The 40,397-nt window shown below is 61.7% G+C and carries 39 protein-coding genes, 2 tRNA genes and 1 pseudogene; 20 read left to right on the top strand and 22 right to left on the bottom strand.

Annotated features, from left to right (window positions below; genetic code table 11):
• Positions 1-255 precede the first annotated feature (255 nt).
• The gene (locus ROE7235_RS13210; protein ID WP_183073508.1) at positions 256-4,209 is read right to left on the bottom strand and encodes a PAS domain-containing hybrid sensor histidine kinase/response regulator; all 3,954 of its coding nucleotides are present in this window, start codon (positions 4,207-4,209) and stop codon (positions 256-258) included.
• A gap of 249 nt (positions 4,210-4,458) precedes the next feature.
• The gene (locus ROE7235_RS13205) at positions 4,459-4,950 is read right to left on the bottom strand and encodes an Lrp/AsnC family transcriptional regulator (RefSeq protein WP_370743739.1); all 492 of its coding nucleotides are present in this window, start codon (positions 4,948-4,950) and stop codon (positions 4,459-4,461) included.
• Positions 4,951-5,094: 144 nt separating this feature from the next.
• Here ROE7235_RS13205 and ROE7235_RS13200 point away from each other — a divergent pair, with 144 nt between their 5' ends.
• From ROE7235_RS13200 to ROE7235_RS13185, 4 genes are all read left to right on the top strand, one after another.
• Positions 5,095-6,138, top strand: a complete 1,044-nt coding sequence (locus tag ROE7235_RS13200; protein WP_121095982.1) for a pyridoxal-phosphate dependent enzyme — start codon at positions 5,095-5,097, stop codon at positions 6,136-6,138.
• The gene (locus ROE7235_RS13195) at positions 6,131-7,297 is read left to right on the top strand and encodes a M24 family metallopeptidase (protein ID WP_121095981.1); all 1,167 of its coding nucleotides are present in this window, start codon (positions 6,131-6,133) and stop codon (positions 7,295-7,297) included. The genes ROE7235_RS13200 and ROE7235_RS13195 overlap by 8 nt, the downstream gene beginning before the upstream one ends.
• On the top strand, positions 7,294-8,043 hold the full coding sequence (locus ROE7235_RS13190; RefSeq protein WP_121095980.1) for a maleate cis-trans isomerase family protein: 750 nt from the start codon (positions 7,294-7,296) through the stop codon (positions 8,041-8,043). The genes ROE7235_RS13195 and ROE7235_RS13190 overlap by 4 nt, the downstream gene beginning before the upstream one ends.
• A 168-nt stretch (positions 8,044-8,211) precedes the next feature.
• Complete coding sequence (locus ROE7235_RS13185; RefSeq protein WP_121095979.1) at positions 8,212-8,874, top strand: nucleoside/nucleotide kinase family protein; 663 nt, start codon at positions 8,212-8,214, stop codon at positions 8,872-8,874.
• Positions 8,875-9,005: 131 nt separating this feature from the next.
• Here ROE7235_RS13185 and ROE7235_RS13180 read toward each other — a convergent pair.
• The 6 genes from ROE7235_RS13180 to ROE7235_RS13155 all read right to left on the bottom strand — a co-directional run bounded on the left by ROE7235_RS13180 (position 9,006) and on the right by ROE7235_RS13155 (position 14,716).
• Positions 9,006-9,080 (bottom strand) — tRNA-Glu (locus ROE7235_RS13180).
• An 88-nt stretch (positions 9,081-9,168) separates the two neighbouring features.
• Positions 9,169-10,932: a single-stranded-DNA-specific exonuclease RecJ gene (gene recJ / locus ROE7235_RS13175; RefSeq protein WP_121095978.1), complete on the bottom strand. Its 1,764-nt coding sequence runs from the start codon at positions 10,930-10,932 to the stop codon at positions 9,169-9,171.
• Positions 10,929-11,489 (bottom strand): cysteine hydrolase family protein, encoded by a 561-nt coding sequence (locus tag ROE7235_RS13170; RefSeq protein WP_245963965.1) that lies wholly within the window; start codon positions 11,487-11,489, stop codon positions 10,929-10,931. Before ROE7235_RS13170 ends, recJ begins: the two co-directional genes overlap by 4 nt.
• Before the next feature lie 67 nt (positions 11,490-11,556).
• The gene (gene glpX, locus ROE7235_RS13165) at positions 11,557-12,519 is read right to left on the bottom strand and encodes a class II fructose-bisphosphatase (protein ID WP_121095977.1); all 963 of its coding nucleotides are present in this window, start codon (positions 12,517-12,519) and stop codon (positions 11,557-11,559) included.
• A 116-nt stretch (positions 12,520-12,635) separates the two neighbouring features.
• Positions 12,636-13,922 carry a homoserine dehydrogenase gene (locus ROE7235_RS13160; protein ID WP_121095976.1) on the bottom strand — a complete coding sequence of 429 codons (1,287 nt, stop codon included), beginning with the start codon at positions 13,920-13,922 and terminating at the stop codon, positions 12,636-12,638.
• Positions 13,923-13,990: 68 nt separating this feature from the next.
• Entirely contained in the window at positions 13,991-14,716 is a 726-nt protein-coding gene (locus tag ROE7235_RS13155; protein ID WP_121095975.1) for a TIM barrel protein, read from the bottom strand.
• Positions 14,717-14,829: 113 nt separating this feature from the next.
• Between ROE7235_RS13155 and speA the strand changes: the two genes are divergently transcribed.
• The 15 genes from speA to ROE7235_RS13080 all read left to right on the top strand — a co-directional run bounded on the left by speA (position 14,830) and on the right by ROE7235_RS13080 (position 27,889).
• The gene (speA, locus tag ROE7235_RS13150) at positions 14,830-16,737 is read left to right on the top strand and encodes a biosynthetic arginine decarboxylase (protein ID WP_121095974.1); all 1,908 of its coding nucleotides are present in this window, start codon (positions 14,830-14,832) and stop codon (positions 16,735-16,737) included.
• Positions 16,730-17,956, top strand: coding sequence for a saccharopine dehydrogenase family protein (locus tag ROE7235_RS13145; protein ID WP_121095973.1), 1,227 nt, complete (start codon positions 16,730-16,732; stop codon positions 17,954-17,956). The genes speA and ROE7235_RS13145 overlap by 8 nt, the downstream gene beginning before the upstream one ends.
• On the top strand, positions 17,956-19,122 hold the full coding sequence (locus ROE7235_RS13140) for a carboxynorspermidine decarboxylase (RefSeq protein WP_220669568.1): 1,167 nt from the start codon (positions 17,956-17,958) through the stop codon (positions 19,120-19,122). The genes ROE7235_RS13145 and ROE7235_RS13140 overlap by 1 nt, the downstream gene beginning before the upstream one ends.
• Positions 19,119-19,973, top strand: a complete 855-nt coding sequence (locus tag ROE7235_RS13135; protein WP_121095972.1) for an agmatinase family protein — start codon at positions 19,119-19,121, stop codon at positions 19,971-19,973. The genes ROE7235_RS13140 and ROE7235_RS13135 overlap by 4 nt, the downstream gene beginning before the upstream one ends.
• A 171-nt stretch (positions 19,974-20,144) precedes the next feature.
• On the top strand, positions 20,145-22,562 hold the full coding sequence (gene gyrB / locus ROE7235_RS13130) for a DNA topoisomerase (ATP-hydrolyzing) subunit B (protein ID WP_121095971.1): 2,418 nt from the start codon (positions 20,145-20,147) through the stop codon (positions 22,560-22,562).
• Positions 22,563-22,823: 261 nt separating this feature from the next.
• Positions 22,824-23,303, top strand: coding sequence for a UPF0262 family protein (locus tag ROE7235_RS13125; protein WP_121095970.1), 480 nt, complete (start codon positions 22,824-22,826; stop codon positions 23,301-23,303).
• Positions 23,304-23,762, top strand: coding sequence for an arsenate-mycothiol transferase ArsC (locus ROE7235_RS13120; protein WP_121095969.1), 459 nt, complete (start codon positions 23,304-23,306; stop codon positions 23,760-23,762).
• Positions 23,763-23,766: 4 nt separating this feature from the next.
• Entirely contained in the window at positions 23,767-24,165 is a 399-nt protein-coding gene (locus tag ROE7235_RS13115; protein ID WP_121095968.1) for a ketosteroid isomerase-related protein, read from the top strand.
• Positions 24,162-24,749, top strand: coding sequence for a GNAT family N-acetyltransferase (locus ROE7235_RS13110; protein ID WP_121095967.1), 588 nt, complete (start codon positions 24,162-24,164; stop codon positions 24,747-24,749). The genes ROE7235_RS13115 and ROE7235_RS13110 overlap by 4 nt, the downstream gene beginning before the upstream one ends.
• A complete protein-coding gene (locus ROE7235_RS13105; protein ID WP_121095966.1) occupies positions 24,746-25,612 on the top strand; it encodes a carbon-nitrogen hydrolase family protein in 867 nt (288 codons plus the stop codon). The genes ROE7235_RS13110 and ROE7235_RS13105 overlap by 4 nt, the downstream gene beginning before the upstream one ends.
• Before the next feature lie 100 nt (positions 25,613-25,712).
• Positions 25,713-25,931, top strand: coding sequence for a translation initiation factor IF-1 (gene infA / locus ROE7235_RS13100; protein ID WP_072245643.1), 219 nt, complete (start codon positions 25,713-25,715; stop codon positions 25,929-25,931).
• 4 nt (positions 25,932-25,935) lie between these two features.
• Complete coding sequence (locus ROE7235_RS13095) at positions 25,936-26,505, top strand: Maf family protein (protein WP_121095965.1); 570 nt, start codon at positions 25,936-25,938, stop codon at positions 26,503-26,505.
• The gene (locus ROE7235_RS13090; protein ID WP_121095964.1) at positions 26,502-27,539 is read left to right on the top strand and encodes a ribonuclease E/G; all 1,038 of its coding nucleotides are present in this window, start codon (positions 26,502-26,504) and stop codon (positions 27,537-27,539) included. The genes ROE7235_RS13095 and ROE7235_RS13090 overlap by 4 nt, the downstream gene beginning before the upstream one ends.
• Positions 27,536-27,718, top strand: coding sequence for a DNA gyrase inhibitor YacG (locus ROE7235_RS13085; protein ID WP_121095963.1), 183 nt, complete (start codon positions 27,536-27,538; stop codon positions 27,716-27,718). The genes ROE7235_RS13090 and ROE7235_RS13085 overlap by 4 nt, the downstream gene beginning before the upstream one ends.
• Positions 27,719-27,814: 96 nt before the next feature.
• Positions 27,815-27,889 (top strand) — tRNA-Phe (locus ROE7235_RS13080).
• A gap of 355 nt (positions 27,890-28,244) precedes the next feature.
• On the opposite strand, the gene ROE7235_RS19890 is transcribed toward ROE7235_RS13080, so the two are convergent.
• The 13 genes from ROE7235_RS19890 to ROE7235_RS13015 all read right to left on the bottom strand — a co-directional run bounded on the left by ROE7235_RS19890 (position 28,245) and on the right by ROE7235_RS13015 (position 39,573).
• On the bottom strand, positions 28,245-28,769 hold the full coding sequence (locus ROE7235_RS19890; protein WP_147434216.1) for a hypothetical protein: 525 nt from the start codon (positions 28,767-28,769) through the stop codon (positions 28,245-28,247).
• Positions 28,770-28,857: 88 nt separating this feature from the next.
• Complete coding sequence (locus ROE7235_RS13070) at positions 28,858-29,277, bottom strand: DUF5681 domain-containing protein (RefSeq protein ID WP_121095961.1); 420 nt, start codon at positions 29,275-29,277, stop codon at positions 28,858-28,860.
• Complete coding sequence (locus ROE7235_RS13065) at positions 29,274-29,480, bottom strand: hypothetical protein (protein ID WP_121095960.1); 207 nt, start codon at positions 29,478-29,480, stop codon at positions 29,274-29,276. Before ROE7235_RS13065 ends, ROE7235_RS13070 begins: the two co-directional genes overlap by 4 nt.
• Positions 29,477-29,821, bottom strand: coding sequence for a hypothetical protein (locus ROE7235_RS19885; RefSeq protein ID WP_147434215.1), 345 nt, complete (start codon positions 29,819-29,821; stop codon positions 29,477-29,479). The genes ROE7235_RS13065 and ROE7235_RS19885 overlap by 4 nt, the downstream gene beginning before the upstream one ends.
• The gene (locus ROE7235_RS13060) at positions 29,811-31,364 is read right to left on the bottom strand and encodes a YfjI family protein (RefSeq protein WP_121095959.1); all 1,554 of its coding nucleotides are present in this window, start codon (positions 31,362-31,364) and stop codon (positions 29,811-29,813) included. Before ROE7235_RS13060 ends, ROE7235_RS19885 begins: the two co-directional genes overlap by 11 nt.
• Entirely contained in the window at positions 31,361-32,245 is an 885-nt protein-coding gene (locus tag ROE7235_RS13055) for a DUF7146 domain-containing protein (RefSeq protein ID WP_121095958.1), read from the bottom strand. Before ROE7235_RS13055 ends, ROE7235_RS13060 begins: the two co-directional genes overlap by 4 nt.
• On the bottom strand, positions 32,242-32,472 hold the full coding sequence (locus tag ROE7235_RS13050; protein WP_050664130.1) for a hypothetical protein: 231 nt from the start codon (positions 32,470-32,472) through the stop codon (positions 32,242-32,244). The genes ROE7235_RS13055 and ROE7235_RS13050 overlap by 4 nt, the downstream gene beginning before the upstream one ends.
• A gap of 195 nt (positions 32,473-32,667) precedes the next feature.
• A complete protein-coding gene (locus tag ROE7235_RS13040; protein WP_050664129.1) occupies positions 32,668-32,850 on the bottom strand; it encodes a helix-turn-helix transcriptional regulator in 183 nt (60 codons plus the stop codon).
• A 109-nt stretch (positions 32,851-32,959) separates the two neighbouring features.
• Positions 32,960-33,643, bottom strand: coding sequence for a hypothetical protein (locus ROE7235_RS13035; RefSeq protein WP_147434214.1), 684 nt, complete (start codon positions 33,641-33,643; stop codon positions 32,960-32,962).
• Positions 33,643-34,836 (bottom strand): tyrosine-type recombinase/integrase, encoded by a 1,194-nt coding sequence (locus ROE7235_RS13030; RefSeq protein ID WP_121095955.1) that lies wholly within the window; start codon positions 34,834-34,836, stop codon positions 33,643-33,645. The genes ROE7235_RS13035 and ROE7235_RS13030 overlap by 1 nt, the downstream gene beginning before the upstream one ends.
• Before the next feature lie 367 nt (positions 34,837-35,203).
• Positions 35,204-36,274 carry an FAD-binding oxidoreductase gene (locus ROE7235_RS13025; RefSeq protein ID WP_121095954.1) on the bottom strand — a complete coding sequence of 357 codons (1,071 nt, stop codon included), beginning with the start codon at positions 36,272-36,274 and terminating at the stop codon, positions 35,204-35,206.
• Between the two features lie 5 nt (positions 36,275-36,279).
• A complete protein-coding gene (locus tag ROE7235_RS13020; RefSeq protein ID WP_121095953.1) occupies positions 36,280-37,515 on the bottom strand; it encodes an aromatic ring-hydroxylating oxygenase subunit alpha in 1,236 nt (411 codons plus the stop codon).
• A gap of 21 nt (positions 37,516-37,536) precedes the next feature.
• Complete coding sequence (locus ROE7235_RS13015; protein WP_121095952.1) at positions 37,537-39,573, bottom strand: oxidoreductase; 2,037 nt, start codon at positions 39,571-39,573, stop codon at positions 37,537-37,539.
• Between the two features lie 133 nt (positions 39,574-39,706).
• Here ROE7235_RS13015 and ROE7235_RS13010 point away from each other — a divergent pair, with 133 nt between their 5' ends.
• A complete protein-coding gene (locus ROE7235_RS13010) occupies positions 39,707-40,231 on the top strand; it encodes a TetR/AcrR family transcriptional regulator (RefSeq protein WP_183073507.1) in 525 nt (174 codons plus the stop codon).
• On the opposite strand, the pseudogene ROE7235_RS13005 reads toward ROE7235_RS13010, so the two are convergent.
• A pseudogene (locus tag ROE7235_RS13005) lies at positions 40,197-40,397 on the bottom strand (IS630 family transposase); the annotation flags it as partial. The gene ROE7235_RS13010 and the pseudogene ROE7235_RS13005 sit on opposite strands and share 35 nt — an antisense overlap.

The following is a 40,397-nucleotide window of genomic DNA, read 5'->3' as shown; positions in this document are numbered from 1 at the left end:
GAAATGGCGCAAACTCGATGGCCGGAACCGCCTGCCCGAGATCATCCAAGGGGTTGAGTTCCGCGACGGCCTCCGCCACGTTCAAGCCGCCGCCTGATCAGGCGTCACCAACTTCTGCGCATATCTCAGCATGCTATTGAAACCGGCAGAGTGATCCACACAGGTTTTGACGCGGTCTGATGCGCCGTGCTCAACTGGTAATGTCGGGCCGCATCAACGCAACATCGCGCCCATGCCTCGATCATCAATAATCGCTCAGCCCTTCGTGTCCGGCATATCAAGAACCTCGCGGATTTTTGCCGCCAAACGCTCGCGCCGGTAGGGCTTGCTCAAGAGCTTTACCCCTGTTTCCAGCCGCCCGTCGTGAACGATGGAATTCTCGGTATACCCAGACGTAAACAGAACCTTGATACTCGGTAAAAGCTTTTGCGCGGCGTCTGCGATTTGCCGCCCGCCCATTTTCCCCGGCATGACAACATCTGTGAACAGCAGGTCGATGTCGGGTGAGCGGTTGAGTATATTCAAGGCTTCGTCGCCGTCAGAGGCCGCGATGACCTCGTATCCCAAGAAACGAAGCTGGCCAACCACGTTCTTGCGCAGCGACGCATCGTCCTCAACCACCAGAATGGTCTCTTGGCCGCGCTGTATCAGAGTGGCCGGGGCGTCGTCTACGACATTTTCCCGTTCGCCTCGCGTGCGGGGGAAATACATCTTGATAGAGCTTCCTTCACCCGGCTCTGAATAGATGCGCAGATGCCCGCCAGATTGTTTTACAAAACCGAACACCATGCTCAACCCAAGCCCTGTGCCCTTGCCAACCTGCTTGGTCGTGAAAAATGGCTCGAACACCCGGTCAAGATATTCTTTCGGGATGCCATGTCCCGTGTCGGTGACAATGATCACGACATACTGTCCCGCACTGACCCCCGGTTCGGCGCTTACATAGTCGTCGTCAAGCGTGGCGTTCTCGATTTCAATGGTCAGATAGCCCCCGTCCGGCATTGCGTCGCGGGCATTCACAGCAAGGTTGAGAATTGCTGATTCGAGTTGTCCCGCATCCGCCTCGATTTCCCACAATCCGTCGGCGTGGGCGATTTCGATGTCGATAGTCTCCGGCAAGGTCCGGCGTAGCAGCCCGTCCATACCCTGCACAAGCTGTGCAATATCCAGAACCTTTGGCTCCAGCGGTTGCTTGCGGGAAAAGGCCAGCAAACGATTGGTCAGTTCGGCCCCACGTTCCGCGGCGTTCAGTGACAGGGTCGCCAAGCGTTGCAACTGCGGATGCGCGTTCAGTTCTTCCTCCAGAATTTCAGCATTGCCCAGAATGATGGTCAGCAAATTGTTGAAATCATGCGCGACACCGCCGGCAAGCTGGCCAACCGATTGCATTTTCTCAGCCTGACGCAGCCTGTCTTCAAGTTTCGCGCGCTCGCTTACATCGGTGACAGATCCCAGAACACGGGTGGCTTTGCCGCGTTCGTCCTGAGTGGCAAAGGCACGGTCCTCGACAAGCACCCATGTGCCGCAGGGCTTCTGGACGCGGTATCTTTCGCGCAATTCCGAAATCTCTCCCGACAGAAGACGGCGCCAAGCGGTATCGTAGTGTTCAAGGTCGTCACGATGCACGTGTTCGCGCCAGAATGCGTGGATCGAACCGGACTCGTCGGGCTCAAAGCCAAGTATCTCGGCCAGCCCATCGCTCCACCATTGGGTGTCGGTGGTCAAATCCCAATCACCGATAACACTGCCCGTGGCTTTTGCGACAACGCGAAACCGCTCTTCGCTGGCCTTCAGCAGCAGATCGGACCGCTTGCGCTCTGTGATGTCGCGCTGGACAGCAATCCAGTGGGTAAACCAGCCCGATTTATCGGCCAATGGCATGATGTCCAGTTCAAGCCAGAACTCTTCGCCGGACTTGGTATAGTTGACAAGTTCGGACCGAACCGGCTGCCAGTTTTCCAAAGCCTGCCGAATGCGCGCCAGTTCGGCGGGGTCGGTTTTCGGGCCTTGCAACAGGCGCGGCGTCTGGCCGATAACCTCGTCGCGGGAATACCCGGTGCTTCGCTCGAACGCGTCGTTGACATAAACGATCGCCGGGCCTTCGGGGCTATCGATCGGTTCTGCCGTGGTAATCAGCAGAATGTCGTTCAAACGCGAAATGGCCTTTTCCAGAAAAAGCAACTGGGTATCGCGCGCGCGCTCTTGGGTAATATCTCGGAAATATACAGCCAGCCCCGCAGTGGTGGGGTCGGCGCACACTTCGAACCATGTGTCCAGAGGTGCAAAATATTCCTGAAAACGGATCACGCAGCCTTGGTCCACGGCGCGCGTGTAATTCTCCTCGAACGCGCTGCCCACGGCCTCTGGAAACTCTTGCCATATGGGTTCGCCCAGCAGGTCATCCCTGGTGCGCTGCATCAGTGTTTCGGCCTTGGAGTTCACGAATGCAAACCGCCAGTCGTCGTCCAACAGGAAAAAGGCGTCGCTCATGCCTTCAAGCGTGTTGCGCAGGCGGGCGGATAGCAGCGACGCCTCGTCTTTTGTCGCGACAAGGTCGGTGATGTCCTGAAACGCGCCCTCAACAGCCACGATTTCACCGTGCGCATCGCGGACCGGCTCTCCCAATGCACGTACCCACGCATGCCGCCCTTGGGCGGTTTCGATCATAAGCGTATCATCGAAGGTTCGTCCTTCGGTGCTACAGGCTGCGAACTGCGCGCGAATGCGGTCGCGATGCTCTGGAATGTAGTACTCGATTCCCATTTCCAGCGTGGGTGAGAAACCGGCAGGTTCGCCGTGAATAGCAGCGGTTTCGCCACACCAAGTGACATGTGGGTTTTTCAGGTCGACCCGCCAGCTTCCCAAACGGGCCAAACGACCAGCAAGATTGCGTTGGCGTTCCTGGCGCATCAGCTCTTCTTGCGTGACCTTGAGATCGGATATGTCCTGCACAAAGCCGATGCCGATCTCGCGCCCGTCCACCCGGTGGCGCGCGCCGACACCGCGGACATGCGAAACGGTTCCATCGGCCCGGATGATCCGGTGCTGAAACTCGATCTCTGGTGCGCCGGAGTCGAAGAAATCCGAATAGTTGGCCACCGTCTGATCGCGGTCATCCGGGTGGACAAGGGCGACGTAGCCCTCGAAATCCGGCACGCTCTGGTCTTTTGGGACGCCGTAAATCTCGAACACCCGGTCCGACCATGTCAGCAGGCCGCGTTCAAAGTCGCATTCCCAAGCTCCGAGGTTCAAAAGCGTCTCTGCAGTTTTCAGACGCGCCTCGCGGTCGCGCAGAGCAAAGAGCGCTGTGCGCGCTTCAGCCAATTGCCGCTGATCGAATGATGTTCCCGCAACAGGGTCCGCCGTCTCTGGCAAAGTCTCTGCCAAAACCTCTGTCACGTCCTCTACGCCGTGGATGATGTAAATGACATGATCGTCGGCATCCAGCACAGGCTTGTTTCTTGGCAGCCAAAAACGGTCCTGCCACGTGCCATCGGGCTGTCGCACGGGATAGCGCTGTAGGTTCATCACATCCGTCACGCGCAACGATTCTGAGCGCTGTAGCGATGCGCGAAGCTGGCCAGCGCTGTCGTCCTGTCCTTCTGCCGGATTGTCGGGGAACAGCGTGAACAGATGCGCACCCAACAATGCCTCGCGATCCATCATGACAGATTGTGCATACTCGTCGGTGACGGCAACGATCCGGTAGTCGCCCGGCGTCAGCACAAGCATTTTCCCCGGAAGGCCGTCGAACAGGTTGGACAGATGCGCCGCCGACAAGCCGACCTGATGGCGCAGCGTCTCATTTTCGCGGCTCAGGGTGTCGGCGAGGGCTTCGGCATGAACAAATTGCGTCACGTCGCGAATGCTGGCCACGACAGCCTCTTCGCCTTGGAATATGACCTTGCTCCAGGTAAACGCGGCAGTGTGCAGGGTGCCGGATTTCGAGACGATCGTCCATGTTCCGGCATCGGCCTTCGTGCCATCGAACTGGCGGACCTGCTCGACAATGCGCGCGCGGTCAGCTTCGGGGCGCAGATCGGCGATGGTCATGGTCTTCAACGCCTGCGCATCATATCCGATCCAGTCGCGCGCGGCATGGTTGCAGGCAAGTATGCGAAGGCTGCCGCTTGAAAACACCCAGACGGGCAGCGACAGGTGGTCATAGGCCTCAAGTGCCGTGATGGGCAGGTCCGGAAATGTCGTCATGAGTTTCTGGCTCATGCGTTAGTGTGACTGACGTTTTCACGACATTGTTCAATCGGAAAAGGTCGTTCTCTCTTGAGTGCGCCCGTTAGGGGTCGCACTCAAACGAGGATATTTTATGATCGCATGGTCAGAGCGTAGCTGATACCTACCGTGCATGTAAACCGGCAATGCCCGGCCGGGCGGCGACGCTGGTCCTGCCATTACCCTTGATGCGACACGATGTGCCGGTCTGGCACCCGCCGCTGCATGTCACTCTGGCGCGACCGGAATCGCGAAGCCGGTCTTCACGCGGTCCATGACGGCGCTGGTGCGAAACCGAAGAACATTATCCTCGGCAAAGAAATACCGGCGCGTGAAGCTTTCGAAATCGCTCATATCCTTGGCTGACAGGATCAGGATGAAATCGGCGTTGCCGGTAACATAATAGCATTGCATCACCTCTGGGGCGGCCTGCATCGCGGCTTTGAAACGATCAAGGTGGGCCTTGCGCTCATTCTGTAGTGTGACTTCGACAATGAGAATAAGGCCGCGCCCGGCGCGCGCCGGATTCAAGATCGCGATCTCGGCTTCGATGTAGTCAGAGGCCCGCAGCCGCGCCAACCGTTTGCGACAGGCATCGGGCGACAGGCCGACCTGTTCCGACAGCGCCTCTGCGGTGACGCGGGCGTTGCTTTGCAGGGCATTCAGGATTCGGGCGTCGAAATTGTCCATACGGGTAGGGATTGCCCAAAACCGGCCCAAGGCGAACCCATTTTTGCAGTTTGCGCCGATATTCGGCTCATTTTCTGCCGGATCGTCCGAAAACGACTGCGATTGGGCCTCAGATTTCCGTTCGCGGCGACGCGACCTGCGTTACGCTATGCCCGATCTGGACAAGGGGACGAAATGGGCGACCAATTGCAAAACCCGTGGCGCGGTGTCGGGCTGGATGATGCGGGGCTTATGCCGCTGGCGGATGCGCACGATGTCGCGCGCCTGTTGCAGCGATGTCCTGCCCACGCGCCCACGCCCTTGCAAGACATGCCTGCCCTGGCTGAGAAATTCGGCATCGCAAGGCTGTGGTTGAAAGACGAACGCGCGCGTATGGGGCTGGGCAGCTTCAAGGCGCTGGGCGCAGCCCATGCCATTGCGCGGGCAGCCGCGGCGACGCACGCGGACGACCTGCAAGAAGCGCTGCGCGATAAGACCTATGTTACGGCAAGCGCCGGCAATCACGGGCTGTCTGTTGCTGCGGGCGCGCGGCTGTTTGGGGCGCGCGCCGTGATTTATCTGTCCGAAACCGTGCCCGATGCCTTTGGTGCCCGTTTGCAGGCAAAAGGCGCGCAGGTGGTGCGCGCGGGCGCGGATTACGAGGCCAGTATGCTGGCTGCCGCCGAAGCCGCAGAGCGAAATGGCTGGACCCTGCTGTCCGACAGTTCGTGGCCCGGCTATACCGAATTGCCCCTGCGCGTCATGGAAGGCTATCTGCAACTGGCGGCCGAAGCGGTGGCGCAGATTGACCGCGCGCCCACCCATATCCTGTTGCAAGCCGGTGTCGGGGGACTGGCAGCAGCTGTTGCGGCACATGCGCGGCATGTCTGGGGTGCGGGGCCGCAGATCGTGGTGGTAGAGCCAGAGGCTGCGCCCGCCCTGATCGACAGCATCCGCGCCGGTAGGGTGGTGGACAGTTCCGGCCCCGAGTCGTGCATGGGACGGCTCGATTGCAAGACCGCCTCTTGGATCGCGCTGAACGGGCTGGCTCGTGATGCAGACCTGTTCATGACGATTTCCGAACAGGCGGCGCAGCGCGGGGCCGCGCTTCTGGCCGAAAATGGGTTGCCCACCACTGCATCTGGCGCGGCGGGTGTCTCTGCTGTGCTGGACGGGCTTGCTTTGCCCGCCGATGCGCGGGTTATGGCCATCCTCAGCGAAGGGCCGGAAGATGGCTGACCGGTCGCTTGTCTTTCCGGCGCAAGAATACCGCGACCGGATTGCGCGGCTTCAAACCGCCATGGCCGCGCATGGGTTAGAGGCGCTTTTGCTGACGACGCCTGCCGATGTTTTCTACACCACGGGCTTTCTGACACGGTTCTGGGCAAGCCCCGCGCGTCCGTGGTTTTTGGTGGTGCCGCAAACCGGCGCGCCCTTGGCGGTCATTCCGTCCATTGGGGCAGCTCTTATGGGCCGCACATGGCTGGACGACATTCGCACCTGGGACGCGCCCGACCCGCGCGACGATGGGATCAGCCTGCTGTTTGATGCGCTTTGCGAGTGTGTGAGTGCGCAAGGACGGATCGGCTTGCCCATGCGGCTGGAGACGCATCTGCGCATGCCGCTTGAGGATTACGAGACATTGCGCGCCAAGCTTGCGCCGCGCCAGATTGTCGATGCGACCGAATGTGTCCAGCGTGTGCGCGAGGTGAAATCGGACGCGGAAATCGCGAAGATCCGTGACAGTTGCAGCATTGCCGGTCGGGCATTCGCCCGCGTGCCGGAATTCGTGTCTGCCGGGACACCCTTGGACGCCATCTTTCGCGACTTCCAGATCACGCTTCTGGCAGAGGGCGCGGATTGGGTCAGCTATGTCGCCGGTGGCGCGGGGGCGTATGGCTACGGCGACGTGATCTCTCCCGCCGGGGCGACGCCCGTGCAGCGCGGTGATGTACTGATGCTGGACACAGGCGCGGTCAAGGGCGGCTATTTTTGCGACTTTGACCGCAATTTCGCCATCGGCAAAGCGACGGATACCGCCCGCTATGCCCATGCCGCGCTGTGGCAGGCCACGGAGGACACGCTCTGCGCACTTCGCCCTGGAATGCGGGCCTGCGATGCGCATCGCATGCTTTCCGACGCGCTTCATAAGCAAGGCGTTGCACCGGCAGGCGGGCGGCTTGGCCACGGGCTGGGCCTGACGCTGACGGAATGGCCCTCTTTTACACCATTGGATGAAACGCGGCTGCGCGCGGGCATGGTGCTGACGCTGGAGCCGGGTTGCATAACCGGTGCGGATCGCATCATGGTGCATGAAGAAAACATAGTTCTGCGCGAGCATGGGGCAGAGCTGTTATCGCCGCGCGCGCCCAGCGACCTGCCCGAGATCGTGACATGACCGCATTTCCCTATGACCTGCAAGACGATAGCCTGCCACGCCTTGGCCTTATCGTGCTTCAGGTTGATGAGACGATCGAGCAGGATTTTCGCAAGCTCTTCACCCCGGAAATGGCGCAGTTGTATGTCAGCCGTATTCCGTCGGGGCTGGAATTGACGCCAGGTAGCATCGCGTCCATGGAGGATGCGCTGCCGACTGCTGCGGGGTTGCTGCCAGCGCCGCTTGATGTTGTCGGCTATGCGTGCACGTCGGGGGCGACACTGATCGGACCACAACGGGTGCAAGAGCTGGTTATGGGCGCAACAGGCGCGCGCGCCGTCACCGATCCGATGACCGCTGCATTGGCCCAGTGTCAGGCGCTTGGGCTGCGGCGTATCGGGATTGTTTCACCTTATATCGCCCCCGTTGCAGCGCCGATCCGCGCCGCATTCGAGGCTGCCGGGATAACCGTGCCGGCAACCTTGTCCTTTGGCGAGGAGGTCGAGTCGCGCGTCGCCCGTATTGCGCCGGCATCCATTGTCGCCGCCGCGCAGGCGCTGGCCCGCGACCAAGAGATTGACGGAATATTCCTGTCCTGCACCAATCTGCGCACATTCGATATTCTTGACACGCTTGCAGTGCAGTTGGGACTGCCGGTGCTTAGTTCCAATCAATGTCTGTCCTGGTATATGGCAGCGCTGACGGGCGTGACGCCGCCCGCAAGATGGCCCGGATCGGACGGGCGCGCACTGGCGGGAGAAGGGTGACGCCCTCGGCGGGCTCATAGGTCATTGGCAAGTAACAATTGACAGGATTCTCGCGGCCGTTCTAAGACCGTGCTGCGGCAAAGCCGAAGGGACTGCAGGATGCGCCAAGCCATGGTCATGATAACAAGGGGTGTCTTGCCCGAAACACCTGATTGGGCGGTGTGATCCATGCTGGGGATGGAACAGGATATAACCACCGTATTGAACCTGATCGCCCGCACTCAGCCCCAGCCCGGCTGCCGCAAGGTAATCGGGATCGTCGGGCCGCCCGGATCGGGCAAATCCACACTCGCCGCGGCCTTCGTGGACCGGTTGAACCGCACCGGCCACGCAAGCGCCATGCTTGTCCCGATGGATGGGTTTCATATGGACAATGACAGTCTGGACCGCGCGGGACTGCGCGCAGTGAAAGGCGCGCCAGAAACCTTCGAAGTTGCAGCTTTTGTCGCCACATTGCGCGCGCTGCGGCCCGAAGGCGCGACCGGCACGTTCCCGGTGTTCGACCGTACGCGCGACTGTACGGTGCCCGACGCGCAGCAGGTCACGCCAGAGGTGGACACGCTTGTGGTCGAAGGGAATTACCTGCTGCTTGAGCAGGCCCCTTGGGACGATGTCGGCAGGATGCTGGATGCAAGCGTGGCGCTGACGCCGTCCCTCGCGGTGCTGCAAGAGCGCCTTGTCGCGCGGTGGCTGTCTTATGGCTTGTCGCCCGAGATTGCCGAGCAAAAGGCAGGGCAGAACGACCTCCCCAATGCACGGCGCGTGCTGCAAGAGAGCAGCCAAGCCACCCTGACTCTGACACAAGGGACCACTGACATAGATAGCCAATAAGATCCCCGCCCCAAACTCAAGCGGGTTCCAGCGACGTGCGTCACCTGCGTACAAAGCGGCCAAGGTTATAGCTTCGTTTGAAGCAGACGCGCCTCTGTATCATCGCGAGATACATCAAAATTCGGGAAACATGGCAGCCCGTAGGGGAATCGAACCCCTCTTTCCAGGTTGAAAACCTGGCGTCCTAACCGATAGACGAACGGGCCACTGGGTGGTGAGGCGCTGTTTATGCAAAGCGTCTCTGCTGCGCAAGAGGGTTTCGCGCGAAAAAACCGAGATTTTGGAGGGATTTTTTCAGCGATCGGATACGGGCGACGCCGCGTCATCCAAACGCAGTTGGGGGGTTTGCCGTCCGCCCCAGAAATTGATCTCGATCTGACCGGCAAGGTGTAGCCTGCGGCCCTGATGCGCGGCGATCAGCGGGCCCAGATCCGACTCGAAGGCGCCGAAAGCGATTGCGTTCAGGCTGGTGCCGCAGCCGCCGACGCAGCGAAACCGCATATGAGTTTCGCCGATCCGTTTGACACCTTCTATCCGCATATCGGCAAATGCGAAGCGCGGGGCGGGGGCGCTTGCGCCGAATGGACCGGCAGCTTCCAGTCCGGAAATCAGCTCTGGCGTGACGGCGCTTGGCATCAAAACCCCGTCCAGCCGCAAACGACGGGCACCGGGTGCGCCCGCACCCTGTTGTGCCAGTAATGCGCCCAGCCGTTCCATCGCGGCGTCCACGCCAGCGCGCGCCACGGTCAGGCCCGCTGCCATCTTGTGGCCGCCGCCACCAATCAGCAGCCCCTCGCGCACCAGCCGGTGAATGGCCGCGCCAAGGTCCACGCCGGGGACCGAGCGGCCAGAGCCCTTGCCCGTCTCTCCGTCCAGCGCGATAACGATGGCGGGGCGGTTGGTGGCTTCCTTCAGGCGGGCGGCGGCGATTCCGATCACGCCGGGGTGCCAGCCGTCGCCCGCAGCCCATGCCAACGGCGCGTCGCCGCCGCGCGCTTCGGCCTGCGCCAGCGCACTGGCGCGCACGGCGGCCTCGATCTCGCGGCGTTCGGTGTTCAGCAGGTCCAGACGGGTTGCAAGGGCCTCTGCCTCTGCGTCATCGCGTGTGGCCAGCAGGCGCGCACCCATATCGGCGGCTCCGATCCGCCCGCCCGCGTTAATGCGCGGACCGATCACATAGCCCAGATGGTAGGCGCGTGGGGCCGTGTCCAGCCGGGCAATGTCAGACAGCGCGCGCAATCCGGGGCGCGCGCGGCCCGCCATCACGCGCAGGCCCTGCCGGACAAAGGCGCGGTTGACCCCCACAAGCGGTGCGACATCGGCCACCGTAGCCAGTGCCACAAGGTCCAGCAGCGCCATCAGGTCGGGGCCTGCATGCCCTTGCGCACGGCCCTGCCGGTTGGCTTCGACCAGCATCAGGAACACCACGCCCGCGGCGCATAAATGCCCCAGCGCACCGTCCTCGTCCTGCCGGTTTGGGTTGACCACGGCCAGCGCGGGCGGCAGCGTTTCGGCGCCAAGATGATGGTCCAGAACCACCACATCCGTGCCATTGGCAGCGGACAGCGCGTCATGTGCCATCGTCCCGCAATCAACACAGATGATCAGGTCATGCGCGGCGGCGAGCTTCGCCATCGCGGGCGCGTTGGGGCCATACCCTTCGGCAATACGGTCGGGCACATAAAGCGTGGCCGCATGTCCCATCGCGCCCAGCCAGTCCAGAAGCAGCGCCGCAGAGGCCGCGCCGTCCACATCGTAATCGGCAAAGATGGCAATTCGTTCGCGCGCGTGCGCCGCCCGCAAAACCCGTTCTGCCGCGCGGTCCATGTCTTTCAAGCCACGCGGGTCGGGCAAAAGCGCGCGCAAGGATGGTGCAAGATAGTCTTGCGCCGCGTCCGGCGCGACCTCTGCGCGCGCCAGCACCGCGCAGATGGCCGGGGGCAGGGCGCTTGCCTGCGCGATGGCCTCGGCCCGACGGTCGCGCGCGGCGTCCGGGCCAATCCAGATCTGTCTCAATGCCGAATGCTCGACCCCCAGAAACGCGCGATCCTCGGTCATGCGGACAAAATATCCGCAACCGACCGCGCTGTCACGAACTCGCCATGGAGATGGCTGATCGCGGCGTGGTGGCTTGCATCTGCTGTCAAATTCTCGGCGCGCGCGTCCTGCCAGCTGTTGTCGGCATTGGCGGCAAAGGCCGCGCAGGCGTCATGCGCAAGCGTAACCTCATAACCCATATTCGCCGCCATCCGGCAGGTGGTGGACACGCAATGCGGCGTGGTCAGCCCAGCTATCACCATATGCGAAACGCTCCGCGCGCGCAGCCATGCGTTCAGTTCTGTGCCGATAAAGGCCGAATTCACCGATTTGTCGAACCGCGCCTCATCGTCTGATGGTGACAGGTCCGGCATCCAGTCCGCGCCCGCTCCGCGCAAGGGGCTACCGGCGGTGGTGCTCAGGTGGCGCACATGCACAACCGGCGCACCCTTTGCGCGCCAGCCCGCCAGCAGGATCGCTGCGTTTGCTTCGGCACCCGGATTGTTGCGCGCGCCCCAGACAGGGTCTGCAAACCCCGTTTGAAAGTCGATCAGCAACAGCGCGCCATGCATCTTCATCTTGCCTCAAATTCTCCGGGGGCTGGCCCGTCAGGGCCAGGCGGGGGCAGCGCCCCCGAACCACCGATCACAGCGGCGAGCGGTAGGTCATCCGCCGCAGCGATCCGGTCTTGGACCGCATCAGCAGCGTTTCGGTCGTCACCCAGCCGGGCTCGGTGCGGATGCCTTGCACGATGGACCCGTCGGTCACGCCGGTCGCAGCAAAGATCACATCGCCCGTGACCATTTCGTCGCGGGTGTAGACCTTGTCAAGATCCTCGATCCCGGCGCGGCGGGCGCGTGCGATCTCGTCATCGTTGCGAAACAACAGCTTGCCATAGATTTGACCGCCCATGCATTTCAGTGCAGAGGCCGCCAGCACGCCTTCGGGCGCGCCGCCAGAGCCCATATACATGTCGATGCCGGTCATTGCGGCTTCGGCGCAATGGATCACACCGGCCACATCGCCATCCATGATCAGCCGGATCGCCGCCCCGGTGGAGCGGATATCGGCGATCATATCCTCGTGGCGCGGGCGCTCCAGCACGCAGACCGTTATGTCGGACGGGGCGCAGCCTTTGGCCTTGGCCAACGCGCGGACACGGTCCGAGGGCGACATGTCCATCGTCACCGTGTCGGGCGCAAAGCCGGGGCCAATGGCCAGCTTGTCCATATAGACATCGGGTGCGTGCAGCATCGAACCGCGCGGCGCCATGGCGATCACGGTCAGCGCGTTGGGGAAATCCTTGGCGGTCAGCGTGGTGCCTTCCAGCGGGTCGAGCGCGATATCCACCTCGGGGCCGGTGCCATTGCCGACCTCTTCGCCGATATACAGCATCGGCGCTTCGTCGCGCTCGCCCTCGCCGATGACGACGCGGCCCTGAATATCCAGCATGTTTAGCTGCGTGCGCATTGCGTCGACAGCCGCTTGGTCGGCGGCTTTTTCGTCACCGCGCCCGACCAGTTTGGCAGAGGCAAGGGCAGCGGCTTCCGACACGCGGGCCAGACCCAGAGAAAGCATGCGGTCGTGAAATTCGGATGGCGTCGTCATGAGGTTCGGTCCTTGACAAGATATGGTTGCCAAAGCTCTAGCGGCAGTGGCCCCCAATCCACAAGGGCTGGTGTCAATGGGGGCGCTAACAGGCATGTGCCTGCGACATATGGGACTCAGTCCTCTTCAATCGCAAGCGCGACAGGCTCTCCCACCACGACGCCGGTTTTCAACGACAGGGCGACCGCATGCTCTATCGCGTCGCGGGTGGTTTTATGGGTGATGACAAGCACCGGCGCGCGGGTATCGGCATGGCCATACTGGCGCATCCGGTTGATCGACACGCCTGCAAGCCCGAGGGCTTCGGCCACCTTGGCCAGCGCGCCGGGTTTGTCGATCAGCCCCATGCGCAAGTAGAACGGCTTTGAAGCGGTGGCGCGCGCGGCCACTGCCTGTGCAAGGCTGTTTGCAGGCTGGCCAAAGACCGGCAGGCGCAGGCCGCGTGCAATGTCGATCACATCGCCCATTACCGCGCTTGCGGTCGGGCCTTCGCCCGCGCCGGGGCCGCGCAGCACGATCTGTTCGACCGCATCGCCTTCGATCACCACCATGTTGGTGCCGCCCTTCAATTGCCCCAACGGGCTATCAGATGGCACAAGGCAGGGGGTCATCGACTGCTCCAGCCCGCGCCCTGTCATCTGCGCCACACCCAGCAGTTTTATGCGCAGGCCCAGATCGGCGGCGGCGCGGATATCCTCGATAGAGATTTTCTCGATCCCGCCCAATTCAATCGCGTCGAAATTGGGCTGCACACCAAAGCCGATTGCGGCCAGCAGGGCCAGCTTATGCGCGGCGTCGATGCCGCCCACATCCAGCGTCGGGTCCGCTTCCAGAAATCCAAGCTGGTTGGCTTCCTCGAATACGGTGTCATAGGGCAGGCCCGCATCTTCCATCCGGGTCAGGATGTAGTTGCAGGTGCCGTTCATCACGCCCTTGATGCGGGTGATCCTGTTGCCAGCCAGCCCTTCCATCAACGATTTGATGACGGGAATGCCGCCCGCGACCGCCGCCTCGAAACGCAGGGCCACGCCCTTGGCCTCCGCCGCTTCGGCCAGGGCCTGTCCGTACAGCGCCAGAAGCGCCTTGTTCGCGCTGACGACATCCTTGCCCGCGTCAATGGCCGCTTCGGTCAGGGCCTTGGCGGGCCCGTTCTCGCCGCCCATCAGTTCGACCACAACATCCACATCGTCGCGCCGCGCCAATGCAACGGGGTCATCTTCCCATGCATAGGCCGAAATATCGACGCCACGGTTGCGGGTGCGCGACCGCGCGCAGACCGCGACGATCTCCACCGGGCGCCCGGCGCGCGCCGCGATCAGGTCGGCGTTGGTTTGCACCAGCTTCACAAGCCCCGTGCCGACCGTGCCAAGCCCGGCTATTCCAAGGCGCAAGGGATGGGTCATGTCGGGCGCTCCGTTCAGAAAGGTGTTTGCGCGCCTGTTAGCGGCTTGGAGCAAGGCTTGCAACGTGGTCAGGCGCGAAGGGCCGCAACTGTGTCGGCAATGGCGCGTGTCGGGGCAATGTCGGGGCGGTATTCCAGCCCGAGTGCTGCGCATCCCAGCATGCGCAGATGCGGCAGCAGGCGCGCGATTTCAGCGTCGATCACAGGGCAGGGCGCACCGCGGTCGCCCGCGCGGGCAAGCTGGATATGGCCGATGCGTGGCCAAAGGCGGGTCAGCAGATCGCGCGCATCGCCCTCGGCGTGCCCCGCGCGCAGGTGGAACCAATCGGCCATGATCCGCAAACTCGGGTCGTTGATCTGGTCGAGCACCGCTTCGGCCTGCGCAAAGCCCGACAGGAAATAGCCGGGCGTGGAGATCGGCTCTATCACGATGGGGCAGGGGGTGTAGGCCAGCGCATGGCCCAGATTGTGCAGATAGGTCGTATTGTCGCCGTCCATGCCAGCCACAATATGGATTGCGCGTGCGCCCAGTGCCTCGGCAGACCGTGCGGCGGTCGCGAAATCGCCCGCGAATTCGTCGCGCGACAGCGCCGCACGCCCCATGCTTGGCCCCATATAGGTGTTCAGCCCCATGACCGGCATTTCCCCCAACGCCGCGCGCAGCGCCGTAAGATCGGTGCCGTCTGGCAGGTCGTGAAATTCGACCGCGTCAAAGCCTGCGTCCTTTGCCGCGCGCACACGGTCCACCAACGCCAGTTCGGTGAACAAAAACCCCAGATTGGCCGAAATCAGCATCGTGCCCTCTTTTGCCCGAATGTCGCGAAACTCGCTTAATTTCTTGCGTTTGTCACATGGATTTCTTATGCGGGCGCTTCACGTTATCCCACCACGCCATAAGGGGAGGGTTCATGCCAGATCGCATCTTTCAACAATACGGCATTCATCGCTGGGGAGCGGGCATGTTTGCCCGCATGGAGAATGGTGATCTGGGGTTGGTGAACCCCGCGCGACCCGATGACACGCCCGCCAGCCTGCCCGAACTGCTGCACAACCTGCATGCGCGCGGGGTGCATACGCCGGTTCTGGTGCGCGTGGGCGCGTTCCTGCGCCGCCAGTTGGAATCTCTGAACCACGCTTTTGCGGCGGCCATTGTCAGCAGCGGGTATCAGGGCACCTATCGCGGGGTGTTCCCGATCAAGGTGAACCAACAGGCCGAGGTGATTGACCGGATCGTGGAGTATGGCCGCCCGTTTCAGTTCGGGCTGGAAGCGGGGTCCAAGCCGGAGTTGATTCTGGCGCTGTCGCGTGATCTGCCCAAAGGTGCGCTGCTGATCTGCAACGGGATCAAGGATGCCGAGTTCATTCGCCTTGGCATTCTGGCGCGCAAGGCGGGCATAAACTGCGTTCTGGTCATCGAATCCCCCGCAGAGGCTGACACCGTGATCGCCGAGGCAAAGCGTTTGGGCGAAAAGCCCGCGCTGGGCGTGCGGATCAAGCTGACACGGCGGGTGACGGGCAATTGGGCAGACAGTTCGGGCGACCGCTCGACCTTCGGGTTGACCACCAAGGAAGTGGTGGACCTGATCGACAAGCTGCGCGATGCCGACATGCTCGATTGCCTTGTGTTGCAACACGCGCATCTGGGCAGCCAGGTGCCGCAGATCATGGATATCCGCCAGGCCGTGGACGAAGCCTGCCGCTTCTACACCGAATTGCGCCGCCTTGGCGTGCCGCTGGAATATCTGGACTTGGGCGGCGGTCTTGGCATTGACTATACCGGCGAGGCGCGGGCGTCCGACAATTCGGTCAACTACACGTTGGAAGAGTATTGCACCAACGTGGTCGAAACCGTGAAATACCAGATGGAAGAGGCAGAGGTGCCGCACCCCACGCTGGTCACGGAATCGGGCCGGGCCATTGTGGCCTATTCCTCGATGCTGCTGTCGGACATTCTGGAAGCCAGCTATTTCGACCGCGCGGCCCCGCTGACCCCCGAAGATGATGACCATCACATGCTGTCGGACATGGCGGCGATTTCGGGCTACCTGACGCCGCGCCGGGTGCAGGAATGCCTGAACGATGCCGATTACTACCGCGAGGAATTGCGCGCCATGTTCCGCCGTGGCGTCATCGGCATAGAAGAAGTGGCGCGGGCCGAGCAGATTTTCCTGTATATTGTCGGCCGCATCAAGGATCTTGTTGCACAGCACCCTGCAGATGTCCCGCAAGAGGTGGTCGAGGCGCTGTCAGCCCATCGCGACATTTACCGCGCTAATTTCAGCCTGTTCCAGTCGTTGCCCGATGTCTGGGCGATAGACCAGTTGGTGCCCATCGCGCCCTTGCAACGGCTCAATGAGCAGCCGGGGCGGCGCGCGGTTCTGTCCGACATCACCTGCGACAGTGACGGCAAGATCGACCAGTTCGTTCTGGGCGACGGCATTGGCAACGCGCTGCCCATCCACGAGTTGAGCCCGGATGAGCGGTATTTCATCGGCATTTTCCTTGTGGGGGCCTATCAGGAAACCTTGGGCGACCTTCACAACCTGTTTGGCGATACCAATATCGTGACGGTGGATTTCAACGAGGATGGCGTGCTGGAATTGCAGCACGAGGTCGAAGGCGATACCGTGTCCGAAGTGATGGCCTATGTCGAATATGAACCCCGTCAATGTCTGGACGCGTTCAAGCGGATCGTGGAACGCGGCGTGCGTGATGGCACGTTGAACCCGTCGCAGCGCCGGATGCTGATGGAAACCTACCGCCATGCGATGAATGGCTACACCTATTACGAGCTTGAGGAACACACCCATGGCTGACACCAACAAGGACGTTCTGGTTATTGGCGCGGGCGGCGTGGCCTCTGTCACGCTGCACAAGATGGCGATGAACCCCGACATGTTTACAGGCCGCATCTGCGTGGCCAGCCGCACGCTTGCGAAATGCGAAGCGATTGCGCGTGAGGTGAAGTCGCGCACGGGCGTCGAGATTGAAACCTACGAGGTCGATGCCAACGACGTGGACGCGACGGTTGCGCTGATCGAAACGGTGCAACCCGCGCTTCTGGTCAACCTGGCGCTGCCCTATCAGGATCTGGACCTGATGGCGGCCTGCCTGCGCACTGGCGTGCATTATCTGGATACCGCCAATTATGAGCCGCCGAACGAGGCCAAGTTCGAATATTCCCACCAGTGGAAGCTGCATGACCAGTTTGTGCAAGCGGGCCTGATGGCCACGCTGGGCGTCGGGTTCGACCCCGGCGTGACCTCGATTTTTGCGGCTTATGTGCGCAAGCATCACCTGTCGGGTATTCGCCTGATTGATATCCTCGATTGCAATGGCGGCGATCACGGTCACGCCTTCGCGACGAATTTCAACCCGGAAATTAACATCCGCGAAGTGACCGCCGATGTGCGCCACTGGGAAAACGGCGGCTGGGTCACGAGCCCTGCCATGTCCACCTCTGTTTCGTTCGATTTCGAGGCAGTCGGTCCCAAGAACATGTACCTGATGTATCACGAGGAACTGGAGTCGCTTGTCACTCACTTCCCCGAAATCGAACGCGCGCGCTTCTGGATGACCTTTGGCGACGCCTATATCAACCATGTGACCGTATTGCAGAATGTGGGCATGACGGGGATCGAGCCGGTCGAGTATCAGGGACATAAGATCGTGCCGCTGCAATTCCTGAAAGCGGTGCTGCCCAACCCCGGCGATCTGGGCGAGCGCACCAAGGGCAAGACCAATATCGGTGACATCATCACCGGCCCGGCGAAGGACGGCTCTGGCGAAAAGACGTTCTACATCAAGAACATCTGTGACCATGAAGACTGCTACCGCGAGGTGGGGTCTCAGGCCGTCAGCTACACGACCGGCGTGCCTGCGTTCATCGGGGCTGCGCTGATGCTGAACGGCACATGGTCCGGCGCGGGCGTGTTCAACACCGAGCAGTTGGACCCGGACCCGTTCATGGAGCTGCTGAACCAACACGGGCTTCCGTGGACCGTCACCGAGCTTTCGGCCCCGGCTGATTTCTGATGGCGATGCAGACCTTCGCGGGCGATCCGGGCGCATTTGCCCGGTTTGATCTGGCACGCGTGCCGTCCCCGTGTTTCGTGGTCGATGAGGCGCGGCTGGAGCAGAATTTGCGCGTGCTGGCCGATATTCAGGCACGGTCCGGCGCGACGGTGCTGTGCGCACTGAAAGCCTTTTCCATGTGGGAACTGGCCCCCTTGGTCAGCCGCTACCTGTCGGGCGTTTGCGCGTCTGGCCTGTGGGAAGCGCGACTGGGGCGCGAGGAATATGGCGGCATCGTCGAGACCTATTCGGCGGGCTACAAGCCTGACGAGATGACTGAGATCGCGGGGCTGTCGGACCATATCATCTTTAACACCCAAGCCGCCAAGGACCGCTTCTTGCCCGTGCTGCAAGCGTCGGGGCGCGACATCCATGTCGGCCTGCGCTTCAACCCCGGCCTGCCTTTGGGCGATGACGCGAAATACGACCCCGCAGCACCCGGGTCACGCCTTGGCACGCCGCTAGAAAAGATCGACGCGGCCGCGCTTGCAGGCGTCGATGGGCTGCATATGCACACGCTGTGCGAACAAGACCTGTCGCCGCTTCTGGCCATCTGGGAGCATATCGCGCCGCGTATCCGCACGCTTGCTCCGCATCTGAAATGGATCAATTTCGGCGGCGGCCATCATATTACCCGCGCCGATTACGACCGCGAAGGGCTGATTGCCTTTCTGCGCCGCGTGACCGAGGAAACCGGGCTACATTGCTATCTGGAACCGGGCGAGGCCGTGGCACTGGATTGCGGCATCTTGGTGGGAGCGGTGCTAGATGTCGTCGAAAATGACGGCGCGAACGCGATCCTTGATATTTCCGCCACCTGCCACATGCCTGATGTGATCGAAGCACCCTACCGCCCCGCGCTTTTGGGCGAGGGGGGCGATACCCCCGTGCGGCTTGGCGGGCCAAGCTGCCTGGCAGGCGATGTGATCGGGCGGTATGACTTTGGCGCCGTGCCCGCAATCGGCACGCGCGTCGCGTTTCTGGACCAAGCGCATTATTCGATGGTGAAAACCACCACCTTCAACGGTGTGCGCCTGCCCGCGCTGGCGGTGTGGAACAGCGACACAGACGCGTTGCGCGTGATCCGTAAATTCGACTACAATGACTTCAAAGGCCGCCTGTCATGATCTTCCTGAATTCTGAACTGACAAATGCCGAGCGCAGCCCCGAGGCGCGTTTTCAGATCGTTCCCATGCCGTTGGAAAAGACGGTGTCTTACGGGTCTGGCACGGCAGATGGTCCGGCGGCGCTGATCGAGGCCTCTGACCAACTTGAACGCCTGTGGCGCGGAATGGAACCCTGTGCTGCGGGCATCTACACCACCCCCCCGATTGATTGCGAGCAACCGCTGGAAGCGGCGCTGGACGCCTTGGCCGCGCGCACCGAAGGGATTGCCCGCGCCGGGCAGATCCCTGTCAGCTTGGGCGGCGAGCATAGCCTGACATGGGGCGCGGCGATGGGTGTTTCGCGGGCCTTGGGCCGCCGCATCGGGATTGTCCAGATTGACGCCCATGCCGACCTGCGCCGCGCCTATCAAGGGTTTCGACACAGCCATGCGTCTGTCATGCAGCTTTTGGTCGAAGAAGAAGGCATGGCGCTGGCGCAATACGGCGTGCGCGCGCTGTGTACCCAAGAAGCGGAGTTGCGCGACAGATTGGGTGTGACCTTCACCGACGCCGAGGATCTTGTGACCGGCGGGTCCATGGAGGTCACGCTGCCCGACGACTTCCCCGAGGACATTTACATAACCTTTGACGTGGATGGGCTGGACGCGCCCCTGATGCCCGCAACCGGAACGCCGGTGCCCGGGGGCTTGGGCTATTACCAGTCGCTGGCCTTGGTGCGTTCGGCGCTGCGCGGGCGGCGCTGCGTGGGCATCGATGTGGTGGAACTCGCCCCGATCGCGGGCGCCGATGTCTGGGATTTCACCGCCGCGCAACTGACCTATGCGCTGATCGGTATTGCCCAAGGCGGGTAGGGGGCGCTCGCGCCCCCTCTGAGGGCTTTCGCCCTCATTCACCCCCTGAGGATATTTCGGCAAGGATGAATGGGCAAAAGCGGGGGATAAACCGCTAAATCTTGTGTCATAGACGTGACAATCCTGCGCGATCTGCCTATAAGTGGGGCAGTCAACCAAGGATATATGTGCATGTCTGCCGAAGCTCAGAAACTCGACGAATACGGTGCCGATTCCATCAAGGTTTTGAAGGGGTTGGACGCGGTGCGCAAACGCCCCGGCATGTATATCGGCGACACCGATGACGGGTCGGGCCTGCACCACATGGTTTACGAGGTGGTCGATAACGGCATTGACGAGGCTTTGGCCGGTCATGCCGATTTCGTGCGGGTTGTGATCCATGCCGACAGTTCCGTGTCGGTCATGGATAACGGGCGCGGCGTGCCGACCGATATTCACGCCGAAGAAGGGGTGTCGGCGGCAGAGGTCATCATGACCCAGCTTCACGCCGGCGGCAAATTCGACCAGAACAGCTACAAAGTGTCGGGCGGCTTGCACGGCGTGGGCGTGTCGGTGGTGAACGCGCTGTCGGACTGGCTGGAGCTGCGCATCTGGCGCGCGGGCAAGGAACATATCGCGCGCTTCGAGCGGGGCGACACGGTGCGCCATCTGGAAGTGGTGGGCGATGCCGAGGGCAAGACCGGCACGGAGGTGCGGTTTCTGGCCTCTACCACGACGTTCTCCAATCTGGACTATAGTTTCAAGACGCTGGAAAACCGCCTGCGCGAACTGGCCTTCCTGAATTCCGGCGTGCGGATCATTCTGGAAGACCACCGGCCCGCCGAGGCGTTGAAAACGGAGCTGTTCTACGAGGGCGGCGTGCGCGAATTCGTCCGCCATCTGGACCGCAGTAAAACCGCGGTCATGCCGGAACCCATCTATATCATGGGTGAGCGCGACGGCATTGGCGTGGAAATCGCGATGTGGTGGAATGACAGCTACCACGAAACCGTGCTGCCCTTTACCAACAACATCCCCCAGCGCGATGGCGGCACGCATATGGCGGGCTTTCGCGGCGCGCTGACCCGCACCATCAACGCCTATGCGCAATCGAGCGGAATTGCGAAGAAGGAGAAGGTCAGTTTTACCGGCGACGATGCGCGCGAGGGGCTGACCTGTGTGCTGTCGGTAAAGGTGCCTGACCCGAAATTTTCCAGCCAGACCAAGGACAAGCTGGTCTCCTCGGAGGTGCGCCCGGCGGTCGAGAGCCTTTTGAACGAGAAGCTGGCAGAGTGGTTCGAAGAGAACCCGAATTATGCCAAAGGGATTGTCGGCAAGATTGTAGAAGCTGCCTTGGCCCGCGAAGCCGCGCGCAAGGCACGCGAACTGACCCGCCGCAAGACGGCGATGGATGTGGCCAGCCTGCCCGGCAAGCTAGCCGACTGCCAAGAGCGCGACCCGGCAAAATCGGAATTGTTTCTGGTCGAGGGTGACAGCGCCGGCGGATCGGCCAAGCAGGGGCGCTCGCGGCAAAATCAGGCCGTGCTCCCCCTGCGCGGCAAGATCCTGAATGTGGAGCGTGCGCGCTTTGACCGTATGCTGGGAAGTCAGGAAATCGGCACGCTGATAACCGCGCTGGGCACAGGCATCGGGCGGGATGAGTTCGACATTTCCAAGCTGCGCTACCACAAGATCGTCATCATGACCGATGCCGATGTGGACGGCGCGCATATCCGCACGCTGCTGCTGACCTTCTTCTTCCGGCAAATGCCCGAATTGATCGACGCGGGACACCTGTACATTGCCGAACCGCCCTTGTTCAAAGTCGCGCGCGGCAAGTCCGAGGTATACCTGAAGGACAAGCCATCGCTGGAGAATTACTTGATTGACCAAGGGGTTGAAGGTGCAGTCTTGCGGCTGGGCACGGGAGAAGAGATTGTCGGGCAGGATCTGGCCCGCATCGTCACAGAGGCCCGCGCCGTGCGCCGCTCGCTAGAGGCATTTCCGACCCATTACCCGCAGCACATTCTGGAACAGGCCACCATTGCGGGGGCATTGATGGCAGAAGCCTTGGCCGCGCGTCCGCAAGATTTGGCTGACAGTGTGGCCGCACGTCTGGACCTGATCGCCGCCGAGTATGAACGCGGCTGGGAAGGGCGTCCGACACAGGATGGCGGCTTGCGCCTGTCCCGTGTCCTGCGCGGCGTGGAAGAAGTGCGGCGGTTGGATGGGCAGGTCCTACGCTCGGGCGAGGCGCGGCGATTGGCCGGTCACACCAAAAGCCTGCAAGACATATACAGCCAGCCCGCTGAACTGGTCCGGCGTGACCGAAAGCAAACCATCTATGGCCCTGTAGACCTGTTGGATGCCATTCTGGCCGAGGGCGAGAAGGGCCTGACCCTGCAACGCTACAAGGGCTTGGGAGAGATGAACCCCGACCAGCTTTGGGAAACCACGCTGGACCACGAAGCGCGCACGTTGTTGCAGGTCAAGGTCGATGATCTGGCCGAGGCCGATGACATCTTTACCAAGCTGATGGGCGATGTGGTGGAGCCGCGGCGCGAATTCATCCAGCGCAACGCACTGAGCGTGGAAAATCTGGACGCGTGACCGGCTGTGGCGATCCGGTATCCTATGGAAAGACCGGTTTCGACCCCGTGGCAGGGCCGGTTTCGGCCGCACCCCTCTTGCTGTCGACGCCACAAGGCTGGGCCTGGGCGCACTGGTGCGCTCGAGCGGACCGTAACACTGCGTTGCCGCATCGAACCATACTGCGGTGTGGTGGTCATGTCTGACGCGGTGCAATGCCTCTTGCGCCGCGCGGGCGCGTGGGGCAACACTCGCGGCCAAGGATGATTTGCCAGAGTGACCATGAGCCGCATTAGTAAAATAGAGATTGACGACACGGGGCTGCCCACGCCCACGCCGGATGTCGAGCAGGAACGCAAGGTCGCCGTGTTCGACCTGTTGGAAGATAACAGCTTTGCGCTGCTCCCCCGCGACGGGCAGGACGCGCCGCCGGGGCCCTTCCAGATGACACTGGCCATTCGCGAGCGGCGCTTGGTGATCGACCTGCGCGACGATGCGGGCGATCTGGTCAGCGAGATGCACCTGTCGCTTGGGCCGTTCCGTCAGGTGGTCAAGGATTACTACCAGATTTGCGGCAGCTATTTCGAAGCGGTCAGAACCATGCCGCCCAGCCAGATAGAAGCGATCGACATGGCGCGGCGCGGCATTCACAACGAGGGCGCGCGCATCTTGCAAGAGCGGCTGGAGGGTAAGGCCGAACTGGACAAAGACACCGCCCGCCGCCTGTTCACCCTCGTCTGCGTGTTGCATTTCGGGGGCTGAATGGGCACGGATTTCCCATCTTCCGTGCTGTTTTGCTGCGACCATAATTCCGTGCGCTCGCCCATGGCCGAAGGGTTCATGAAGAAGCTCTATGGCCAGCGGGCCTATGTGCAATCGGCAGGAGTGCGTTCGGACAGAGAGATTGACGGGTTTTCCATTTCTGTCAGTGCCGAGGACGGGGTGGAACTGGCGCGCCACCGGTCGCGGTCCTTCGAGGAAATGATGGATTGGGGCGATGATCTGGGCGGGTTCGACCTGATTGTCGCGCTGTCACCTGCAAGCCAAAGGCAGGCGCTGGAACTTACCCGCTATGCGCATATCGACGTCGAATACTGGCCGATCATGGACCCATCGGGGCTGGGAGAGTCGCGCGACGCCAAGCTTGTCGCCTACCGGCAGGCCCGCGACCAGATCAAGCAACGCCTGTTGGCCCGGTTCGGGCCACCGACCGAAAGGTAAGTTCATGAGCCGCGAGAGTATCGAGCGTTATTTTGCCGCCTTCAACGCGGGTGATGCGGCAGGCATGCTGGCGCTTGTGTCGGACGATGTGGCCCACCACGTTAACCAGGGTGAGGTGCGCCATGGGCGCGCGGCCTTTGCCGAGTTTTGCAGCCATATGGGCGTCAGCTACCGCGAAGAATTGCGCGACATGGTGATTTTCGTCAGCGATGACGGCACCCGTGCTGCGGCAGAATTTACCGTGCATGGCGAATATCTGCAAACCGATCCGGGATTGCCCGAAGCATGTGGGCAACAGTATGTCCTGCCCGCCGGATCGTTTTTCACGTTGTCGGGTGGCAAGATCACCCGCGTGACGACCTATTACAACCTGCAAGATTGGATTGCACAGGTTTCGGTATGAGCTTGCGGTATGAGGCTTTGACGGGCGCCGCGATTGGACGGGTCATTGACGGGCTGGCGGATCTGCGCATCCGGGTCTTCCATGATTGGCCGTATCTTTATGACGGCGATCTGGGCTATGAGCGCGGGTATCTTGCGGTTTATCGCGATAACCCGCGTGCCATTGTCGCGGCGGCGTATGACGGCGACAATCTGGTGGGGGCGGCGACCGGCCTGCCCATGGTCGATGCTGACGCGGAATTTCGCGCGGCGTTTGACGGCACAGACCATGACCCCGAAGCCGTGTTTTACTGCGCCGAGTCGGTGCTTTTGCCAGAATATCGGGGGCAGGGGGCGGGGCACCGCTTCTTTGATCTGCGAGAGGCGCAGGCGCGCGCCCTTGGCCTGCGCCATGCCGCCTTTTGCAGCGTAAAACGCCCGGACGACCATCCCGCGCGGCCCGCCGATTATCGCCCGCTGGACGGGTTTTGGCGCAAGCGCGGTTATGCCCCGTTGCCCGGTGTTGTCGCGCGGTTTTCGTGGCGCGATATTGGTGAGGACGCTGAGAGCGAAAAACCCCTGCAAGTCTGGATGCGCGCATTATGATACTTGCCGCCGCTGCTTATCCGCTCGATTTCCTGTCAGATTGGGACGCTTATGCCGCCAAACTGTCGGATTGGGTTGCGACCGGTGCGGCCACCGGGGCGGATTTGCTGGTCTTTCCCGAATACGGCGCGATGGAGCTTGCGAGCCTTGGCGGCGCAACTGTCGCCGCCGATCTGGAAGCAGCGTTGCAAGAGGTCATCCGCCACGGGCCGCGTGTGGCCGAGTTGCATTGCGCCCTTGCCGCGCAGCATGGCGTCCATATCCTTGGTGCCAGCGCCCCGGCGCAAGCCGGGGCCTCACGGCCGGTGAACCGCGCTACGGTTTACGGGCCGGATGGCGTCATCGGTCATCAGGATAAACAGATCATGACCCGGTTCGAGCGTGAAGAGTGGGATATCGCGCCGGCGCACGGTCTGACAGTGTTCGACACGCCTTTGGGCCGGATCGGTGTCCTGATCTGCTATGATGCCGAATTCCCGCTTCTGGGCCGCGCGCTGGCCGAAGCGGGGGCGGAAATTATCCTCGTACCCTCCTGCACCGAAGGTGTGGCGGGCTACACCCGCGTGAAGGTTGGCGCGATGGCGCGGGCGCTGGAAAACCAGTGCATCGTGGTGCAGTCCACAACCGTGGGCGCGGCAGAGTGGTGCCCCGCAGTTGACCTGAACACCGGTGCCGCCGCCATTTACGGCCCGCCCGATCTGGGCTTTCCCGAAACGGGTATTCTGGCGCAAACCGACCTCAACCAGCCGGGTTGGGCCGTGGCCACGATTGATCCGAGCGCTATTGACATGGTGCGCCGCAACGGCGCTGTCCTGAACCACGCCGATTGGGATGAGCAGAAAATCCGCCTCGCGCGCCCATAGCAAAGCCTGCCCATGCATATTGGGCTTGAAAAAACGCATCAATGCGCGCATCTAGCACCGCACGCGCGGCAAATGCGCGCCCATAACGGACGGAGTGACCATGGCCAAGGAAGAACTGCTCGAATTTCCCGGTGTCGTCAGAGAACTCCTGCCTAATGCGACATTTCGGGTCGAGCTGGAAAACGGCCATGAGATCAATGCGCATATGGCAGGCAAGATGCGGAAGAACCGCATCCGTGTTCTGGTTGGCGACAAGGTTCAGGTGGAAATGACCCCCTATGACCTGACCAAGGGGCGGATCAATTACCGCTTCAAGTAGCGCCATGCGCCTGATTCTCGGCTCTGGCAGCCCAAGACGGCAAGAGGTTCTGGCACAACTTGGCATCACCCCAGACGGGGTGGTTGCGGCGGATATAGACGAAACCCCGCTGACGGGTGAACAGCCCCGCCCTTATTGTGAGCGCGTGACCCGCGCCAAGCTGGATGCGATTTCCACCGACCCGGATGATCTGCTGCTCTGCGCCGACACCACCGTCGCGCTGGGGCGGCGTATCTTGGGCAAACCCGCCGACGCAGGCGAGGCGGCGGCGTTCTTGCACAAGCTGTCGGGACGGCGGCACGATGTCATCACATCGGTCGCTCTGCGGCGCGGCGGGCAGGTGTGGACCCGCACGCAGGTCAGCGCCGTCAAGATGAAACGCCTGTCAGATGACGAGGTGAACCTGTATCTCGCCTCTGGCGAATGGCAGGGCAAGGCGGGCGGCTACGCCATCCAAGGGCTCGGCGCGGCCTTCATCCCGTGGATGCAAGGGTCGTATACCGGCATGATGGGCCTGCCCGCGATGGAAACGGCGGCGCTGTTGCGCGCGGCAGGCTACAGGTGGAGCGTATGAAGGGCAGTGTGATCGCGCTGGACCAGATCGGGGAGCGGCAAGCTGCCGCCCTTATGGTTGACGGGCTTCTGGACGATTTCCTGATAGACCCGCCCGAGTGGGTTATCCCGCCGGAAACGCTGTTTCGCGGCAAGCTGGGCCGGCCCATGAAGGGCATGGGCGGCGTGTTCGTGGACCTGCCCGGCGGGCAGAGTGGCTTTTTGCGCCAGACCAAAGGCCTGCGACCGGGCGATCCTGTGCTTGTGCAGGTCACGGGGCTGGCAGAGCAGGGCAAGGCTGTGCCTGTCACCACCCGCCTGCTGTTCAAAAGCCGCTACGCTATTGTTACGCCAGATGCGCCGGGGCTGAATATCTCGCGCCAGATAGATGACGCTGCGCTCCGCGCGGATCTGGATGCGCTGGCCCGCGATGCCATGGACGGGGCAGGCGACAGCCTGGGCCTGATCCTGCGCTCGGCCTGTCTGGACGCGGATGAGGCGACTGTAGCCGATGACATCCTCCAGATGCGCAGCCTTGCTGAACAGGTTTTGGCCGATATGTCCGGCGCGCCCGAATTGCTGGTGGCAGCACCCGGCGCGCATGAACTGGCCTGGCGCGACTGGGTCGATGCCGACACGCTCGACGACCAGACAGGCAGCTTCGCGCGCCACGGGGTAGATGACGCGCTCGACAAGCTGATCCGCACCGAAGTGGCGCTGCCGCACGGGGCGTTCATGGTGGTCGAACCCACCCGCGCGCTGGTTGCTGTGGACGTTAATACCGGTCCCGACACCAGCCCCGCCGCCGGTCTGAAAGCCAATATTGCGGCCATCCGGGCACTGCCGCGCGAACTGCGTCTGCGCGGGCTTGGCGGGCAGGTGGTGATCGACCTTGCGCCCTATCCGAAACGCGAGAAACAGGTCTTGGAACAAGTGCTGGGCGCGGCGTTCAAGCGCGACGGGCGCGACACGGTTCTGGCAGGGTTTACCCCCTTGGGCAATTTCGAGCTGACGCGCAAACGTGACCGCGTGGCGCTGTCTGTGCTGCTGCCATGAGCTGCCCGATCTGCCGCAAAGCAACGGTTGCGGACTACCGCCCGTTTTGCTCGCGCCGTTGCGCCGATGTCGATCTTGCCCGCTGGCTGCGCGCGGATTATGCCATCCCCGTGCCATTGACAGATGCCGAGGACGACCCGTCCGACGCCGATGACAACCACCCCCCTGAAACGCGGTAGTTTTTGCGAATTGCCTCTGGACAGTGAAACCCGCCTGACTTAATAAGCCGCTACCCCGTGAGGCAGGTTCAAAACCGCCCCTCAAACAAGACCCGTGCCCGGGTAGCTCAGGGGTAGAGCAGTGGATTGAAAATCCTCGTGTCGGTGGTTCGATTCCGCCCCCGGGCACCATATAATTCTTTTAAGTTATTGAATTATTTAGATAAAGACGGCATTAGGCTTCGTTGCATCCCCCTAATTATACACCCTTTGCCTCGCGCTCACGGCCCCTTTTATAGTCGGTAAAAATAAACCGCACCAGATGGGCCAGCGGATGCCCGAGCCGTGAAGGCGTCCGCAGTTTCGCCCGGCTCGCGTGCAAGCCCGCCGCCACCAATCAGCAGCGCCGCGCCCGGTTCGCCCGTTGTGGCGTCGCAAATATAAATCACGGTAGGGCCAGCGCTCGTTTTTTGATGATGGGCTTCGAGGCGGTCTAGGCGTTTTTGAAGGGGGTTCATCCTTTCAGTCGCACTTCGGCTTGCATAAATTATAAACTATTCAGCCTTTGCAGGAATGCATTTGTAACAGCCGACGGCACTACAAAGACACCGCTGTCACGTCGGCCATAAACTCTAATTTCATAATCAGTTGATGACATTGACGCCAGTTGAGCCAGCGGAACCGTAAGTAAAAAGTGTTCCTCTACGGTCACAATCGCTCCTATTGAATCCACTTGTCGGTCTACCTCTGAAAAGGCAAATTCATAGTTATCTTCTCCAATAGCTGAACTATAAAAACCCCACTCAGTGCGTGTTGCGACGACATAGAGACGGACGAACCGCAATTCGCCATCGTCATCCAAGGATGCTTCGTAAGCAAGTTTTACGGGAAAAGTATCTGTGAAACCTTGTCGGCTTAGATACAGAGGGCTCCTAATTGTAGTCTCACCACTAAATCTGTCTGTTTCAATAGAGATATCCTCAGCAGCAGAATTGATCGAGGTTGGTGCGGTCTCAACGCACGCAGTCAAAAAAAGAGCCAAACCAATCAATATTCCTATTCGAGTTTTCATTGTTGATACCCTTTATACCTGACGCAAACTTGACAACGGAAATGAAAGCTTCGCAGTTCAACCGTCATCGATTCCTTATGTCCGTAAACTATAACGTCTCCTCCATGTACCGCAACCGGGCTTCCAAGTCCGATGTTTCCAGCGTCCGCCGGTAGGTTTCCACCAGCGCCATGATATGCGCGCCTTCGGTTGGTGTCAGGTCGCCATCGGCCACTGCGCCCAGCACCGCACCAGCGGCCTTTGCAGCGTCGCGGGCGGTTTCCATCGGGGGCAGGTCGAAGGTCACGGCCACATCCTTTCTGGGCGGGGCGATGCGTTCAAGGCACAAGCGCAGCGCCGTTGCATCGCCGCCCAGCGCCATTGTCACGGCTTGCCGGGTCAGCGCCTCGGCTTCGCCGTCCAGCAGGGCCAGCGCCGCCTGTGTCGCCTTGTGGCGCGTGCCCTTGGGCTTGCCGGAATTGCCGGGGCCAAAGGTGCCATCCGTATTGCGTCCGCTTTTACGGGTCATATCACCCCCAGTTCATCACCCAAAGCCACCAGCGCGTGCAGATCAGCATCGCACAGTGAGCGCGGAAAGGTGCCTTGTGCCTTTGCCGCCATGAAGCGCGCGGCCACATCAGGGGCAAGCCCTATCAGCTCGAACGGCACATCAGCGTCAAGCGCCGGGCGGTTGCGTTCGAGCCGGTCAATTCGCTTGCGTAAAATAGTCATTCGGGTTCTTCCCATGTTTGCGTTATACTGTTCCAGTGCCGTCCGTTTGGCCCGTGCTGTTCCCATTCGGTCAGTCGCCGCCAATCATCCAGCGAAACAATGTGGCCCGTCCATGTGAGCGGCTTCCCCGCGAAAGATACGCCATGCCGGAAGGCTTTGGCGCTGGGCTTGGGTTCTGACTTTCGCGCGGGGGGGCGTTGCGACACTTGCGACATCCGCGACACAGTAATTACTGACACGTCACAGCAATTACTGAATTGCCGCCCCGTGTCGCAGTTGTCGCGGATGTCGCAAGGGGGTGCCACGATTTCCACCAGCTTGGCGAAGGCGTCAAACCACATCGCCCGCCCCTTTCACGATGCGCCACGCTTCCTTGCGTGCAGCCCCGCGCACCACGGTTCCGGGGTCGAGCGGCACAATCCAGCCGTGTTTTTCGAGGATGCCCAGCGCCGCCCGCGCCTTGGGGCTTTCGCGCAGCGCGTTCGGCCCGAGCCGCACCACATCGCGCACCAGCACGTCCGATTCCTGCCAGCCTTGTAGCAGCCAGCGCCGCAACGCTTCGGCCTGGTCGATTTCAGCAGAGACAAGCGCAGCGCTTGCCAGCCGTGAAGCTTCGGACAGGTAGAATTGCGCCAGGTTGATTGCGTCGACCATATCGCCCGGCTGCACCTCGGGGGCGGCTAGATCGCGCCAGAGGGTCAGCACGCCCGCGATGCGCGCCGCCTGTTCCGCCGCCTTGGATGCCGTGCCCGTGATATGGGCCAGATCCCCACCGGGGGCCTGTGCCGCTTCGATAGCATCCGAAAAGGCCACCAGCAGCGCGCGGGCGTCAGGTGCCAGTTGCAGCGTTCGTGGGCGCAGTTCGCGGGTGTCAGGGTCCATTGGCATGGCCGCGTCGAGTATGGCGCGCAGCCGCCCGCCAAAGGCTGCCAGCGCCGCACCATCAGGCCGGGTGTTCGCCTGCATCCGGGTTCCGATGGTGCTGGGCGGTTCGCACATCAGGAAACGGGGCAGAAAGCCCGTGTCCGCCGCCAAGGGGTCGGCCATGAAGCCGCGCGCCACGGTCGGTTGCACCATCAGGTGAACGGCCAGCCGCCGCCCGTAGAGCGTCGCGTGCCCGTCGCCTGCCCGCGTCCGCCGTATAGGGTTGCCTTGCCAAAGGTCATTGAACGCCGCCAGCGTCTTTTGCCGGTTCTCCGAGTTCATGGCGTGCCCGCCCAGGAATTGCCCGCCTTCATCGCTGAAAAGCCCGAGGCTGGGATTGCCAGTGGCGAAAAGTTTGGTCATCCCTTCAAAGGTTGGTTCCGTTACGGTTCGGTCAGCGGATGGGGGCGCAGCCGGTTCCGGTCCAAGCGCTTCAAGGTCCGCCGCCGCCGTCGCGCGCTTTTCGCCCTTGCCGGTCACGATTCGGTCGCGGTCCTTTTTCCAGAGAGCGTGCGTATTCTCCCAACTTCCAAGCGCGTCACGCTGGCCTTGGCCCGCTTCGATTTCATGCGCACGCAGACCGGCCATCAAGGGCGCGTCGCAGGCCGATTTCCGTTCGCCCGAGCGTGCAATTGTCAGGGCGTAAAGCGACAGCGGGCGCGTGCCGCCCAAGGTTTCGACATTGGCAAAGCCCTGCACCGCCAGCGATGCCACGGCCAAAGCCGATTGCGCCGGAATTGCCACCGGGGCTTGGGTCGCGCCCTGCACCGCTTCCACAGCGGCACGCAGCGGCCCGAGCGATGCCACCGGATAGGCTGCACCGGGTGCGATTTCGCGCACTAGCGGTTGCGGCCCCTCAGGGGTGAAAGAAACAGGCGCGGGCATTTTTGGGGTGAGGCCGGGCATTTCGTGGATGGCCATCTTCGGGGTGAGGCCGGGCATTCCGGGTTGCGCGTTCATGCCGCCACCGCCTTTCCTGTCAAAATATCGTTCCAGTCGGCCCCATCGCCGGGGTCGCAGATGCCCACTTGCCAGCCCAAGCCGTGCGCCCGTTCGGCCAATGCGTGCGCAGCGTCGCGGCCCGGCGTGTCGCCGTCGCAAGCGATTGTCAGCCGCCCCGGTCGCGCCGGAAGGTGCAGCCCACGAATGCCAGAAGTCGAAAGACCGGCCCAAAGCGTTGCGGGGCCATCCAGCAGGCCACAGGCAAGCGACAAGCCGCTTTCAATACCTTCCGCCACCACCAGCCGCCCCGGCCCGTCAGTGAGCCGCACAGCGCCGCCAGCGGTTGCCCCGAGCATCAGCTTGTCGCCGCCTTCCAGCCCGGCCTTGCCCGAACCATCAGGGCGCAGATAGGTGCGATGCACCGCAAAGCTGCCGCCCTCCACCGCCGCCACCATCGCCGGAAAGCGCTGGGCGGTCGGCCCGTGAAAGCAAGCGCCGTGAAAGCGCAGCACATGGGGCAAGGCGCAGTTGATGCCCCGTGCCCTCAAATAGGCCGCCGCCGCCGTGCCCGCGATGGGCTGGGCTTCCCGCCAGATGCGTTCGGCCTGCCCCGCCCGGCGCTGGGCGTCGGCCCGCCGTTCGGCTTCGCGCTGGGCAATCTTCGCCGGGTCCGGGGCGCGATAGGCAATGCCGCGCAAGCCCGCCATCACCATTATATCCCGGAAGGCGCAGTCGGATTTCTTGCAATTTGCCATCAACCGACCGTTGTCGCCATCTGCCAAAGTTAGGGCGTTTTGCTCTTTGCGGCCTGCCTGTTGGCATACAGGGCACGGGGCGGTTCCGTAGCTTCGAAACCAGTCGCCGCCCAGCGATTCGGTCATTGTGCGTGCGTCGGTCATACGGCACCCCCGTGAAGTTCGAGGAGATGGGCCAGCTCGCGCAACGCGTCCGCCGTCTGAGCGGTGCCGCAATGACTGGCCATCTTGAGCGCAGCGGTTAATTGCAGGGCTTTGAGCGCTTCACCCAAATCAACCCCGTCCGCAACATCCCACGCCACGACCATCTCGGCTGCATGGTGCATCTGGGGCAGATCGGCACGCTTGGCGTGGCCTTCGGTGGGTTTCATGCTGCCCCCCAAATCAAAGATGCCAAAGCTAAGGCGTGCGCTTCGGTCAAACCGTAGGCCAAGCGAAGGCGTGAGGCTTGGCGCAGGTTGTGGTTTTCTGATATAGCAAGAATGTGAGCCGCTATCGCATGGCGCTTATTCCGGCCCGGGTCCTGTTCGCGCAGGTTCCGGGCTTCTTCTTTTCCGCCGCCCATCCTAAGCGGCCTCTTCGCGAAGATTGCGCAAATGGGCGTCAACATCGTCTTGCGGCCAATACAGTTTTCCGCCAAGTTTCACTGGCTTGGGCAGTCGGCCCGCCTCTAAATCCAAATAGATTGCCGAGCGTGAGCGATTGCCAAGCTTGGCGCGTAGTTCGTTCAGGGTCAGATAGGTTTGCATGTCTTGCACCTCGTCCTTTTAGAGTTCGATAAGTGCAGTGGTGCCCCAATTTGTTTAGCCCAGTCATACAGAACAAATGGTGGGGGTTTTTCTTTATGGAGCGCGGCTGTCAATCTTCTTCGTTAAAGTCCAGCATTCCAATCGCTTCGGCCAATGCTCTAAGGTCGGCGTGGCCCACGTCATAACAAAGCGAAACCAACTGCCCATAAGTTTCGTGATGTCCGCATCGCGTGAAAGATTCTGCTACGGCGTCGCAAGCAGAGAATCCAAGCGTAGTGTCGTGTTTTTCTTCGCGATTTCGGCCCAAGGGCAAGGGCGTGCATTCTGCCATAAACCGACAGAGCGAATATTTCCAAAGTCGTAAAGCGGTATCGCCAGCACGCGGTCTGCCCGGTTGGGGTGGGCGTTGGATTTCACCAGTCAGCGCTTGCGCGCCGAAACTGCGCAAAGATATGGGGCAGTCTGGGGCGCCAGGAATGTGGCCTATGGCAAATAGCATTCCGGCCAAATACGATGCCGCGTCAAATGCGTGGGGATTAGTTTCGGCCAGATTAACCAGCGCCGCCGCCTTTTCTTCGGTCAGCGTGAGGATTTCGGCCTGCCCTATGCTCACAATGTGCGGCCCAAGCGGCCAAAGGATATGCGGGCCCGGCACAGTCTCCTTCCCCGCGCTATGAGTAAGTATGCCCGCCACCTTCCTATCAAGGCCCGCTTCGATTTCTGCCCGGCTAAGGGCTTCCGCTGTCGGTGTCGCAGGGGTTAAGTCAGTTTTGTCGGTTTTGTCCCGAGCCATCAGCGCGCCCCCGCCAGCTTCACCACCTGCCCAGCGCCGCCGGTCACATGGTCGGCCCAGCGATCCATCAGCTTGGCGCGCTGTTCCAGATAATCCGTCCGGCGATAAGCGCGCACGACACCACCATCAACCACATGTGCCAGCATCGCCTCTGCTACTTCATGGGGGGCGTCGGTTGTTTCGGCCAGCCATGTGCGCAGACTGGTGCGAAAGCCATGCGGGCGCGCTTCCAGCCCGCGCCGCTCCATCATCCGTGACATTGTGGCGTCGGATATTACACCCTTACGCACCGATGGGAAAAGAAAGCCGTTGCGGGCGTGGGGGCGTGCAAGGTCGATGATGCGCTGGGCTTCCAGTGATAGGGGCACCCGGAAAGCTTCGGTTGCGCCTTTGCGGCCCTTCATGGCTTCGGCGGGCACAGTCCACAGGTCGCCTTCTATCTGGTCCAGCCGGATATTGCGCAGCGGCGCAGAGCGCAGGCCGGTCAGAATCAGAAGCCGCAAAGCCAGATGGGTCAGGGTCGGTGTTTCAAGGCTTGCATAGAAGCCCGGCACATCAGCCCAAGTCATCGCTGGAATATTTTGGGGCACATGCCGCGACTTCCCCAGAAGCGCCTTTGCCTTTTCGGTCGCTTGCAAGTCCACGTCCAAGCCCAGCGCCGCCGCATGGCGCAGCACGATTGAAAGCCGGTTCAACGCCTTGCGTGCCGTGTCGGCCTTTGTGTGCCAGATAGGGGCAAGCGTATCCCGAATGTCGCGTTGATCGAGGTCAGTCACCGGCACCCGGCCAAGCTTGGGCAAGACGTGAAGGGTCAGGGGGGAAAGCCAGCGGCCCGCCGTGCCATCCCCTTTCAGTTCGGCCTTGCGCGCTTCAAAGGCGTCAGCGGTCAAAATGGCCAGCGATATATCTTCGCGCCGCGCGGCCCGTTCTTCGGCTTCACGTTCCTTCACCGGGTCACGCCCAGCCGATGCCAGATTGCGCCAGCGTTCGGCCGCCTTGCGGGCGTCGGCCAGCCCGAGCGCCGGAAATCCGCCCAAGCCCATTTCCCGCCGCCGTCCGTGCACCGTGACGCGCAGCACCCATTGCGCGCCACCATCATCGCGCCGCACCAGCCAAAGCCCGGCCCCGTCGCAATGTTTGCCCACGGGGGCGGTTTTCACAAATTGAGACGAAAGCCTGTTCGTTGCCCGCATTTTTTTATCCCCTTAAATATCCACCTTAAGCTAGTGGATAGGGATGGACAGGGCAAGACAGTTCGGGGCAGTTAGGCCCATATTTTTAGGGGGATACACGCAAGGATGGACGGATAAAAACAAGTAAAAACAGGGTGTTGGTGCCGCCCCCGGGCACCAATTTTACTTAAAATTCCTGTTTCCGCTCAGTTTCGGTGGCGCGTGTTTCTGGCGTTATTTTGCAGCTACAAACGGTTTCTTACAGGTCGGGACTGCGCAAGCTGGCAATCCAGTTCCGGTAGGCTGCTCGAGGCAACGAGCCTCTTAACCGTACTGCGCCGAAGCGGTACTCGGCCGGGCATGTGGACTGCAGTGTCGGTTGCGGGGCTCAGGCTTCGATTTCGACGTGTCCGATAGGGTTGGAACAGCATGCGAGGATATACCCCGCGTCGATATCCTCTTGGGCTATCCCGCCGTTATGGACCATATGCACCTCGCCCGCGCGCTTTTTGACCTTGCAGGTTCCGCAGACGCCAAAGGTGCAGCCTGAAGGGATGCGCACGCCCTCTGCGCGGGCCATTGCCAGGATCGTATCGGTCTCGAAACAGGGTACCACCACGCCCGAGCGGGCGAAGGTCACTTCGGCGGTCGCCGCTTCGTCGGGCACCACGTCGTCTGGCACGACCTCCTCGGCTGCGCATGCAACGGGCGCCCCGAAGGATTCCTGATTGTAGCGATCCATGTCGTAGCCAAGCGCGTTCAGACTGTCGCGCACCATTTGCATGAAGGGTTCCGGCCCGCAGCAATAGATGTCGCGGTCAAGGTAGTCAGGCGCCATGAGCGACAGCATGAGTTGGTTGAACCGTCCCAGATAGCCGGTCCAGACATCGTAGGGTTCCTCTTCGGTGACGGCAAAGGACAGGCGCAGACCGGGCACGCGCCGCGACATCTGGATCAGCCTGTCGCGGAAAATCAGCTCTGACGGGCGGCGCGCGCAGGCGATCAGCCGGGCATCGGTGTTCTTGCTGTAGTCATACAGATAGGTCGCCATCGACATCATCGGAGTGATGCCCGACCCGGCCCCGATCAGCAGGTATCTGCCGTCGGGTTGGTCGGGCAGGGTGAATATTCCCGCAGGCCCGTAGGCTTTCAGCCGCATGCCTTTGCGCAGGTTGTCCAGCATCCAGCGCGACCCTGTGCTGCCCGCTTGTGCCTTGACAGTCACTGCAATGTTCAGCGGGCGCGAGGGGCTGGTCGAGATCGTATATGTCCGCTCAACCGGGCCACCGGGCACCGGCAATTCCAATGTCACGAACTGCCCCGCGCGGTAATCGAACCACGCCCCCGACGGCGCGCGAAACACGAATGTGGCCACGTCCGGCGCTTCGGGGATCACCATGGTGCATTCAAGCAGCTCGCTGTCATGCCACGCGGCTTTGGGCGGGAGAGCACCGGTCATATCGGTTATTCCGCCGCGTGCAGGCGGCGGCCTGTCAGCCGTTCCGCCATCCGGTTCGCATACCAGTCGACAAACTGGATCACGCCGCTTTCCTGTATCTGCGAATATGGACCCGGCACATAGGCGGGGCTATCAATGCCAAGCTGGTTCTGTTCGACAATCGCACGGTCCTCGTCATTGGTCAGGGTCCAGACCTCTGTCAGGCGCGGTAGGTCGTAGTCGACGCCTTCGACCGCATCCTTGTGCACAAGCCACTTGGTTGTGACCTGTGTCTCTTTCGGCCCAAGGGGCAGCATGCGAAACAGCAGCACCGTGTCCGCAAGAAAATGGTTCCAGGTGTTGGGGTAGTGGAAAAACAACAGCGTTCCGGCATCGCGCAGCGTGATATCGCCAACCATCCGGTTCACGGCCTGTTTGCCGTTCATCGTGTAGCTGACCGACTTGCCCAAAAGCGGCACCCGCACGAACCGCCACTGGCTGTCATCGTCTATGTAGAACCGCGAGGGCAGGCCCGCCGCCTCGCATTTGGCCAGATGCGCTTCGATTGCGGGGTCGTTTCGACCGTCGCCATTGCCTGCGATGTTGGGATTGTCGTCAAAGCTGACACACAGCGCAGGGTGGCTGCCCGAACAATGATAGCATTCCCGGTTGTTTTCCATCACCAGCTTCCAGTTGGCCGCTTCGGTGATCGTGCTTTCATAGGCGACCTTGCACGCGTCCAACTTGTGGGGGCCGTAATAGCGGGTCGCGGCCTCTGCCAATGCGTCGAACGGGGGTGCGACCTCTGCCAGACAGATGAACACCATGCCAGCAGCGTCGCGGCAGTGCACAGGTTTCAGCCCGTGTTGCGCGGGGTCGAATTCCGGCCCCATGTCGCGCGCCCAAAGCAGGCGCCCATCCAGTTCGTAGGTCCATTGGTGATAGGGGCAGACGAGTTTCGGGGCGGACCCTTTTGCCGCTTTGCAAATGCGCGATCCCCTGTGGCGACAGGAATTGTGGAAGGCGCGGATCACGCCATCCGTGCCGCGCACAATGATGACGGAATAGGCGCCGACCTGCACCGTGATATGGTTGCCGGTCTTGGGAATTTCGCAGCCGGGAATGGCGAATAGCCATTCGGTATACCACAGCCTGTCCAGATCGACCTCATACATATCCGGGTCGGTATACAGCGCGCGGGGCAGGGAATGCGCGGGCTTGCGACGCATCAACTGGGCCAGCATATCGGAGTCACGCGGCATTCAAGCTCTCCATCGGACGGGTTACAAATCTTTTACCAGCCGCAGCGCATCGTAGATCGCGGCATGGGTGTTGCGGGCGGACACGGCATCGCCGATCCGGAAAAGCTGGTAGCTGCCTGCGGGGTTGGTCTGGATCGTCTGCGGGCGGCCCGCGATAAGGGCGTCGTGATCCACCGCGCCAAGGTTGGCCGACCCTGCGCGCAATTCGTGATACAGCTCATCCAGCGGCACAGTGCCGTGGTTCACGACGATCTGGTCGAAATCACGCTCTTGGCCAAGGGCTGCATAGTCGCTGTCGATGACCGCCAGCAGACGGTTGCCCGACGGGCGCACCGATGACAGCGTATAGGTTACGGTAAACCGTGTATCCAGCGCCTGAAGCGTGCGCATATAGGGCACAAGGTTCATCGCCATCACGTCGGGTGCAAAGGACCGGTCGGGCGTCATGATCTCGACATGCGCACCGGATTTGGCGATGATCTCTGCCGCCTGAAGGCCCACATGATCGCCCGCATCGTCATAGACCAGAACATGACGCCCCGGTTTCACATCGCCAGAGATGATGTCCCAAGATGATACAACTAGGTCGTTCCCGTCGCGCAGCACATCCGTGTCGGGCAGACCGCCGGTGGCGACGATGACCACATCGGGCGACAATCTTTGTATATCAGATGCTTCGGCCAGTGTGTTAAAGTGGAATTCGACATCGCGCGCAGCGCATTGCGACATGCGCCAGTCGATGATCGACATCATCTCGCGGCGGCGCGGCGATTGCGCGGTCAGGCGGATCTGGCCGCCGGGTTCGTTTGCGGCTTCCAGAACGGTCACGTCATGGCCACGCTCTGCGGCGACCCGCGCTGCCTCCAGCCCGCCGGGTCCCGCGCCCACAACGACAACCTTGCGGCGCGCTGTGGCGGGGCTGATGACATGCGGCATCGACAGCTCACGCCCGGTGGCGGCATTGTGAATGCACAGCGCATCGCCGGCCTGATAGATCCGGTCAAGGCAGTAGGTCGCGCCGACGCAGGGGCGGATGTCGTCCTCGCGGTTTTCGACAATCTTTTGCACGATATGCGGGTCAGCCATATGCGCCCGTGTCATGCCCACCATATCCAGCAGGCCGCTGGCGACCGCGTGGCGCGCCGTCGCCACATCGGGTATCTTGGCGGCATGGAATGTGGGCAGTCCGGTGTCGCGCCGGATGGTGCCCGCAAAGTCCAGATGCGGCGCGTTTTTCATGCCCTGCACTGGGATCACATCGGTCAGGCCGGGATCGGTGTCTATGTGGCCGCGGATCACGTTCAGGAAATCGACTTGCCCGCAAGCTGCCAGCCTGCGCGATATCTCCAGCCCCTCGGACACGGAAATGCCGCCGGGCGCGACCTCGTCCGCGGTATAGCGGATGCCGACGATGAACGCGTCGCCAACCCGTTTTCGGATCGCCTGCAGGACATCGAAGGTAAAGCGCAACCGGTTGTCGAGGCTGCCGCCATAAGGCCCGTCCAGCGTATTTGTCCGGGGCGACCAGAACTGGTCCATAAGGTGGCCGTAAGCCTGCAATTCAATCCCGTCCAGACCGGCGGCCTGCATCCGCTCTGCCGCATCGGCGTAATCGGTGATGATCCGTGCGATATCCCAGTCTTCCAGCTTTTTGGGAAAGGCACGATGCGCCCGTTCGCGTTCATGCCCGGCAGAGACCGCGGGCAGCCAGTCGCCCTTGTTCCAATGCGTCCGGCGACCAAGATGGGTCAGCTGGATCATGACCGCACAACCGTGCTCGTGACAGTCGTCAGCCAGCTTGCGCATCCACGGGACGACCTCGTCCTTATAGGCCAGCACATTATTGAACACCGGTGGCGAATCCCGCGACACCGCGGCAGAGCCTGCGGTCATTGTCAGCGCTACACCCGCCTTCGCACGCTCTACATGATAGGCGCGATAGCGGTCCTTTGGCATCCCGTCCTCTGGATAGGCGGGTTCATGGCTGGTCGTCATGATCCGGTTTTTCAACGTCAGGTGTTTTAACCTGTAGGGCTGCAACAGCGGATCGGTCGACATGGTGCGGCTCTCCTGCGAGTGTTGGGGGCGCGTGTGACAATATCGTCGTGAAAATCGACAGGGGCGTCGTGTTTCCAGACGACAACGGTTTGTCATTTTGCGACACAGGTGCGGAAAGTGTATGGAGAGCAGCATGAACAGGGCCGACCAAGACACCAAGGCCACGGGCTGGCGCGGCTCATCAGAGGTCTGGCTTGCCGCGGCCTATGATATTCTTGTCAGGCGCGGCGTGGCACATATCAAGATCAGCACCTTGGCAGCCGAGCTTGGACTGGCCCGAACCAGTTTTTACTGGCATTTCACGGATCGCGCAGCACTTCTCGATGCGCTTGTGGCGCAATGGCAGGACAAGAACACCGGCAACCTTGTCCGACAGTCCGAGCTTTACGCAGAGACGATTGGCGAGGCGGTCCTCAATGTCTGCGATTGCTGGATGTCGCACGAGCTGTTCGATGCGTCGCTTGATTTCGCCATCCGCAACTGGGCGCAATCCGCGCCCGCGCTCAAGGCGCAGGTGATGACGGCAGATGCCGCGCGGATAGAGGCGCTACTGTCGATGTTCGCGCGCCACGGGCTGGATACCTCCGAAGCGCATGCCCGCGCCCGCACGATGTATACTTCTTCTACTCCAAAACCCGAAAGTTCTCGTGTGTTATGACGCGGAAGTTATCTGACACCTTGTCGCGGAATTTCTTCCATTCCTGCGGGATGGTCTCACGCATGAATGCAAGGATGGCGTCGGCGAATTGCTTCTGACTTCGGTAGTAGCGATTGTGGGTGACATAATGGTGCAAGACCGCCCAAAGACGTTCAATTGGATTGAG

Source organism: Roseinatronobacter ekhonensis (assembly GCF_900499075.1).
Lineage (GTDB): Bacteria > Pseudomonadota > Alphaproteobacteria > Rhodobacterales > Rhodobacteraceae > Roseinatronobacter > Roseinatronobacter ekhonensis.
Note: the sequence above shows the minus strand (reverse complement) of the source record. Positions and strands in the feature narration are given on the sequence as shown.

Coding starts and splice junctions, on each gene's coding strand:
- gyrB (WP_121095971.1), top strand. CDS start 20,145: ATGTCTGCCGAAGCTCAGAAACTCGACGAATACGGTGCCGATTCCATC.
- ROE7235_RS13200 (WP_121095982.1), top strand. CDS start 5,095: ATGGGCGACCAATTGCAAAACCCGTGGCGCGGTGTCGGGCTGGATGAT.
- ROE7235_RS13140 (WP_220669568.1), top strand. CDS start 17,956: ATGGCGATGCAGACCTTCGCGGGCGATCCGGGCGCATTTGCCCGGTTT.
- ROE7235_RS13120 (WP_121095969.1), top strand. CDS start 23,304: ATGGGCACGGATTTCCCATCTTCCGTGCTGTTTTGCTGCGACCATAAT.
- ROE7235_RS13125 (WP_121095970.1), top strand. CDS start 22,824: ATGAGCCGCATTAGTAAAATAGAGATTGACGACACGGGGCTGCCCACG.
- ROE7235_RS13060 (WP_121095959.1), bottom strand. CDS start 31,364: ATGAACGCGCAACCCGGAATGCCCGGCCTCACCCCGAAGATGGCCATC.
- ROE7235_RS13025 (WP_121095954.1), bottom strand. CDS start 36,274: ATGACCGGTGCTCTCCCGCCCAAAGCCGCGTGGCATGACAGCGAGCTG.
- ROE7235_RS13040 (WP_050664129.1), bottom strand. CDS start 32,850: ATGCAAACCTATCTGACCCTGAACGAACTACGCGCCAAGCTTGGCAAT.
- ROE7235_RS13170 (WP_245963965.1), bottom strand. CDS start 11,489: ATGAAGATGCATGGCGCGCTGTTGCTGATCGACTTTCAAACGGGGTTT.
- ROE7235_RS13010 (WP_183073507.1), top strand. CDS start 39,707: ATGAACAGGGCCGACCAAGACACCAAGGCCACGGGCTGGCGCGGCTCA.
- ROE7235_RS13185 (WP_121095979.1), top strand. CDS start 8,212: ATGCTGGGGATGGAACAGGATATAACCACCGTATTGAACCTGATCGCC.
- ROE7235_RS19890 (WP_147434216.1), bottom strand. CDS start 28,769: ATGAAAACTCGAATAGGAATATTGATTGGTTTGGCTCTTTTTTTGACT.
- recJ (WP_121095978.1), bottom strand. CDS start 10,932: ATGACCGAGGATCGCGCGTTTCTGGGGGTCGAGCATTCGGCATTGAGA.
- ROE7235_RS13210 (WP_183073508.1), bottom strand. CDS start 4,209: ATGACGACATTTCCGGACCTGCCCATCACGGCACTTGAGGCCTATGAC.
- glpX (WP_121095977.1), bottom strand. CDS start 12,519: ATGACGACGCCATCCGAATTTCACGACCGCATGCTTTCTCTGGGTCTG.
- ROE7235_RS13070 (WP_121095961.1), bottom strand. CDS start 29,277: ATGACCCGTAAAAGCGGACGCAATACGGATGGCACCTTTGGCCCCGGC.
- ROE7235_RS13115 (WP_121095968.1), top strand. CDS start 23,767: ATGAGCCGCGAGAGTATCGAGCGTTATTTTGCCGCCTTCAACGCGGGT.
- ROE7235_RS13020 (WP_121095953.1), bottom strand. CDS start 37,515: ATGCCGCGTGACTCCGATATGCTGGCCCAGTTGATGCGTCGCAAGCCC.
- ROE7235_RS13015 (WP_121095952.1), bottom strand. CDS start 39,573: ATGTCGACCGATCCGCTGTTGCAGCCCTACAGGTTAAAACACCTGACG.
- ROE7235_RS13195 (WP_121095981.1), top strand. CDS start 6,131: ATGGCTGACCGGTCGCTTGTCTTTCCGGCGCAAGAATACCGCGACCGG.
- ROE7235_RS13030 (WP_121095955.1), bottom strand. CDS start 34,836: ATGCGGGCAACGAACAGGCTTTCGTCTCAATTTGTGAAAACCGCCCCC.
- ROE7235_RS13190 (WP_121095980.1), top strand. CDS start 7,294: ATGACCGCATTTCCCTATGACCTGCAAGACGATAGCCTGCCACGCCTT.
- ROE7235_RS13155 (WP_121095975.1), bottom strand. CDS start 14,716: ATGCTGATTTCGGCCAATCTGGGGTTTTTGTTCACCGAACTGGCGTTG.
- ROE7235_RS13110 (WP_121095967.1), top strand. CDS start 24,162: ATGAGCTTGCGGTATGAGGCTTTGACGGGCGCCGCGATTGGACGGGTC.
- ROE7235_RS13095 (WP_121095965.1), top strand. CDS start 25,936: ATGCGCCTGATTCTCGGCTCTGGCAGCCCAAGACGGCAAGAGGTTCTG.
- ROE7235_RS19885 (WP_147434215.1), bottom strand. CDS start 29,821: ATGTGGTTTGACGCCTTCGCCAAGCTGGTGGAAATCGTGGCACCCCCT.
- ROE7235_RS13160 (WP_121095976.1), bottom strand. CDS start 13,922: ATGACCCATCCCTTGCGCCTTGGAATAGCCGGGCTTGGCACGGTCGGC.
- ROE7235_RS13055 (WP_121095958.1), bottom strand. CDS start 32,245: ATGACCGACGCACGCACAATGACCGAATCGCTGGGCGGCGACTGGTTT.
- ROE7235_RS13145 (WP_121095973.1), top strand. CDS start 16,730: ATGGCTGACACCAACAAGGACGTTCTGGTTATTGGCGCGGGCGGCGTG.
- ROE7235_RS13065 (WP_121095960.1), bottom strand. CDS start 29,480: ATGACTATTTTACGCAAGCGAATTGACCGGCTCGAACGCAACCGCCCG.
- ROE7235_RS13050 (WP_050664130.1), bottom strand. CDS start 32,472: ATGAAACCCACCGAAGGCCACGCCAAGCGTGCCGATCTGCCCCAGATG.
- ROE7235_RS13090 (WP_121095964.1), top strand. CDS start 26,502: ATGAAGGGCAGTGTGATCGCGCTGGACCAGATCGGGGAGCGGCAAGCT.
- infA (WP_072245643.1), top strand. CDS start 25,713: ATGGCCAAGGAAGAACTGCTCGAATTTCCCGGTGTCGTCAGAGAACTC.
- ROE7235_RS13105 (WP_121095966.1), top strand. CDS start 24,746: ATGATACTTGCCGCCGCTGCTTATCCGCTCGATTTCCTGTCAGATTGG.
- ROE7235_RS13135 (WP_121095972.1), top strand. CDS start 19,119: ATGATCTTCCTGAATTCTGAACTGACAAATGCCGAGCGCAGCCCCGAG.
- speA (WP_121095974.1), top strand. CDS start 14,830: ATGCCAGATCGCATCTTTCAACAATACGGCATTCATCGCTGGGGAGCG.
- ROE7235_RS13085 (WP_121095963.1), top strand. CDS start 27,536: ATGAGCTGCCCGATCTGCCGCAAAGCAACGGTTGCGGACTACCGCCCG.
- ROE7235_RS13035 (WP_147434214.1), bottom strand. CDS start 33,643: ATGGCTCGGGACAAAACCGACAAAACTGACTTAACCCCTGCGACACCG.